Genomic DNA, 57,236 nt, shown 5'->3' with positions numbered 1-57,236 from the left:
GTGGTGTCGTCGAAGCGGGCGCGGTCCTCGGCAGACTGCAGGCGCTCCTTGGTGGGGGTGTGCCCGTCCGTGACGAGGAACGGCATGATCTCGCGGTAGGAGGCGAAGAACGGCTCCATGTCGACGACGAGGTCCTTCACGACCGGCAGGCCCTTGATGGGCTCGATCGTGATGGGCTTGTCGGGGTTGACGTCCTTGAGGAGCGTCTTGCACGCGAGCCGGTTGCGGCCGTTGATGCGCATCGCGTCCGAGCCGCACACGCCGTGCGCGCACGAGCGGCGGAAGGTCAGCGAGCCGTCGTGGTCCCACTTGATCTGGTGCAGGGCGTCGAGCACGCGGTCCGTGCCGTGCACGGTAACGGTGAACTCGTCCCAGTAGGACTCGGTGCCATGGCTCGACTCGGGCAGGTACCGACGGATGCGCAGCGTGACGTCGAAGCTGGGGATCGCGCCGGCCTTCGGTTCGGCGTCCGTGGCGGCGGGGCGGTCAGCGAGGGCAGTCATCAGTACTTACGCTCCATCGGCTGGTAGCGGGTCACGGTGACCGGCTTCGAGCCGAGCACCACCTGGTAGTCGTCGAACTCCTCCGAGTGCGAGAAGTACTCGTCGGACCCGTCGAAGACCTCCGCGGCCTCGCCCTCCTGGGCCAGGGGGCGGCGGTAGATCATCGTGTGCTTCATGTAGTTCACGTCGTCGCGCTTCGGGAAGTCCTCGCGGAAGTGACCGCCGCGGGACTCCTTCCGGTTGAGCGCCGCGACCACCGTGACCTCGGCGATGTCGAGCAGGAAGCCGAGCTCGAGCGCCTCGAGGAGGTCGGTGTTGAACATCCGGCCCTTGTCCTGCACGGACACGTTGCGGTACCGCTTCTGCAGCGCGCGCACGTCGTCGAGGGCCTCGGTGAGCGACTCCCCGGTGCGGAACACCTGGGCGTTGCGGTCCATGGTCTCCTGCAGCGCCTTGCGCAGGTCCGCGACGCGCTCGCCGTCCGGGCGTGACCGCATCGCCTCGAGCTCCGCGACGACCCGCGCCGTCGGGTCCTCGGGCAGGTCGTGGAACTCGGCGGTCAGCGCGTACTCGGCGGCCGCGCGACCCGCGCGCTTGCCGAACACGTTGATGTCGAGCAGCGAGTTGGTGCCCAGACGGTTCGAGCCGTGGACGGACACGCACGCGCACTCGCCCGCGGCGTACAGGCCCTTGACGACGTCCTGGTCGTTGCGCAGCACCTCGGCCTGGATGTTCGTGGGGATGCCGCCCATCGCGTAGTGCGCCGTCGGGTAGACGGGCACCGGCTCGGTGTACGGCTCGACGCCGAGGTAGGTGCGCGCGAACTCGGTGATGTCCGGGAGCTTCGCGTCGATGTGCGCGGGCTCGAGGTGCGTCAGGTCGAGGAGCACGTAGTCCTTGTTCGGGCCGCACCCGCGGCCCTCGCGGACCTCGTTGGCCATCGAGCGGGCGACGATGTCGCGCGGCGCGAGGTCCTTGATGGTCGGCGCGTAGCGCTCCATGAAGCGCTCGCCCTCGGAGTTGCGCAGGATCGCGCCTTCGCCACGGGCCGCCTCCGACAGGAGGATGCCGAGGCCGGCGAGGCCGGTCGGGTGGAACTGGAAGAACTCCATGTCCTCGAGCGGGAAGCCGCGGCGCAGCGCGAGGGCCATGCCGTCGCCCGTGAGCGTGTGCGCGTTCGAGGTGGTCTTGAAGATCTTGCCCGCGCCGCCGGTCGCGAAGACGATCGACTTCGCCTGGAAGACGTGGATCTCGCCGGTCGCGAGGTCGTAGGCGACGACGCCGGTCGCGTTGACCTCCTCGCCCTCGGGCACGTGGCCCGCGGACAGGTCGTGGTCGACGATGAGGTCGAGCACGTAGAACTCGTTGTAGAACTCGACGTTCTGCTTGACGCAGTTCTGGTAGAGCGTCTGCAGGATCATGTGGCCCGTGCGGTCCGCGGCGTAGCACGCGCGGCGCACGGCGGCCTCGCCGTGGTTGCGCGTGTGGCCGCCGAACCGGCGCTGGTCGATCTTGCCCTCGGGGGTGCGGTTGAACGGGAGGCCCATGTGCTCGAGGTCGAGCACCGCGTCGATGGCCTCCTTGGCCATGACCTCGGCCGCGTCCTGGTCGACGAGGTAGTCGCCGCCCTTGACCGTGTCGAACGTGTGCCACTCCCAGTTGTCCTCCTCGACGTTCGCGAGCGCGGCGCACATGCCGCCCTGCGCGGCGCCGGTGTGGGAGCGCGTGGGGTAGAGCTTCGAGATGACGGCCGTCCGCGCGCGGCCCGAGGCCTCGAGCGCGGCGCGCATCCCGGCGCCGCCCGCGCCGACGATGACGACGTCGTACTGGTGGGTCTGCATCGGTGCCGATGCCTCCTTGGCGAGTGTTCGGGGAGTCCTGGGGGTCCCGTGGGTGCCGGCGGGGCCTGGGCCGGGCCTGTCGGGGGACTCAGGCGGAGCAGAAGGCGGGCAGGAGGTCCGCGGGCTCGCCCGTCGGGCACGGGGTGAAGGTGAAGATGACGAGGGTGCCGAGGACGACGGTGATCACGGCCGCGAGGTACAGCACGACCTTGAGGGTCATGCGCACGCCGTCGCGCTCCGCGTAGTCGTTGATGACCGTGCGCACGCCGTTCGTGCCGTGGAGCATCGCGAGCCACAGCATGAGGAGGTCCCAGACCTGCCAGAACGGCGAGGACCACTTGCCGCCGACGAACGCGAAGTCGATCGCGTGCACGCCGTCGCCGACCATGAGGTTGACGAACAGGTGGCCGAAGATGAGGACGATCAGGAGCACGCCGGACGCGCGCATGAACACCCACGAGTACAGCTCGTAGTTGCCGCGCGTCGTCTTGCGGCGCTTGTAGGGGTCGCGCGGGGACGCGATGACCGGCTTCTCGGTCGTGGTCTCGGCCATGTCAGTTCCCCCGAAGACGTTCATGAGGTGGCGCGGCAGGAAGCCGGCCATCGCGACGACCCACAGCGCGAGCGCGATCCACAGCATCCTCTTCTGGTACTTGGGGCCCTTGGCCCAGAAGTCCACGAGGATGATGCGGATGCCGTTGAAGGCGTGGAACACGATGGCGGCGACGAGCCCGGCCTCGCCGAGGCCCATGATCGGGTTCTTGTACGTGCCGATGACGTCGTTGTACGCCTGGGGCGAGACGCGCACGAGCGACGTGTCGAGCACGTGCACGAGAAGGAAGAAGAAGATCAGCACGCCGGTCACGCGGTGCGCGACCCACGACCACATGCCTTCATGGCCGCGGTAGAGCGTGCCTGCGGGTGCACTGGGCACTTCGGGGGCCTCCTGTGGCGAGTTCGTCCGAGGGCCGGATGAGCTCTCGGTGAGCGGCGCCCGCGGTCCTCTCGATGCTCGCCGCCTGCTCGACGACGCCGTCGGGACGAGGGCCAGGACACCACCCCACTGCGCCCCACTGTAATGACACGACGCCAGGTCCGAGCGCCGACGGCGGGGCGTCGCGGGCCGATCGTGAAGGTTTTGTGACGCATCGCACAGGCTTCGCGCTCACTATGCTCGGTCCATGCCGCAGTCCACCTCCCCTGGCGGGGCGCCGAGCGCGCCCGGCGCCGACGGCCCGATCCCCGGCTTCTACGCCGTCGTCCCCGCGGGAGGTGCCGGAACCCGCCTGTGGCCCTTGTCACGAGCGGGCGCGCCGAAGTTCCTGCACGATCTCACGGGCTCCGGCCGGTCGCTCCTGCAGGCGACCGTCGACCGCCTCGAGCCGCTCGCGGGACCGGGCCACGTCGTCCTCGTGACCGGCCGCGCGCACGTGGCCGCCGCCAAGGAGCAGCTTCCCGTGCTCACCGACGACGTCGTGGTCGCCGAGCCGTCGCCCCGCGACTCCATGGCCGCCATCGGGCTCGCGGCGGCGATCCTGCAGGAGCGCCACGGCGACGTCGTGCTCGGGTCCTTCGCCGCGGACCAGGTCATCACGGGGCCCGACGCGTTCGAGCGCGCGGTCCGCGAGGGTGTCGAGGCCGCCCGTGCGGGGTACGTCGTGACCGTCGGGATCGCGGCCTCTCGGCCGTCGACGGCGTTCGGCTACGTGCGCAGCGGCACCCCTGGGCGTCGCGGGCGCGCCGTCCGCACTGCACGCCGTGGGCTTCACGGAGAAGCCCGACGCCGCGACCGCGCGCGCCTACCTCGCGACGGGGGACTACCGCTGGAACGCGGGCATGTTCCTCGTCCGCACGTCCGTGCTGCTCGGGCACCTGCAGCGCCTGCGGCCCGCCCTGCACGACGGCCTCGTGCGCATCGCCGCCGCCTGGGGCACCCCCGAGCGCGACGCCGTGCTCGAGGACACGTGGCCCGGGCTCGAGAAGATCGCCATCGACCACGCGGTCGCGGAGCCCGTCGCGGCCGAGGGCGACGTCGCCGTCGTGCCCGGGACGTTCGGGTGGGACGACGTCGGCGACTTCAACTCGCTCGCCGCGCTGCTGCCGTCGCTCGACGGCACGGGGACCAAGATCCTCGGCGACGAGGCGAACGTCGTCCGCGTCGAGTCCGCGGGCTCGGTGCTGGTGCCGGCGGCGGGCCGGCCGATCGCCGTCCTGGGCCTCGACGACGTGGTCGTCGTCGACACCCCCGACGCGATCCTCGTGACCACGCGCGCCCGCGCCCAGCAGGTCAAGGACGTCGTGCAAGAGCTGCACGAGCGCGGGCTGGACGACCTCCTGTGACGGCGACCGCGCCCGTGCCGGCCGCCGACGCCCTCGCAGCACGCGTTGCCGCGCTCGTCGCCGAGCTCGAGCCCGAGCTCGTGGCGGTCCGCCGCGACGTCCACGCGCACCCCGAGCTCGCGCGGACGGAGGTCCGCACCACGCGGGTCGTAGCCGACCGGCTGCGCGCCGCCGGCCTCGCGCCGCGCCTCCTCGATGGCTCGGGCCTCGTGTGCGACGTCGGCCGCGACGGCGACCACGGGTTCGGGTCCGAGGTCCCCGCGGTCGCGCTGCGCGCCGACATCGACGCGCTGCCTCTGGACGACGCGTGCGGGCTGCCGTTCGCGTCCACGGTCCCGGGCGTCGCCCACGCGTGCGGGCACGACGTGCACACCGCGGTCGTCCTCGGCGCGGGCCTCGTGCTCGCCCGCCTGCACGACGACGGCCTCCTGCCCCGCCCGGTCCGCCTGATCTTCCAGCCGGCCGAGGAGGTCATGCCGGGGGCTCGCTCGACGTCGTCGAGCAGGGCGGCCTCGACGGCGTCGAGCGGATCTTCGCCGTGCACGCCGAGCCGAAGATCGACGTCGGGAAGGTCGGCACGCGCATCGGCCCGATCACGTCGGCGTCGGACGCGATCACCGTGACCATCACCTCGCCGGGCGGGCACACGTCGCGCCCCCACCTCACGGGCGACGTCGTGTATGCGCTCGGGCAGGTCATCACGCAGGTGCCCGCCGTGCTGGGCCGCCGGCTCGACCCCCGCTCGGGCGTCAACCTCACGTGGGGCGCCGTGCACGCGGGCGTCGCGCACAACGCGATCCCCGGCACCGGGACGGTCGCGGGCACGCTGCGCTGCCTCGACGTGCGCGCCTGGGAGCGCGCGGGCGAGGTCCTCGACGAGGCCGTCCAGCAGGTCGTCGCGCCGTACGACGTCGAGGTCGAGCTCGAGCACGTGCGCGGGGTGCCGCCCGTCGACAACGACGAGGCGTCCACGGCCCGGCTCGAGGCGGCCGCACGCGACCTCCACGGTCCGGACGCCGTCCTCCTGACGGAGCAGTCGCTCGGCGGCGAGGACTTCGCCTGGTACCTGACCAAGGTGCCCGGGGCGATGGCGCGGCTGGGGACCCGGACCCCGGGCGGGCGGACGTTCGACATCCACCAGGGCGACCTCGAGGTCGACGAGCGCGCGATCGGCGTGGGCATGGGGCTCCTGGCCCGCGCGGCGACCCTCTGAGGGGCGCTCGCTGACGGTGACGTCGTGTTCGCCGACGGTGACGTTGCGTTCGCCGACGGTGACGCTCGCGTGGTCGGGGCGGGTGGGGTGGGTGGGGTGCGGGGTGCGCGCGGTCTTCCATCCGCCTCGCTCGTTCCTCGCTTCGGCTCCCGCCAGACCCGCCACGACCGCGCGCACCCCACCCGCCCCACCCTTCGCCGTCGGGTCACGTCCACGACCGGTCGCCCACCCACGCCCCGCCGGCACGAGACTCTGCGTCGGCGACACCCAGTTCCCCGCTTCCAAGCGCCGCCGACCATGCGATCAGCCACCCCCGGGATCGCCGACCATGGGAACAGGCACCCTCCCGATGCCGAGCAGGGGTGTGCTCGCATGTTCGGCGCGGGCGACGGTGGCAGATCGCATGCTCGGCGGGCGGACCTGCACCGACGACGGCGTGGCCCGGGCTCGAGAGGTCAGGATCGGCAGCCTCGGAGCGGGCCCGATGCCGGTCTTGACCGGCTCACGGGCGGCGCCGAGGGCATCAGGTGTCGCCGAGTCAGCGCGAATCACCTGAGTCAGCGTGAACTTCGCGCTGACTGGGGAAACGCGCTGACTCGCGGTGAAGGTGAGACGACGGCCGCGCGGGCCGGCGCGGCGCACGTGAGCAGGGGCGGGCGCAGGGAGGTGGGACGACGACCGCGCGGATGCCGGGACACGGGGAAAGTGAGCGGACGGCCGAGCGGGTGGGTGCGGGGAGGTGGTGAAGGGCGTCAAGGAGTGCGCACGGCCCCCGGGGCCGAAGCACGACAGCCCGAACCACCTCGCCGTGCCCGCCCGCGACCCGACCACGACACGTCACCGTCAGCGAACCCGGCGTCACCGCCGGCGAACGGGAGGCGGCTCCGATCGTCACACTTTGGTATCGGTACCTGCGCTATTACCCGCCGGTAACGTGCGGGGACCCTGGTGGTGCTTAGAGTTCACTTGAAGACCCGGGGCGGGTCCGTCCGACGACGTGCGCACCGGCCCCGGCACGCCCCCAGAACCGTGGGGCGGGGAGTCTCGGACAGGACGACGACGGAGGGGTTTCGACAGTGTCGACATCGAAGAGCTTCATGAAGCTGGGTGCGCTGGCGGTGGCCGGCGCGCTGGCGCTCGCAGCCTGCGGCCAGGCGCCGGGCGACGACAAGGGCACCAGCACCGGCGGCGCGAGCGCCAGCAACTTCAAGGCCTGCATGGTGTCCGACTCGGGCGGCTTCAACGACAAGTCGTTCAACGAGTCGGGCTATGACGGGCTCAAGAAGGCGGAGTCGGAGCTCGGCATCCAGACCGCGACCGCGGAGTCCACCAAGGAGTCCGACTTCGCGCCGAACATCTCGAACATGGAGCAGCAGAACTGCAACCTGATCATCACGGTCGGGTTCCTGCTGGCCACCGCGACGGGTGACGCCGCCAAGACCCACACGGACACGAAGTTCGCGATCGTCGACTCCACGGCCCAGGACGCCAACGGCAAGGAGATCACGCTCGACAACGTCAAGCCGATCAGCTTCGACACCGCGCAGGCCGCGTACCTCGCCGGCTACCTCGCTGCGGGCATGACCAAGACGGGCACGGTCGCCACCTACGGCGGCATCCAGATCCCGACCGTGACGATCTTCATGGACGGGTTCGCGGAGGGCGTCGCCCAGTACAACAGCGACAACAGCAAGAGCGTCAAGGTGCTCGGCTGGGACGTGAAGAAGCAGAACGGCTCGTTCACAGGTGACTTCGAGGACCAGTCGAAGGGTCAGCAGCTCACGCAGACCTTCATCGACCAGGGCGCCGACATCATCCTCCCGGTCGCAGGCCCGGTCGGCGCGGGCACCCTCGCCGCCGCCAAGGACGCGAACTCGGACGGCAAGAACGTGTCGGTGATCTGGGTCGACTCGGACGGCGCCGTCGCCAACCCCGACTCCGCGAGCATCATCCTGTCGTCGGTCGTCAAGGAGATCGGCGCGGCCGTCGAGGACGTCATCAAGACGACCAAGGACGGGAGCTTCTCCAACGACCCGTACGTCGGGACGCTCGAGAACAAGGGCGTGGGCCTCGCGCCGTTCCACGACTTCGACTCGAAGGTCCCGCAGGACCTCAAGGACAAGATCACCCAGCTCCAGCAGGACATCATCAGCGGGAAGATCAAGGTCGAGTCGCCCAGCTCGCCGAAGTGAGCTGACCGAACCGAACCGTGACCGCGACGGGTCGGGGCCCCAGCGAGGGTTCCCGGCCCGTCGCCGTCCACGCGCGCGAGCGGCGCGAGGTGGCTAGCGTGAGGCTGCCGGCGTTCCGCTCGGCCCGCGCCCTGACCCGAAGGAGGCCCGGCGGTGAAGCTGGAGCTGCGCGGCATCACCAAGCGGTTCGGACCGCTCGTCGCGAACGACCACATCGACCTCGTCGTGGAGCCCGGCGAGGTGCACGCCCTGCTCGGCGAGAACGGTGCGGGCAAGTCGACCCTCATGAACGTGCTGTTCGGGCTCTACAAGGCGGACGAGGGCGAGATCGTCGTCGACGACGAGCCGGTGGCCTTCAAGGGGCCGGGCGACGCGCTCGCCGCGGGCATCGGCATGGTCCACCAGCACTTCATGCTGGTCCCCGTCTTCACGGTCGCCGAGAACGTCATGCTCGGCCACGAGCCGACGCGCGGCGGAGGGCTCCTCGACCTCGACGCGGCTCGCCGCACCGTGCGGGAGCTGTCCGACCGGTTCGGGTTCGGGCTGGACCCCGACGCGGTCGTCGAGGACCTCCCGGTCGGCGTGCAGCAGCGCGTCGAGATCGTCAAGGCGCTCGTGCGCGACGCGAGGGTCCTCATCCTCGACGAGCCGACCGCGGTCCTGACCCCGCAGGAGACCGACGAGCTCATCGCGATCATGCGCGAGCTCAAGGCTCAGGGCACGTCGATCGTCTTCATCACCCACAAGCTGCGCGAGGTCAAGGCGGTCGCCGACGTCATCACGGTGATCCGCCGCGGTGCCGTGGTCGGCTCCGCGTCGCCTGACGCCGCGGAGACTGAGCTCGCCGCGATGATGGTCGGCCGCGCCGTGAGCCTCGGCGTCGACAAGGCTCCCGCCGAGCCGGGCGAGGAGACGTTCCAGGTCGAGCACCTCACGGTGCGCGACGCGAACGGCATCGCGGTCGTCGACGACGTGAGCTTCTCCGTGGCGCGCGGCGAGATCCTCGCGGTCGCGGGGGTTCAGGGCAACGGGCAGACCGAGCTCAGCGAGGCCGTCGTCGGGCTCGTGCCCGCGACCGGCTCGATCCGGCTCGAGGGCCGCGAGCTCGTCGGCCTGAGCCCGCACGAGATCCTCGACGCCGGTGTGGGCTTCGTCCCCGAGGACCGCACCGTCGACGGCCTCGTCCTCGACTTCACGGTCGCCGAGAACCTCGTCCTCGACCTGCACGACCGCAAGCCCTTCGCGCGCGGGGTCGCGCTCGACCTCGGGGCGATCCGCAAGAACGCCCGGGAGCGGATCGAGGAGTACGACATCCGCACGCAGGGTCCGGCCCAGGAGGTCGGGCGCCTGTCGGGCGGCAACCAGCAGAAGGTCGTCGTGGCGCGCGAGCTGTCGCGCCCGCTCAAGGTGTTCGTCGCGAGCCAGCCGACGCGTGGCGTCGACGTCGGGTCCATCGAGTTCCTGCACAAGCGGATCGTGGCCGAGCGCGACAACGGGACCCCCGTGGTGATCGTGTCCACCGAGCTCGACGAGGTGGCGGCCCTCGCCGACCGCATCGCGGTCATGTACCGCGGCAAGATCGTCGGGATCGTGCCCGCCGACACCCCGCGCGCGGTGCTCGGCCTCATGATGGCGGGCGCGGGTGCCGAGGAGGCGCGCGAGCAGGCCACGGAGACCGAGCTCGACCAGCTCGCCGACGAGCACACGCACGAGACAGGAGCGCAGCAGTGAGCCAGCCGGACGAGCCGGGCAGGGCCCCGGACGCCACCCCGGGCGCTCAGGAGCCGGGCGGGGACGTCGTCGCCTCCGAGCCCGGCGCCGACCTGACCGGCCGGGCGCCGTCGCGGCCGGACGGGGCGCCGCCCGAGTCGGGGAGTCGCGCGCGGCGCGCGCCCTGCGGGACGCCGCGACCGGAAGCTTCGGCGTCACGGTGCTCGCGTTCGTGCTGGCCCTCGTGATCGGCGCGCTCCTGATCGTCTTCACGACGGAGTCGGTGACGTCGACCCTCAGCTACTTCTTCTCCAAGCCCGGCGACTTCTTCTCGGCCGCCTGGTCGGCCGTGAGCGACGCGTACGTCGCGATGTTCCGCGGCGCGGTGATCAACGACCGCGGCTGGGACTTCAGGACGGTGTTCACGCCGCTCACCGAGACCATGACGGTCGCGACGCCGCTCATCATCGCGGCGCTCGGCGTCGCGGTCGCCTTCCGGGCGGGCCTGTTCAACATCGGCGCCCAGGGGCAGGTCATCCTCGGCGCGACGTTCGCCGGGTACATCGGGTTCACCTGGCACCTGCCGGTCGTCGTGCACGTGCTCGTCGCGCTCGTCGGCGGGCTCCTCGGCGGCGCGATCTGGGCGTCGATCGCGGGCGTCCTGCGAGCCCGGACCGGCGCACACGAGGTGATCGTCACGATCATGCTCAACTACGTCGCGCTCTACCTGCTCGCCTACCTGCTGACGACGCGGTTCTTCACACAGTCCGGGTCGAACCAGCCGAAGAGCCCCGCGGTGGGGCCGAACGCGAACCTGCCGCTGCTGCTGGGCGACCACTTCCGGCTCAACGCGGGCTTCCTCGTCGCGATCCTCGCCGCGGTGTTCGTGTGGTGGCTCATGACGCGCTCCACGTGGGGCTTCCGGTTCCGCGCGGTCGGGTCCAACCCGAACGCGTCGCGCAACGCGGGCATCGGCGTCGCGACGACGTTCATCGCGGTCATGGCGGTCTCGGGCGCGCTCGCGGGCCTCGCCGGTGCGGTGCAGGTGCTCGGCACCGAGAAGTCGCTCACGGGTGGCATCGCGGGCTCGCTCGGGTTCGACGCGATCACGGTCGCCCTGCTCGGACGGTCCAAGCCGCTCGGGATCTTCTTCGCGGGCCTGCTGTACGCCGCGCTCGACGTCGGCGGCCGGTCCATGGAGGCAGCGACCGGCACGCCCATCGACCTGGTGCTCGTGATCCAGTCCCTGGTCGTCCTGTTCATCGCGGCGCCGCCGCTCGTGCGGGCCATCTTCCGCCTGCCGGCGCCACGCCCCGACGCGAAGGGAGCACGCGCATGAGCGCCGCCACCCTCGAGCCGGCCGGCTCGCCGACCAGCGCCCCCGGCGCCGCGACCTCCGCCGCGGCGGTCCCCGGAAGGCGTGGCGCCTGCCCATCACGCTCGGCGTGCTCGGCCTGCTCGCCCTCGTGCTGTTCGGCCTGCTCCCCGCCGGGGGCCGCGAGACGACGTTCGGTCTCTCCACGTCGAGCGACTTCGTCCACCTCGGCCCTGTGACCGTGCCGTCGAAGGCGTCCGCGGTCGTCCTGTCGGTCCTCGCCCTGCTCGCGGCCGCGTACGCGGGCTGGTGCGTCTCGCGGGCCCGCCGCGTGGGCCGCTGGGTGACGATCGTCTTCGCGGTCCTGTGGGTCCTCGCGTTCCTCACGTGGGCCGTGGCCGGCAAGTCGACGTCGCTCGTCTCGCTGCTCGCGGGCTCGCTGTTCCTCGCCGTGCCGCTCGCGTTCGGCGCCCTCGGCGGCCTGATCGGCGAGCGTGCCGGCGTCGTCAACATCGCGATCGAGGGCCAGCTCCTCACGGGCGCGTTCGGCGCGGCGGTGTTCGCGTCGATAGTGTCCAACGCCTACCTCGGGCTGGTCGCCGCACCCGTCGCGGGGCTCGTCATCGGCGCGCTCCTCGCGCTGTTCACGGTCAAGTACCACGTCAACCAGATCATCGTCGGCGTCGTGCTCAACGTGTTCGCGGTCGGCCTGACGAGCTTCTTGTACTCGTCGGTGCTCAAGGAGAACGCGGCGACGCTCAACAGCCCGCCCCGCCTGCCCACGCTCCCGATCCCCGTGCTCGGGGACATCCCGGTGATCGGTCCGGTGCTGTTCCGCCAGACCCTGCTCGTGTACCTGCTGTACGTGGCGATCGTCGTGGGCGCGATCGCGCTGTTCCGCACGCGCTGGGGCCTGCGGGTCCGTGCGGTGGGCGAGTACCCGGCCGCCGCAGACACGGTCGGCATCGACGTGAACCGGACCCGGTGGGGCAACGTGCTCCTCGGGTCGATGGTCGCGGGGCTCGGCGGCGCGTTCTTCACCGTCGGGTCGGTGGGGGCGTTCTCGCAGGAGATGACGGCCGGCAAGGGCTACATCGCGCTCGCCGCGATGATCCTCGGCCGCTGGTCCCCGTGGGGCGCGCTCGGCGCCGCGCTGCTGTTCGGGTTCTCCGACAAGCTGCAGCAGGTCCTGGGTGTGCTCGGGACCGCGATCCCCAACCAGTTCATGCTGATGCTGCCGTACGTGGTGACGATCTTCGCCGTCGCCGGGCTCGTGGGGCGTGTGCGCGGCCCCGCGGCCGACGGCGTGCCGTACGTCAAGGAGTGAGAGTGGTCCCACCGATCGACTGGGACGCCCTGCGGGCCGAGGCGACGGACGTCGTACGACGGGCGTACGCGCCCTACTCGGGCTACCCCGTGGGCGCGGCCGCGCTCGTGGACGACGGTCGCGTCGTCGTCGGCTGCAACGTCGAGAACGCCGCGTACGGCGTGACGCTGTGCGCGGAGTGCTCGCTCGTGTCGGCGCTCGTCGTCGGCGGGGGCGGGCGGCTCGTCGCGTTCACGTGCGTCGACGGCGCCGGGCGCGTGATCATGCCGTGCGGGCGGTGCCGCCAGCTCCTGTGGGAGCACGGGGGACCGGAGCTCCTCGTGGAGACCGTGTCCGGCGTCCGCCCGATGACCGAGGTCCTGCCCGACGCGTTCGGGCCGGACGACCTGCGCCGAGGAGAATGAGTTGAGCACCACCGCCGGGACGACCGAACCGTTCGACGCCGTCGACGTGATCCGCACCAAGCGCGACGAGCAGCGCCTCGAGGGCGCGCAGATCGACTGGGTGGTCGACGCGTACACGCGGGGCGTGGTCGCCGAGGAGCAGATGGCGGCGCTCGCGATGGCGATCCTGCTCAATGGCATGGACCGCGGCGAGATCTCCCGGTGGACGTCCGCGATGATCGCGAGCGGCGAGCGCCTCGACTTCTCCGGCCTCGACCGGCCGACCGCCGACAAGCACTCGACGGGCGGGGTGGGCGACAAGATCACGCTGCCCCTCGCGCCGCTGGTCGCGTCGTTCGGGGTCGCGGTGCCGCAGCTCTCGGGGCGCGGCCTGGGGCACACGGGCGGCACGCTCGACAAGCTCGAGTCCATCCCCGGCTGGCGGGCCGCGCTGAGCAACGACGAGATGATGGCGCAGCTCGGGTCGGTCGGCGCGGTGATCTGCCAGGCCGGCTCGGGCCTCGCGCCCGCGGACCGCAAGCTGTACGCGCTGCGCGACGTCACCGGGACCGTCGAGGCGATCCCGCTGATCGCGAGCTCGATCATGAGCAAGAAGATCGCCGAGGGCACCGGCGCGCTGGTCCTCGACGTCAAGGTGGGCTCGGGCGCGTTCATGAAGTCCGCCGACGACGCCCGCGAGCTCGCGCGCACCATGGTCGACCTGGGCACGGACGCGGGTGTGCGCACGGTGGCCCTGCTCACCGACATGTCGACGCCGCTCGGCCTGACCGCGGGCAACGCGCTCGAGGTGCGCGAGTCCGTCGAGGTGCTGGCGGGGGCGGGCCGTCCGACGTCGTCGACCTCACGGTCGCGCTCGCGGTCGAGATGCTCGCCGGCGCGGGCCGCCCGCAGGCCGAGGACGACGTCCGCGCGGCGCTCGGTGACGGCCGCGCCATGGACGTGTGGAAGGCCATGATCCGCGCGCAGGGTGGCGACCCCGACGCGCCGCTGCCGACCGCACGCGAGACGGAGACCGTCACCGCCCCCGCCGACGGCGTGCTCACCCACGTCGACGCGCTCGCCGTGGGCGTCGCGGCCTGGCGCCTCGGGGCCGGGCGGGCCCGCAAGGAGGACGCCGTCCAGGCGGGGGCGGGCGTCGAGCTGCACGCCAAGCCGGGGGACGTCGTCGTCGCCGGCCAGCCGCTCGCGACCCTGCACACGGACACGCCCGAGCGGTTCGAGCGTGGGGCGGCGGCGCTCGACGGCGCGTTCCGCGTCTCCGACGTGAGCCTCGTGACCGAGCGCTCGTCGGTCGTGCTGGACCGGGTGGCGTGAGCCCGCAGGACGAGCCGGAGGAGCCGGACGCCCGTCGCCCCCGCTCGGTGTACGGCGTGGGCAGCGACCCCGACGTGCGGTACTCCCTCGCCAACGAGCGCACCGCGCTCGCGTGGCTCCGCACGGGCCTCGGGCTCGTCGCGGGCGGGATCGCGCTCACGTCGTTCGCCTCGTTCGCCGACCTGTCGGTCCTGCTCGACGTCGTGGCCGCGGTCGCGTGCGTCGGCGGCGGGTGCCTCGCCGCGTACGCCCTGGTCGCGTGGCGCCGCAACGAGCGTGCGATGCGCCTCGGGCGGCCGCTGCCCCCGCCCAGCGCCCTGCCGGTGATCGTCGTGGGCATCGTGGCGTTCGCGGCGCTCGTCGGGGCGTACGCGATCTGGAGCGGGTCGACCCGGTGACCGGCGAGCCGAACACCCGCGTCCCGCACGACGAGCCGGCCGAGCGGACCGCGCTCGCGTGGCAGCGCACGGCGCTCGGCGTCGCGCTCGGCTGCGCCGTGCTGGCGCTCGCGGCCCTGCGCGAGCGCGACCCCGGGCTCGCGATCGCGGGCGTGCTGCTCGGTGCGGCGACGGTGACCGGGGCGGTCCGGGCGCGCACGGCCCACTGGCCCCGCGCCGACCGACGGCCCTGGGGGATGCTCGCCCCCGGTGCGGGCGCCGTCGTGCTGCTCGCCGCGCTCGGCCTGGCCGCGTCCGTGCTGGGCGCGGTGCGGTAGGCCGCGTGCAGCTCACGAGCCTGCTCCGGCGGGCGGGCCTGTGGACGACGTTCCCGACGGCGCCGGTCCGCGGCACCTCCCCGCCGCCGCGCCCCGTGGACCGGGCGCCCGCCGACCCGCTCGGGCGCGGTCGGGCAGGGCGGACGGACGCGCCCTGGCCCGTGCTGCTCGGCCCCGAGCGCGCGCCGGCGGCGCAGGTCGACGGCACGACCTGCGGCGCCGCGGTGCTCGTCCTCCTCGCCGCGGACGGCGACCCCGCGGTGGCCGCCTGGCTGCACGGGGAGACCCGCCGTCGGGCGCAGCCGCCCGGTTCGCCGCGCTGCAGCGCGCGGTCCAGCGCCGCACCACGCGCACCGCCCTGCTCGGGCTCCCGTGGCCGCGCGCGCTCGGCACGCCGCCGTGGGCCGCGGCCCGGGCCGCGCGGTGGGGTGGGGTGCGCTACGGGCACCGTGTCGTCGACGACACCGATCCGGCCGACCTCGCGCGCGTCCGGGCCACCGTCGACGCCGCGCTCGCGCGCGGGATCCCGGTCCCGCTCTACACAGGCGGCGACACGGCCGGAGGTGTGGGCGCCGCCGTGCCGCGGCACGTCGTCCTCGTCCTGCCGGGCGGGCCCGACGACGCCGTCTTGGTCTACGAGCCCGGCTCGGGCGCGGTGCACGCGGTCTCGCACGCGGCGCTCTGGGCGGGGGAGCGGCCCCTCGACGCGCTCGGTCGCTGGACCCACGTCGTCTGGGCCCTCCTGCCGCGAACCTGAGGACGCGCGGACGGACTGGTCCCGCGCGACGATGGAGGTGCCCGCACGGCACGTCGAAGGAGGCACCGATGAGCACCACGCCCGGCGACGACACGCTCCGCGACGGGGGCTGGTTCCCGACGACACCGTGACCCGCGACGACGTCGACCACCTCACGCACCGGGGGCTCCCCGAGCCCGACGCCCTCGACGAGGCCGACTACGAGCCGGACGTCCCCCGTCCGGACCTGGACGGCGAGGCCGACGAGGCGGACGTCGTCGAGCAGGCCGACGAGGTGCCCGACGACGAGGACGACGCGCGCGGCTGACGGACGCGGACGACACCGCTCCGCTACCGTGGGAGCCATGACATCCCCCACCTCCCCGGCGGCCACGAGCACGCCGGGTGACGGCGACGACGCCCGCGTGTCGCACCTGCCCTCGACGCTGCGCGAGCAGATCGCGCAGCTCCCGAAGGTCGTCCTGCACGACCACCTCGACGGCGGCCTGCGGCCCGCCACGATCGTCGAGCTGGCGGCCGAGGCCGGCCACGAGCTCCCGACGACGGACCCCGACGCGCTGGGGACCTGGTTCGTCGAGGCGGCGACGTCCGGTGACCTGCCCCGCTACCTCGAGACGTTCGACCACACGATCGCCGTCATGCAGACGGCCGACCACCTGCGCCGGGTCGCGCGCGAGTCCGTGCTCGACCTCGCGGCCGACGGCGTCGTGTACGCCGAGCAGCGGTGGGCGCCCGAGCAGCACCTGGCGGGCGGGCTCACGCTCCAGGAGACCGTCGACGCCGTCCGCGAGGGCCTGGCGGAGGGCGTCGCCGAGGCCGCGAAGGACGGCCGCACCATCTGGGTCGGGCAGCTCGTGACGGCCATGCGCCACGCCGACCGCTGGGAGGAGATCGCCGACCTCGCCCTCGCCAACCGCGTCGAGGGGGCGCTCGCGGACTCGCCGGGCGCCGTCGTCGGGTTCGACATCGCGGGCGCCGAGCTGGGCTTCCCGCCCGACCGGTACCCGGCGATCTGGGCCACCCTGGACGACGCCGGGTTCCCCGTCACGATCCACGCGGGCGAGGCCGACGGCGTCGACTCGATCTCGCAGGCCGTGCACCTGGGGCGCGCGGCGCGCGTCGGGCACGGGGTGCGGATCGTCGAGGACATCGCGTTCGACCCGAGCGGCGACCGCGACGAGGACGCCGAGCCCCTCGCGACGCTCGGTCGGGTCGCGACGTGGGTGCGGGACCGCCAGGTCCCGCTCGAGCTGTGCCCGACGTCGAACCTCCAGACGGGCGCCGCGGCGTCGATCGCGGAGCACCCCATCACCCGTCTGCTCGAGCTCGAGTTCGCCGTGACGGTCAACACGGACAACCGGCTGCAGTCGGGGACGTCGATGACGCGCGAGATGACGCTCCTCGTCGCCGAGGCCGGCTGGACGCTCGACGACCTGTACGAGGTCACCGTCACCGCGGCCTGGAACGCGTTCGTCCACCACGACGAGCGCCGCCGTCTCGTCGAGGACCTCATCGCACCGAAGTACGCGGAGATCGAAGGAGCGCAGGTATGAGCACGACGACGGGTGGGCTCGACCGGGCGGGCCTGGCGCAGTTCATCGACCACACGCTCCTCAAGCCCGAGGCCACGCGCGCCGACGTCGAGGCGCTCGTCGCCGAGGGCGCCGCGCTCGGCGTGTACGCGGTGTGCGTCTCGCCGTCGTTCCTCCCGCTGACGGTGCCCGACGCCGGGTCCGAGGGCACCGCGCTCAAGGTCGCGACGGTGTCCGGCTTCCCGTCGGGCAAGCACCACAGCGGGATCAAGGCCGCCGAGGCCGCGCGGTCCGTGGCGGACGGTGCCGACGAGGTCGACATGGTGATCGACGTGGGCGCCGCGAAGGCGGGCGCGTGGGAGTACGTGCAGCTCGACATCGCGGCGGTCCGGGCGGCCGTCCCGCAGGGGCGGGTGCTCAAGGTCATCATCGAGTCCGCGGCGCTCACGGATCACGAGATCGTCGAGGCGTGCCGCGCCTCGGAGGCTGCGGGAGCGGACTTCGTCAAGACGTCGACGGGCTTCCACCCCTCCGGCGGTGCGTCGGCGCGGGCCGTGTCGATCATGTCCGAGACCGTCGGCGGGCGCCTCGGCGTCAAGGCGTCCGGGGGATCCGGACGCTCGCCGACGCGCTGACGATGATCGACCACGGCGCGACCCGCCTGGGGATGTCCAGCGGCGCCGCGGTGCTCGCGGAGCTCGACGCCCTCGCCTGACGACGGCCCACCACCGAGCAAGCACGAACCCGCTCGAGCAAGCAGCCGAAGGACGCTTGCTCGAGCGGGTTTCCGCTTGCTCGGCGTGCCGTCGCGACAGGTCGTCCTGCTGGTCAGCGCGCGCGCTCGACGAGCAGGGCGACCTGCACGCGGTTGGCGAGCCCGAGCTTCGTCATGACGCGGCCGAGGTGCGTCTTCACGGTCGCCTCGCTCACGTAGACCCGCTGCGCGATGTCGGCGTTGCTGAGCCCCTCGGCGACCAGGCCGGCGATGTCGCGCTCGCGGTCGGTCAGCTGCGCCAGCGCGTGCCGGGCGGCGACGGTCTCCTCGCCGACGCGCGACGTCGCCACGTGCGCGACGACGAACCGGGCGACCCGCGGTGCGAGGACCGCGTCGCCATCTGCGACCGCGCGGACGCCGTCGACGATCTCCCGCGGGGCGGCGTCCTTGAGCAGGAAGCCGCTGGCGCCGGCCTCGAGCGCGCGCAGCACGTTCTCGTCCGCGTCGAAGCTCGTGAGCACGACGACGGCCGGCGGGTCGGGCAGCGCCCGCACGGCTGCGGTCGCGGCGATCCCGTCGAGCCGCGCCATGCGCAGGTCCATGAGGACGACGTCGGGGCGGTGAGCCTGGACGGCGGGCACGGCCTCGGAGCCGTCGGACGCCTCCGCGACGACCTCGATCTCAGGGTCGCTCTGCAGGATCATGCGGAGCCCGGTGCGGACGAGCGGATCGTCGTCGACGAGGAGGACGCGGGTCACGCCGCCATCGCAGGGGCGACCACCGACGTCGCGCCGCAGGTCAGGGCGCGGGCTCCCGTCCGCGATCCACGGCAGCCAGGCCTCGACGATGAACTCGGGTCCCCGGGGGCCGGTGCGGGGCCCGGCGTGGGCGCGACCGCCGAGCTGGGTGGCCCGCGCGAGCATGCCCGCGCGCCCGGTCCGCGACCCGGGCGGTACCGCCGCGGTCGGCGGCAGCGGGTTCACGACCCGGATGCTCACCCCGGTGGCCGCCGACGCGCGCACGTCGAGGTCGACCGCGAGACCGGGCGCGTGCTTGCGCGCGTTGGTGAGCGCCTCCTGGACGATGCGGTAGGCGGCGCGGCCGAGCTGCGGGGACGCGGCGGACGGGTCCTCGAGCACGACCGTGGCCACGAGGGGCACGCCGGACGACCGCGTCGCGTCGACGAGCTCGTGGATCGTCGCGAGCCCCACGGCGACCGCCGATCCGCCCGGCGGGGTCGCGGCGGTCAGGCCGTCCGGGTCGCGGAGCAGGGCGACGAGGTCGCGCAGGTCCTCGAGCGACCGGTGCGCGTTCTCCCGGACCACCTGGGCGGCCTGCTGGAGCTCCGGCTGGTCCGCGGGGACCGACACCTCGAGCGCGCCCGAGTGCAGCGACACGAGCGACAGCCGGTGCGCGAGGGCGTCGTGGACCTCGCGCGCGATGAGCTCGCGCTCGTCCTGCCGTGCGACCTGGGTGCGCAAGCCCTCCGTGACCTGCACCTGCGCCTGCGTCTCGCGCGCGGCGCGTGCGGCGTCGCCCTGGCTGCGGCGGACGAGCCCGATGCTGACCGCGACGACGAACCCCACGCCCCCGAGGGCGACATAGCCCCACACGGACGCCTGGACGGGGACGGTGCCGCCCTCGGGCACGCTGGCGAAGACGGCGTCGTCGGGCGATCGCACCGCGTCGCGGACGAGGCTCACGGCCGTCGCGACGGCGGTCAGCGCCCCGAGCCACCAGGCGGTGCGCCGGTCGCGGGTCGCGATCACCGAGGTCAGCCCGACGAGCGCGGCCACCGGGCCGACCGGGAGGACGAGCGCGCCGAACCCACCGAGGAGCGTCAGCGCGACCGGGTAGCGGGCACGGAACGCGACGACGGCGCCCAGCCCGAGCGCGTAGCCCGCGGACACCACGCTGAGCAACAGCTCGAGGCCGCTGTCGCCGTCGTCGTACCAGACGACGGAGAAGACGAGGCCGAAGAACGCCGTGACGGTCACGAGCAGCACGGTGAGCACGACCGACCAGGCGTGGCCGCGCCGTCGCGCAGCGGTGGGCTTGGCGGGCCACGCCGGCCCGGGGCCGGGCGGCGGGCCGCCGGCCGGGGCGGGCGGAGGAACGGTCACGCCGGTCAGCCTAGGGTCCGCCGCCGTCGACGGCGTCACCCGTCCGGAGCGGGCGCGCGGCGGGCGCGTACGACTTTCGTCGCGCGAGGTCGTGCGGTCCGGGCGACGTGGACCAGGGGAGCCGGACGACAGCCTGGAGCGGTCGACGCGGCCCGTCCCGGCCGCAGCATCGGACCACCCCTCGCGCGGTGGTCGTGAGAGGAGGAAACCGAGATGACCGAGAACCCCACGCCGCAGGCCGGCTGGTACCCCGACCCCGCCGGCACGGGCCAGCTCCGCTGGTACGACGGCACCACCTGGACCGAGCAGTACCAGGTCCCGGCGGTGCCCGGTTCGACCGCGACCCCCGCGGGGCCGCCGCTCGTGCCGTCGACGGCCCCGCGCAAGCGCTCCTGGTTCGCGCGCCACAAGGTCCTGACGGGCCTCGGCGCGGCCGTCGCGCTCGTCGTCGTCATCGCGGTCGTGTCGAACGGGGAGGCTCGGGTGACGCGCCGGACGCCGGTGCCCCGTCGTCAGGCACCCGGCAGACGGCTACCACGAACGACAAGCCCGCTGCAGAGAAGCCCGCTCCGGAGAAGCCCGCCAAGGAGGCGAAGACGCCGGGCGTGGGCGACGCGGTCCGCGACGGGAAGTTCGAGTTCACCGTCACCAAGGTCGAGAAGGGCGTCGCGAAGGTCGGCGACGAGTACCTGAACGAGAAGGCGCAGGGCCAGTTCGTCCTCGTGCACATGACGGTGAAGAACATCGGCAAGGAGGCGCAGACGTTCTACGACGGCAACCAGACGCTCCGTGACACCGACGGCCGGAAGTTCGACGCCGACAGCGAGGCCGGGATCTACCTCGACGACTCGAACGCGTTCCTCACGACATCAACCCCGGCAACACGGTCAAGGGGATCGTGGTGTTCGACGTGCCGAAGGACGCGAGGCTCGAGCTGCACGACTCCGCGTTCTCGGGCGGCGTGAAGGTCTCCCTGAAGTAGCGGGCGTCGCCGCGCTCGGGCTCAGGAGAGGCCGAGCGCGGCGCGCACGTCCTTCGCGACGTCGTCGAGCCGCTGCCGCGCGACCCAGCGGGCGCGCGCGACCTGCTCGTCGTCGTCGTCCTCGCCGACGGGCACGACGACCTCGAGGTACGCCTTGACCTTCGGCTCGGTGCCCGACGGGCGCACGATCACGCGCGTCGAGTCGGCGCAGAGCCACAGCACGCCGTCGGTCGGGGGCAGCCCCTCGTACCCGTCGGCGAGGTCCGCCGTCGACGTCACGGCCGCGCCGGCGACGGTCGCGGGCGGCGTCTCGCGCAGGCGGACCATGGTGTCGTCGATCTCGCTGAGGTCCTCGAACCGGGCCGAGACCTGGTCGGTGAGGTAGAGGCCGTAGCGGCGGGCGATCGCGTCGAGCTCGGCGACGAGGCTCGATCCCTCGGCCTTGAGCCGCTGGGCGAGCTGCGCGATCACGAGCGCGGCGCTCAGGCCGTCCTTGTCGCGGACGGACTCCGGGTCGACGCAGTAGCCCAGCGCTTCCTCGTACCCGAAGACGAGGTCCTCCGTGCGGGCGATCCACTTGAACCCCGTGAGCGTCGTCGCGTGCCGCAGACCGTGCGCGGCCGCGACCCGGCCGAGCAGCCTCGACGAGACGACGGAGCTCGCGAGCACGCCGCCCGTGCCCTCGGCGCGCCGCGCCGCCTCCTCGCCCAGCAGCGCTCCCACCTCGTCGCCGTGGAGCATGCGCCAGCCCTGCGCCTGGGCGGTCTCCTTGCCACGGTACGAACCGCCCCGCGGGTCGTAGACGGCGACGGCGCACCGGTCGGCGTCGGGGTCGTTGGCGATCACGAGGTCGGCGCCCCAGTCCTGCGCGAGCGCGAGCGCGAGGTCGATGGCGCCCTTCTCCTCGGGATTCGGGAAGTCGACGGTCGGGAAGTCCGGGTCGGCCGCGGCCTGCTCGTCGACGACCGCGACGTCCGGGAAGTGCGCCTCCGCGAGGACCCGGGCGAGGACGGGGCCGCCGACGCCGTGCAGAGGCGTGGTCGCGATCCGCAGCGTGCGGTCGTCGCTGCCGTCCCACAGCCGGTGGACGGCGTCGAGGTAGGCGCGCAGGAGGTCGTCGCCGAGCGTCGTCCACCCGTCCGTCGCGACGGGGATCTCGCTGACGGGGCCGATGGCCGCGATCTGTGCGGCGATCTCGGCGTCGAACGGCGGCACGATCTGCGCGCCCTGGCCCGAGCCCTCGACGACGCGGCCGCCCAGGTACACCTTGTAGCCGTTGTCGGCGGGCGGGTTGTGGCTCGCGGTGACCATGACGCCGGCGTCGGCGCGTAGGTGGCGGACCGCGAACGCGAGCACGGGCGTCGGCAGCGGCCCCGGGAGGACGAGGGCGTCGTGCCCCGCAGCGGTGAGGACGCCCGCGGTGTCGATCGCGAAGTCCCGCGAGCGGTGCCGCGCGTCGTACCCGACGACGACGCGCGCGGCCTCCGCGGGCAGGACCTGGCTGAGGTAGCCGCCGAGCCCGGCCGCGGCGCGTCGCACGACGGCCCGGTTCATCCGGTTCGGGCCGGCCGCCATCTCGCCGCGCAGCCCCGCGGTGCCGAACTGGAGCGTCGCGGCGAAGCGGTCGACGAGCTCGGCGCGCGCCGTGTTCGCCCGGACCGTGGCACGCAGGTCGTCGGGGGTGCTCCGGGCCAGCTCGAGGAGGCCGCGGAGCTCGTCGCGGTCGACGTCGTCGACGTCGTCGGCGATCCATGCCTCGACGCGCTCGACCAGCAGGCCGTCGAGCGGGGCGTGCGGCTCGGCGACGGCGCCGGGCTCGGTGAACCGGTCGTCGTCCGCCGCGTGGACGTCGTCGGCGCGCGCGTGCGCCCGCTCGCTGAGGTGCGGCCCGGTCGCCGGGTCGGTGGGGTTGCTCATGACGTGCTCCTTCGGACCGGTGGCTTCAGACCAGGGCGACCACGGACGCCAGCAGGGCGGAGATCCGCGGCCCCGCGGCGGCGCCCGCCTCGAGCACCTCGGCGTGCGACAGCGGCTCGGGGCTGATCCCGGCGGCCAGGTTCGTGACGAGCGAGACCCCGAGCACCTCGAGACCGGCGTGGCGCGCGGCGATGGCCTCGAGGGTCGTCGACATGCCGACGAGGTCGGCGCCCATCCGCCCCGCCATGCGGACCTCGGCGGGCGTCTCGTAGTGCGGTCCGCGGAACTGGGCGTAGACGCCCTCGGGCAGGGAGGCGTCGACCGTGCGCGCGAGGTCGCGCAGGCGCGACGAGTACAGGTCGGTCAGGTCGACGAACGTCGCGCCCTCGAGCGGGCTCGTGGCCGTGAGGTTGATGTGGTCCGAGATCAGCACGGGCGTGCCCGCGGCCCAGTCGAGGTTCAGCCCGCCGCACCCGTTGGTGAGCACGACGACGCCCGCCCCGGTCGCGGCGGCCGTCCGGACGCCGTGGACGACGCGGCGGACCCCCGGCCCTCGTACAGGTGGGTGCGCGAGCCGAGGACGAGCGCGTGCTTGGGCGTGCCGTCGTCGTGCGTGGACCCCTCGATCCGGATCGAGCGCGTCGTGGCGCGGTGGCCCGCGACCGCGGGCGTGGAGAAGCCGGGGATCTCCTCGGACGGGATCTCGGCGACGGTCTCGCCGAGCAGGTCGGCGGCGCCGCCCCAGCCCGAGCCGAGGACGAGCGCGACGTCGTGCCGCTCGACGCCGGTCCGCTCGGCGATGAACGCGGCCGCCTCGCGCGCGACGTCGAAGGGGTCGGTCGCGGGGTCGTCGAGACGGTCGCCCGGGGTGGCGGCGACGGAGGAGGGGAGGTGAGAGCCATGGCACCGAGGCTAGTCGGCGCGCGATGCCTCCGCCGTCCTGGTGGGGCCGTCGGCGCGTCCGTCGAGCGCGTCCGCGGCCTGGCGGAGCGCCTCGTCCGTGAGCCGGGCGAGCGCGTCCGCGGGGCTGTCGCGCCACGCCCACTCCTCGACCGCCACGCGGAGCGCCGCGTTGACGACGGCGGCCGTCGTCCGGGTGCCCAGGCCCGGCTCGGTCTCGCCGCGGCTCACCGCGAGGGCGTCGGCGAACACGGCCTCGGCGCTGTCGTAGACGTCGAGCCAGGCGGCCCGGATCGCGGGCTCGTTCCGGGTGAGGCGGACCAGCGTGCGGACGGGCTCGGCGGACGACAAGGGCTCGTCCGGCACGGGGCTCCCGTCGGCGCGGAACCCGGCAACACCGCGGGCGCGGACGTTCGCCGCGACGGTCGCGACGCCGTCCTCGAGAAGCGGCCGGACCGCGTCCTCCTTGCGGGGAAACAGGCGCCAGAACGTCCGCAGGGACACCCCGGCGGCGCGGGCGACGTCGTCGGCGGACGTGGCCGCGACGCCGTGCAGCGCGAAGAGGCGCAGCGCCTCGTGCGCGACGCGGCGGCGCTCGGCCGCGAGCTCGGCGGCGGTACGGCGGGGCCGTCCGGGGCGGCCGGGTGTCGGGGTGCTCACAGGGCCTCCAGCTGGGTGTCGCTCGCCATCCTCCCTGATCTAGAATAGTGGCACTGCGTGACACTAACGTGGAAGGACTCACCATGAGCAGCACAGGACTCGCAGGCAAGACCGTCGTCGTCACGGGCGCCGGCTCCGGCATCGGCCGCGCGACCGCCCTCGCGTTCACCGCCGAGGGCGCCAAGGTCGTCGTCGCCGACATCGCCGCCGACCGGGCGGCCGCCGTCGTCGAGGAGATCGAGGCCGCGGGCGGCCAAGCCGTCGCCGTGACCGGGGACCTCGCGGACCAGGCCGTCGTCGACCAGGTCGTCGCGACCGCCGTCGACACGTTCGGCAGCCTCGACGTGCTCGTCAACAACGCCGGGATCATGGACCGCATGTCGGCCGCCGCGGACACCAGCGACGAGGAGTGGGACCGCGTGCTGCGCGTGAACCTCTACGCGCCGTTCCTCCTCACGCGGGCCGCCCTGCCGCACCTGCTCGCGACCGGCAAGGGCGCGATCGTCAACACCGCCTCCGAGGCGTCGCTGCGCGGGTCCGCCGCCGGGACGGCCTACACGGTCTCCAAGCACGGCGTCGCCGGGCTGACCAAGTCCCTCGCCGTCATGTACCGCGACCAGGGCGTGCGCACCAACGCGATCGCCCCCGGAGGCACCGCGACGAACATCCAGGTCGACGCCGACCCCACCGCCGGCGGACCCGCCGTCATGGGTCGGTACATGGGCAACGTCGGGCAGCCCGCCGCAGCCGAGGAGCAGGCCGCCGCGATCGTGTTCCTCGCGTCCGACGCCGCGAGCAACGTCAACGGCGTGATCCTGCCCGTCGACAACGGGTGGTCCGCGGTCTGAGGTCGCGTGCGCTGCCCGTGCCCCGTCGGCACCGCGTCGGCGGGGCACGTGCCGTCCGTGGGCCGACCGGCGTCGGTCACGCCGTGACGTTGGCGCTGTCGCCGCCGGTGGCGGCGAAGCTCGTCCCGCTGACCATCCGGGCTTCCTCGGAGGCGAGGAACACCACGAGGGGTGCGACGTCCTCGGGCTCGATCCACGGGACGCCGAGCGGGAGCTTCTTGCGCTGGGCGTCGGCCGCCGTCCGCTCGTCCTCGGCACCGTCACCGGTGGGGTCGTTGCCGCCGGTGCGGATGATCTGGGCGTAGCGGTCCTCGTGCCGGGTCAGCGCCGTGTCGATCAGGCCGGGGATCAGCGCGTTGACGGTGATGCCGTACCGGCCGAGCTCGAGGGCGGCGGACTTCATCAGCCCGATCAGGCCCCACTTCGAGGCGGAGTAGCCGCTCCCGTCGAGGGTGCCGTGCTGGCCCTGGGTGGAGGAGGTGATGATGACGCGCCCGCCACCGCGTTCGACCAGCAGGGGCGCGGCGACGCGCAGCACGTTCGCCGTGCCGGTCAGATTGATGTCGATCTGGTCGTGCCAGAGCCCGTCGCTCATCTCCAGCAGCGGAGCGAACCCTTGCACGCCCGCGTTCGCGAAGACCACGTCCACGCCGCCGAAGCGTTCGACAACCCGTGCGAAGCCGTCGCGCACGGCCGCCTTGTCCCGTTGGTCGAAGACGACCGGCAGCCACTGTCCGCAGGCCTCGTCGACGAGCTCACCCGTGCGGTCGAGGTCCTCACGGGTGGCGGGCGCGTAGTCCATCGCAGCGCTCGCGAGCCCTGCGATGTCGGCGCCGGCGACCCGGTAGCCTGCCCGCGCGAACGCGACAGCCGTCGCACGCCCGATCCCTCGTGCCGCTCCCGTCACCACGGCCACCCGACTGTCGCTCATCATGCGTCCTCTCCCCGGACCTCCCTGCTCCTCGACTCTCACACGAGCGACCGTGGTTCTGCTCGCCCGCCGAGCGGACCGCCTGGACCGAAGCGGTCCGCCGTCCCGGGCAGAATGGTCACCGTGACTTCCCAGGGACCTGACCTGCAGGCGACGCGCATCGTCATCCTCGGCGGCGGGCCGGGCGGCTACGAGGCCGCCCTCGTGGCCCGCCGGCTCGGGGCCGAGGTGACCGTCGTCGAACGGCAGGGGCTCGGCGGGTCCGCGGTCCTCACCGACGTCGTCCCGTCCAAGACGCTCATCGCGGCCGCCGAGTGGATGACGTCGACCGAGCGGGCCGCGGGCCTCGGGATCCGCTTCGGGGTGCCGGCCGCCGGGTCCGAGCCCGGGGAGAGCACGGCGCCCGGCATCAGCGTCGACCTCGCCGCCGTGAACCAGCGCGTCATGGCGCTCGCGGCCGCGCAGTCCGCCGACATCCGGGCCCGGCTCGACCGCGAGGGCGTCGTCACGCTGCTCGGCGAGGGCCGCCTCGACGGGCCCCGCCGCGTCGTCGTCCGGCCGCGGGGCGGGGAGCCCGAGGTCGTCCTCGAGGCCGACGCCGTGCTCGTGTCCGTCGGTGCGACGCCGCGCGAGCTGCCCGGTTCGCCCGCCGACGGCGAGCGGATCCTCACCTGGACCCAGCTCTACGGGCTCCAGGAGCTGCCGGAGAAGCTGATCGTCGTCGGGTCGGGCGTCACGGGCGCCGAGTTCGCGGGCGCCTACAACGCGCTGGGGGTCGACGTCACGCTCGTCTCCAGCCGCGACCGCGTGCTGCCCGGCGAGGACGCGGACGCCGCCGAGCTCCTCGAGGGCGTGTTCCGCTCGCGCGGCATGACCGTCCTGTCACGCTCGCGCGCGGCCGGGGCCGAGCGGACCGCCGACGGCGTGGCCGTGAGCCTCGCGGACGGGCGCGTCGTCGAGGGCTCGCACGTCCTCGTCGCGGTCGGGGCCATCCCGGCCACGCGCGGCATCGGGCTCGAGGAGGCCGGGGTCACGCTGACGCCGTCGGGCCACGTCGTGGTCGACAAGGTGTCGCGGACGACGGCGCGCGGCGTGTACGCGGCCGGCGACTGCACGGGCGTCCTCCCGCTCGCGTCGGTGGCGGCCATGCAGGGGCGCATCGCCATGCAGCACGTCCTGGGTGACGCGGTGAAGCCCATCCGGGTGCCCGACGTTGCCGCGAACATCTTCACGTCGCCCGAGATCGCGACCGTCGGCAAGTCCGAGGCCGCGCTCCAGGCCGCGGGGTCCAAGTACGTCACGACGACGCTGCCGCTGTCCCGCAACCCGCGCGCCAAGATGCTCGGGATGCGCGACGGCTTCGTGAAGCTCTTCGCGCACCCCGAGGCGGCGGTCGTGCTCGGCGGTGTCGTGGTCTCGCCGCGCGCCAGCGAGCTGATCTTCCCGATCACGCTCGCCGTCTCGCACCGGCTCACCGTCGACGACGTCGCCGAGGCGTTCACCGTCTACCCGTCGCTGTCCGGGTCGATCGCCGAGGTGGCGCGCATGCTCCACCACCCCGTCGACTGACCGGAAGAGCCCGGGGCTCAGTAGGCGACCGTGAACCGCACGCGGCGGTGCGCCGGCTGCTCGAGCTCGTCGACGACGGCGATGGCGAGGTCCGCGCCCGAGATCGCGGACACGCCGTCCTCGTCGGCGACGATCACGTCGCGGCCCAGCCGGTACGTGCCGCGGCGCTCGCCGGGCGCGTAGGAGCCGAAGACGGGTGCCGGGCTGACGAAGAACCAGTCGAGGTCGTCGTCCGCGGCGCGCAGGTCGTCGAGCACGCCGCCGAGGATCCTGGCCTCCGGCTTGGCCTCCTCGGGCTGGAACGCGCCGGTGTCGACGAACGCCGGGCCGTCCGCCTCGACGAGGAACGAGCCCGCACCGCCGATCACGCCGAACCGCACGCCCGCGGCACGCGCGTCGTCGGCCAGGTCGGCGGTCGCGCCGCGCAGCGCGTCGAACATGTCCCCGCGGGGCGAGAGCGCGACGACGACGACGTCCGCGCCGTCGAGGATGCGCGTCCGGTGGTCCGCGTCCCGGGCGTCGGCGGTCTCGTAGCGGACCCCGTCGTGCCCGTCGTCGGGCACGGAACGCGAGTACGAGACGACCTCGTGCCCGCGGCTCGCCGCCTCGCTCGCGATGTGGCCGCCTGCGTACCCGGTCCCGCCGAGGACGCTGATGCGCACGTGAAGTCCTTCCGTCGTGAAGATCCCTGCCACGAAAGACAGCGCGTGCCGCGGGCGATCATTCCTGCGAACGGGTCGGTGTCGGGTGAGGATGGTCACCATGCGCATCGACCTGACGTTCGACGAGGCCCGGATCCTCGCCCTCCACGGCGAGCCCCTGCCGCCCGTGCTCACCTCGCTCACCTGCGAGGATGACACGGTGTACGCGACGATCGACCTCCGCCAGGTCCCGCACCCGCCTGCGGCGCTGCGCTTCGCGGTCGCCCTCACCCCGACGGTCCGCGCGGCGCTCCGGTACGAGTCCTACGGCTCGGGCGTCCTCGAGCTCCGGGCGACCGCGACGGCCGCGGGGCTGCCCGTGCAGCGGCTCCTCGGGTTCGTCGAGGGCCCGCTGCGCGGCGCGCTCGTCAAGCAGGGCCTCCCGGCCGACGCCGTCACCATCGTCACGGGCGACGGCGACCCGCTCGTCCGGGTCCAGGTCGCCGAGGTGCTCGCCCAGCGGGCGCCGGGGCTGCACGTCACCGGGCTGACGTTCGCGGGCGGGCGGATCGTCGTCGACGGAGAGGTCGATCCGTCCTTCCGGATCGCCTGACGCGCGGGCTCAGTGCGGCGCCGCAGACGCCCCGTCGCCCGCGTCGACGGTGGGCTCCGGGGCCGCGGCCCGCCGGTCGCCGTGGCCGGGCCACCAGGCGGCGTGGCCGATGAGGGCCGTCACGGACGGCGTGAAGAACAGCGCCATGACGAACGCGGCGATCGCGATGCCGAACGAGATCGCGAAGCCCATCTGCGTGAGGGTCGCGTTCCCCGCGAGCATGAGGGAGCCGAAGGTGCCCGCGAGGATGACGCCGGCCGCGGCGACCGTCGGGCCGGCGTGCCGCACCGCCATCGCGGCCGCGTCGCGTGGCGACCTGCCCTCGCGTGCCTCCTCGCGTAGTCGGGCGACCATGAGGATGTTGTAGTCGGTCCCGAGCGCGACGACGAAGAGGTACATGATGACCGGCAGGATGAAGATCAGGCCGGGCTCGGAGCCGAACACCTGGAAGACCAGCACCGTCGCGCCGAGCGTCGCGGCGAAGCCGAGCCCGACCGACGCGATGAGGTACCACGGCGCCACGACGCTGCGCAGCATCAGGCCCAGGATGAGCATGATGATGAGCGCGGCGACGGGGAACACCACCGTGTAGTCGTGGTTGACCGCGGCCTGGATATCGACGAAGACCGACGTGATCCCGCCCACGACCGCGGAGGTCCCCGCCGGCGCGGCGTCGTGGGCGGTGTCGCGCAGCGGCCCCTTCACGGTCTGGATCGCGGCGTGGGACGAGGGGTCGTCCTTGAGCGTCACCGAGAAGTCCGCCACCGACTTGTCGGCCGAGAGCTGGGGCTGGGCGACCTCACCGACCCCGGGCACCTGCGCGAGCGCGTCGCCGAACGCGGAGACCTCGGCCGTGTCCAGGGGGCGCCGTCGTCCGAGCGCAGGAACACGCTCGACGGCTCGGTCGAGCCCGCGGGCAGGCTCGTGAGCAGCACGTCCTGGTACACGGTCGACTCGGCGTTCGACGCCGTCGAGCCCGCGCTCAGGTCGAAGTTCGAGGAGAAGCCGAAGGCGAAGAGGGCGAGCACCACCATGACGCCGCCGGACGCGAGCGCGAACCGCCCCGGTCGACGGCCCATCGCGTCGCCGATCGCCGCGAACCGGGCGCCCGTGGGCTCGGTCTTCCACGCCTTCGACGGCCAGAACACCTTCGTGCCCAGCAGCGACACGACCGCCGGGACGAGCGTGAGACCCGCCAACAGCGTGACCGCGACGGCGATGGCGAGCGCCGGGCCGAGCGACTTGAACAGCCCGAGCGTCGACAGGGTCAGGACGAGGAACGCCACGATGACGGCTCCTGCGGCTGACGTGATCGCCTCGCCGACGCGCGCCACGGCGGAGATCATCGCGGTCTTCGGGTCGTCGCCGGCCCGGAGCCTCTCCCGGTACCGGAACATGAGGAACAGGATGTAGTCGGTGCCGACGCCGAACAGCACGACGATGAGCAGGGCGGTGACCGAGCTGTCGATCTTGAGGTCGAACGCCTCGGCCGCCCAGCCGATCAGGCCGGTGGCGATCTGGGAGACGGCGCCGATCACCACGATCGGCAGGAGCGCGATGATCGGGCTGCGGAAGATCACGAGCAGCAGGACGAGGATCAGCAGGATCGTGGCGATGCCGATGATCGCCGACGCGCGGTCGCCGGACGCCTGCGAGTCCAGCTGCTGGGCCGCGCTGCCGGTGATGCCGGCGCGCAGGTCGGTGCCCTCGACCTGCGGGGCGAGGGCGTCGCGCAGGGCCTTGACCGCGTCGGTCTGGGACGTGTCGGAGGGGCTGGTGACGTCCGGCATGACGACGGGGGCGATCTGGACGAGGCCGTTCCCCGAGACGGGCGTGACGGCGATCGTCGTGACGTCGTCGATCTTCGCGGCCTGGAGGTCGTCGACGATCGACGCGACCTTGGCCTGGTCGGCGTCGGTGAGCTTGCCGCCGTCCTCCCGTGCGAACACGATGATCGCGGCCGGGGTCTGCGCCTGCGGGAACGCCGCCTGCTGGATTTCCTGTGCCTGGATCGACTCGTAGTGGCTGGGCAGGAAGCTGGCCTCGTCGGTCGTGGCCGTGAGCTTCGGGGCGAGGCCGACGATCGCGACGGCCGCCACGAGCCAGACGCCGATCACCCACCAGGGTCGACGCACGACGAGGCGGCCGAGGGCTGCGAACACAGGGATGCTCCGATCGTGGGCACCGGGCTTGTGGTCCGCGACGTCGTTGTCGACCGGCAAGCTGTTGACCCGTCGAACACTAGACGACGACGTCGGGAGCTTCCAGCGCGGGCTCAGGCCTCGCCGTCGGCGATCCGCACCAGGGCGGGGAGCGCGTCGGCGAAGGCGGGGAGCAGGGGAGCGCGTCCAGCTCGGCGAGCGCGACCCAGCGCACCTCGATCCCCTCCGGGTCGGTCGCGCGCGGGTCGACGTGCGCCCCGGCGCGTTCGCGTCCGACGACCGTGGTGTAGGACCAGGGGCCGTGGTCGAGGACGTGCGTCCCGACGACGTCGACGTCCCCGGGGCCGATCCCGGCCTCCTCCTGGGCCTCGCGCAGACCGCCGTCGACCGCGGTCTCCCCGGTCGCGACGGCGCCGCCCGGGATGCCCCAGGTGCCGCCCTGGTCGGACCAGACGGCGCGGTGCTGGAGCGCGACGTGCGTCACGGGCGTGCCGCGCTCGCCGCGGGCGAGGAACAGCCCGCCGGCGCCGTGGAGCCCCCAGTGGCGATGGTCGCCGCACGTGACCCAGCCGTCACCCGGCTGGCGGTGGAGGAGGTGGCGGGGCGGTGCGTCGGGAGATCGGGTGTCGTCGGGCACGTTCCCACCCTAGGGGCCGGGCGGCTCCTCGTGGGGCGGGGCGGCGAGGTCGGCGAGCACCACGGCGACCAGGTCGTCGAGCGGGCGCCTGCTGTCGAGCTCGAGGCGGGGGTCCGTCCACGGCGCGACCTCGCCCTCGAGCCGGACGACGTCCGCCCAGGTGGGCTCGGGGAAGCCGGGCAGGTCGCGACGTCGTCCCTCGAGGCGTGCCCGGTGCAGGGCGGGGTCAGGGCAGACGACCTCGACGAACCGCAGCCGCGCCCCCGTGCGGGCGGCGAGCGCGCGCCACTGGTCGCGGGCCGGGGCGGCGGCGCTCTTGCCGCTGCCCGGGAGCCCGGCAAGCGCCACGAGCAGGGCCGACTCCGAGGCTCTCGCGCTCATCGCCGTGGCCCGCCGGTCGCCGTCACCCGCCCTGGGTCGTCGTCAGTCGACGATCTCGCAGATGACCGTGCCGGAGCTGACGCCCGCGCCGACCGTGGCGCTGAGCGACCGGACGGTGCCCGAGCGGTGCGCGACGAGCGGCTGCTCCATCTTCATGGCCTCGAGCACGACGACGAGGTCGCCGGCCTCGACGACGGCGCCGTCCTCGACGGCGACCTTGACGATGGTGCCCTGCATGGGCGACGTGAGCGACGTGCTGCTGGCCGCGGGGCCGGCCTTGGCGCCGTTCCGGCGCGCGGGACGGCGGGCGGCGTTCGCGGTCCGGGCGCGCGACCCGACCATGCCGAGGCCGGCCGGGATGACGACCTCGAGGCGCTTGCCCGCGACCTCGACGACGACGCGCTCGGTGAGCGGCTCGTTCTCCTCCTGCTCGGCGGGCGCGGCCGGCGTGGCGGGCGCGAGCGAAGCGAGGCGGTCGGCGAAGCCGGTCTCGATCCAGCGCGTGTGCACGGTGAACGGCTCGTCGTCGTTCGCCGGGACGAACTCCGGCGCCTCGAGCACCGCCCGGTGGAACGGCACGACCGTCGGGATGCCCTCGACCTCGAGCTCGGCGAGCGCGCGTCGGGCCCGCTCGACGGCCTGGCGGCGGGTCGCGCCGGTGACGATGAGCTTCGCGATCATCGAGTCGAACGCGCCCGAGACGGTGTCGCCCTCGACGACGCCCGAGTCGACGCGCACGCCCGGCCCGCTCGGGAAGCGCAGCTTCGTGACCTTGCCGGGGGCGGGCAGGAAGTTCGCGGCCGGGTCCTCGCCGTTGATGCGGAACTCGATCGAGTGGCCCCGCGGCTCGGTCCGGTCGTAGCCGAGGGGCTCGCCCGCGGCGATCCGGAGCTGCTCGCGCACGAGGTCGATGCCCGTGACCTCTTCGGAGACCGGGTGCTCGACCTGGAGGCGCGTGTTGACCTCGAGGAACGACAGCGTGCCGTCGAGGCCCACGAGGAACTCGCACGTGCCCGCGCCGACGTAGCCGGCCTCGGACAGGATCGCCTTGGACGCGCGGTCCAGCTCGGCCTCCTGCTCCGGCGTGAGGTACGGCGCGGGCGCCTCCTCGACGAGCTTCTGGTGGCGGCGCTGCAGCGAGCAGTCGCGCGTCGACACGACGACGACGGTCCCGTGCTCGTCGGCGAGGCACTGGGTCTCGACGTGCCGCGGACGGTCGAGGTAGCGCTCGACGAAGCACTCGCCGCGACCGAACGCTGCGGTGGCCTCGCGGACCGCGGAGTCGTACAGCTCGTCGATCTCGTCCTCGGTGCGGGCGACCTTGAGGCCGCGCCCGCCGCCGCCGAACGCGGCCTTGATGGCGATGGGGAGCCCGTGCTCGGCGGCGAAGGCGCGGACCTCCGCGGCGCTCTCGACCGGGTCGGACGTCCCGGGGACGAGGGTGCGCCGGCGCGCTGCGCGATGTGGCGGGCGCTGACCTTGTCGCCGAGCGACGCGATCGCGGCGGGCGGCGGGCCCACCCAGACGAGTCCGGCGTCGATCACGGCCTGCGCGAACTCGGCGTTCTCCGACAGGAAGCCGTAGCCGGGGTGCACGGCGTCGGCGCCGGCACGGCGCGCGACGTCGAGCAGCTTCGCCTGGTCGAGGTACGTCTCCTGGGCGCGGGCACCGCCGAGGGCGTACGCCTCGGTCGCGAGGTGGACGTGCGGCGCGTCGCGGTCCTGGTCGGCGTAGACGGCGACGGACGCGATCCCGGCGTCGGTGCAGGCCCGCGCCACACGGACGGCGATCTCGCCGCGGTTCGCGATGAGGACCTTCGTCACGGCACGGGTGGCGGCGGCGGACACGTCAGGCGGAGTGGGCACGGCTTACCGTAACGCGCGCCCGACGGCGGATCGGGGCTGTGCGGGCACCGCCGGGCAAGATTGGCGAAGGTTCCAAGGGCGCCCGACGTGCTTTGTAGGCTCCCACGAACGCGGGCCGCGCAGAGGGCGTCGAGGGTCGCGTGCGTTGTGGTGGCCCGACAATGGACGCCCCTGTTCAGCCCGCCGCGAGCCGGATCAGCACGAGCATCTCGTCGACGGTCAGGACGCGCTCCAGAGGTCCGTCCACACGACGCCGCGCGCGAGCAGGAGCCGGCGCAGCGTGGGCAGGCTCAGCCCGACGACGCCGTGGTGGTCGCCGTCGACCCGCTCGACGAACGCCCCGCCGAGCCCGTCGATCGTGAACGCCCCGGCGACGTGCAGGGGCTCGCCCGTCGCCACGTACGCGTCGATCTCCGCGTCCGTCACGTCCGCGAACGTCACGGACGTCGAGCTCGTCTCGCCCAGCTCGTGCGGCCGGTCGCCGGGTACTGGCCCGGGTGCCGCCAGGTCCCGGGCCCGGTCGCCGTCGTCGCGCAGGTCGACCAGCCAGTGCCCGGTGTGCAGGACGCCGGTCCGGCCGCGCATCGCGCGCCAGCGGTCACGCGCCTCGCCCGGCGACGCGGGCTTGCCGAGCACCTCGCCGTCGAGCTCGAGCATCGAGTCGCAACCGAGGACGAGGTCGGGCGCCGGGTCCTTGCCACCGCCCCGCACCCGCCCGACGACGTCCCTCGCCTTGGCGCGCGCGAGGACGAGGACGGCGTCGGCGGGGGAGAGCGGCCCGTCCGCGCGGGCGGCGTCGAGCACGGCGGGCTCGTCGACGCCCGACACGAGCACCTCGGGCTCGACGCCCGCGGCCCGCAGCGTGGTGAGGCGGGCGGGCGACGCGGACGCGAGCAGGAGGCTCAGCGTGCTCACGGGCCTCAGGCCTGCCGGGCGAGCTCGTCGGTGAGGACGCTGAGCGGCACGCTGCCGAGCGCGAGGGCGCGGGAGTGGAACGTCTTGAGGTCGAAGTCCTCGCCCCGCGCCTCGGCCCCGGCCTTGGACGCGTCGCGGGCCTCCTCCCACAGGCGCTGCCCGATCTTGTACGACGGCGCCTGCCCGGGCCAGCCCAGGTACCGGTTGTACTCGAACCGGATGAAGCCCTCGGGCATGTTGACGTTGCTCTTGAGGAACGTCCACGCCTTGTCGGCGTCCCAGGTGCCGCCGCCCCACTCGGCCGGCGCGGGCAGCCCGAGGTGCACCCCGAGGTCGAACACGACGCGCGCGGCGCGCATGCGCTGGCCGTCGAGCATGCCGAGGCGGTCGCCCGGGTCGTCGAGGTAGCCGAGGTGCTCCATGAGCCGCTCCGCGTACAGGGCCCAGCCCTCGCCGTGGCCCGAGACCCAGCAGCCGAGGCGACGCCAGTCGTTGAGGACGCCGCGCTGCGCGGCTGCCTGCCCGAACTGGAGGTGGTGGCCGGGGACGCCCTCGTGGTAGACGGTCGTCTTCTCGCGCCAGGTCCCGAACTCGGTCACGCCCGGGGGCACGGACCACCACATGCGGCCCGGCCGGGACAGGTCGTCCGACGGCGGCGTGTAGTAGATGCCGCCCGTCTGGGTCGGGGCGATGCGGCACTCGAGCGTGCGCAGCGCCTCGGGGATGTCGAACTGGGTGCCGTTGAGGGCCTCGACAGCGGCGTCCGAGGTCTCCTGCATCCAGGCGCGCAGCGCGTCGGTGCCGCGGACGATCCGGGCGGGGTCGGCGTCGAGCGTCTCGACGGCGTCGGCGACGGTCGCGCCCGGGCCGGCGATCTCGCGGGCCACAGCCTCCTGCTCGGCGACGACCCGCGCGAGCTCCTCGAGGCCCCACCGGTACGTCTCCTCGAGGTCGACGGCAGCACCGAGGAAGTAGCGGGAGTCGCGCGCGTACCGCTCGCGCCCGACGGCGTCCTCCGCGCGGGCGACGAGCGCGAGCTCCGACTCGAGGAAGTCGGCGAGCGTCGCGTACGCCTCACGGGCGGCGGTGGCACCGAGCTCGAGGTCGCGGCGCACGAGCGAGCACGCGGCCGACTCGTCGAGGACGGCGTCGGCCTCCTTGCCGTGCACGAGCGCCGTGAAGAAGGACTCGTCGCCCGCGAGCTCGCGGGCCTGGTCGATGCCCTCGCGGACCTGGCGGACAGCGGGGACGTTGCCGGCAGCGATCCCGGCCCGCAGCGTCTCGACGTACCCGGCCATCGCCCCCGGCAGCCCGTTCAGGCGGGCGCCGACGTTCTCCCAGTCCTCCGTCGTCGCGGTGGGCATGAGGTCGAGGATGTCGCGGAGCGCCTGCAGCGGGGATGCGATGACGTTGAGGTCGGAGAGGTCGTCGCCGGCCTCGTGCTTCTCGAGGTCGAGGCCGAGGCGCTCGCGCATCGCGGCGACGGTGACCCGGTCGACGTCGTCGAGCGGCGCGGCGGCAGCAGCCGCCTCGACGTCCCGCAGCGCGGCCCGCGTCGCGTCGGCGCGCGCGGCGTGTCCGGCGGGGGACAGGTCGGGCAGCTCGTGGTCGTGGCCCTTGATGCCCACCTCGGTCGCGAAGAGGGGCTGGAGCCGCGCCATGGTCTGCACGTAGGCGTTCGCGACCGCGTCGATCGCGGTCGGCTCGCGCGTCGCTGCGGGCGTGGATGAGGGGTCGCCCGCGGTGCCGGGCGTCGTCGCTGTGGTCACCCGAGCAGGCTACCGGGTGGTACGCACACGCCGGCCGCGGGCGAGCGGGAGGGCGGCCGCGGCACCGTCCGTTCACCTCCCGGACGGAGACGTTCGTGTCGCGGTCACGCCCGGGCCACGGTCGCGACACCCCGTCTCCCTAGCGTCACGGCCGTGACCAGCACCATCGAACAGCCCGCTGCATCCGTCGCCGCGCCCGACAGCGCTCATCGCGTCGTGGCCGTCGTGCCCGCGCGCGGCGGCTCCGTCGGGGTGCCGCGCAAGAACCTCGAGCAGGTCGGGGCGTCCCCCTCGTGGAGCGCGCCGTCCGCGCCGCCCTGGCCGCGCCGTCCGTCGACCTCGTGGTCGTCTCGACCGACGACGACGAGATCGCCGCGGTCGCCACGGCCGCCGGCGCGCGCGTCGTGCAGCGCCCGGCCGCCATCGCCGGCAGCACCGCGAGCTCCGAGGCCGCCGTCCTGCACGCGCTCGACGTGATCGGGTGGCCCGACCCTGTCGTGACCGTGCTCGTCCAGTGCACGTCGCCGTTCATCGACCCCGACGACGTCGACGTGGCCGTGCGCCGCGTCCTTGCCCGGATCGAGGACGGCTCCGGCCCCGACGTGGTGCTCTCGGTGGCGGCGACCCACGAGTTCTGGTGGCGCACCGACGACGACGCCGTGCGCGCCGTCGGGCACAGCGTCCTGCACCGCCCGCGCCGCCAGGACCGCGACCCGCACTACCGCGAGACGGGCGCCTTCTACGCCATGCGCACGTCGGGCCTGCGGGCGACCGGGCGCCGGTTCTTCGGCGAGATCGGTCTGCACCTCGTCGACCCGCGGACCGCGATCGAGATCGACGACGCCCACGAGCTGTGGCTCGCGCGCCGCCTCGCGGGCGTCCTGCCGACGCCGTCGTGGGACGAGCCCGTGGACGTCGACGCGATCGTCACGGACTTCGACGGCGTGCACACCGACGACCGGGCCTGGATCACCGCGGACGGCACCGAGCACGTGGCCGTGCACCGCGGTGACGGCCTCGGCGTCGCGGCCCTGCGGACCGCCGGCGTCCCCGTGCTCGTCCTGTCGACCGAGCGGGACGGCGTCGTCGCGGCGCGCGCCCGCAAGCTCGGCGTCGACGTGCTGCACGGCGTCGACGACAAGGAGGCCGCGCTGCGCGAGTGGCTGTCGGTCAACCGGCTCGACCCCGCGCGCGTCGCCTACCTCGGCAACGACGTCAACGACCTGCCCGCCCTGCGGCTCGTCGGCTGGCCGCTCGCCGTCGCCGACGCGCGCGACGAGGTCCGGTCCGTCGCCCGGCGGGTCCTGGCGCGCCCCGGCGGCCACGGCGCCGTCCGCGAGCTCGCCGAGCTCGTGCTCGCGGCCCGCGGCGAGCCGGGCCTGGGCGAGAACGACGCGCCCGCCGCCACCCGCGTGACGCGCAAACCCGTGTCCCCCTTGAGCCGACGCACACCGCGTCGCACCTCGTCTCCACCCGCACGACCCGCTCCACCACCGGAAGGAACACCATGAACGCGCAGGTGACCGAGAGCACCGCCCCCGCCGTCGAGATCGGCGACCTCGTCGTCGGCGACGGCCGACCCGTCTACGTCATCGGCGAGATCGGGATCAACCACAACGGCGACCCCGACATCGCGCGCCGGCTCATCGACGTCGCCGCCGAGGCGGGTGTCCAGGCCGTGAAGTTCCAGAAGCGGACCCCGAGCTCGCGGTGCCCCCGGAGCAGCGGGACGTCATGCGCCAGACGCCCTGGGGCGAGATGACGTACCTCGAGTACAAGCACCGCGTCGAGCTCGACCGCGGCTCGTACGAGAAGATCGCCCAGCACGCCGCCGACCGCGGCCTGCAGTGGTTCGCCTCCCCGTGGGACGTGCCGAGCGTCGAGTTCCTCGAGGACCTGGGCGTCGTGACGCACAAGATCGCGTCGGCGTCCGTGACGGACAAGGAGCTGCTCCGCGCGCTCGCCGAGACGGGCAAGCCGATCATCCTGTCGACGGGCATGTCGACGCTCGAGCAGGTCGACGAGGCGGTGGAGATCCTCGGCACGGACAAGCTCGTCATCCTGCACGCCACCTCGACGTACCCGCTGCCGCCCGAGGAGACGAACCTGCGGGTCATCGAGACCCTGCGCGCGCGCTACGGCGTGCCGATCGGGTACTCGGGCCACGAGCGCGGCCTGCAGATCTCGATCGCCGCGGTCGCGCTCGGCGCGGTCGCGGTCGAGCGGCACATCACGCTCGACCGCACCATGTGGGGCTCGGACCACGCGTCGTCGCTCGAGCCGCAGGGCCTGCAGCACCTCGTGCGCGACATCCGCATCCTCGAGCAGGCCATGGGCGACGGGGTCAAGCGCGTCATGCCCGGCGAGGTCGCGCCCATGCAGCGCCTGCGCCGCGTGACCGACTGACCCGCGGGCCGAGAGAGCTCCCGAGGTGATCGCACGCGACCCGGGCGCGGCCGAGAGGCACGCGCTCGCCCTCGCCGAGTCCCCGCTCCAGCTCCTCATGACCGTCGAGGCGGTCGACGCCGGGCACGTGCGCGGCCCGGTGGCCGTGCACGCCCGGCGTGGCGTGCCGGGGCTCGAGGACGCGGTCCGCGCGTTCGGGACGTTGCCGCTGCCCCCGACCGTGGACCTCGAGGTCCGCGGCCGGGTGCGGTCGACGTCGGCCGGCCTCGGTGCGACGACCCTCGTCCTGGGCGACGCGTTCTCGGGCCGCGCGCAGGCGCTGCTCGCGGCTCGGGACCGGTGGACGGGCGCGGCGGGTGCGGCCTGCCGGGTCGTCGTCGTCGACGACGGCCTCGCGACCGCGCACCTCGCGCGCGTGCTCGCGTCGCCCGACCGCCGGCCCCTGGTCCGGCTCGGGACGCCCCCGACTCCCCGCCGCGACGCGCTTGGGCTCGCCGCCCGCGACGGCCTGCTGCGACGGGCCGAGCTCGGGCGGCTGCGCCTCGTGACCGCGTTCGAGCCGCCGCACGACGTGCGCGACGCCCTCGAGCGTGCGGGCGTCCGCATCGCGCGCGCCCGTCTGCAGTGGGCGGTCCGGGTCGCGCCCGCTGTGGCAGGGCGGATCGGCGAGCCGGTCGTGGTCGTGGGGTCGGCGCTCGTCGTCGACGGGCTGCTGCGTCGCGAGCCGTACCTCGCGTGGGTCCGGGCGCAGGCGCAGCACGGCAGGGTCCGGTACCTGCCGCACCGGCGTGAGCACGCGGGGGTGCTCGCCCACGTGGCCGCGATCCCGGGTGTCGTCGTCGACCGGGCGGGACTGCCGATCGAGCTGCGGTTGGCCGGCCTGCGCCCGCCGCAGCGGGTCGCGGCCCTGCCGACGTCGGCGATCGCGCTGCTGCCCGCGACCCTCGCGCCGGGGTGCGGCTCGACGCGACGGTCCCCGAGGCCGGCTGGTGGGCGCCCGGCGTCGACGACGACCTGCGCGAGCACCTCGTGAGCATCGTCCGGGCCGCCGGGTGACGGGCGGCTCGGCATGACCGCACGCGTCCTCGCCGTCGCCGACTCCGACTCGTACCTCAAGTGGGCGGCGGCGACGCTCGACGGGCTGGGCGACGGATTCTCCGGCCGCCTCGTGCTCGTCGCGTCGCCCGTGCTCCCGTCGGACGCGCAGGTCGCCGCCGCGGTCGGGGAGACCGCGCCGGCACCGCCCGCCGTCCAGCGCATCGGGGGCTCGTCCGGCGGCTACGGCGCGACCCGCCGGACGTGCTCCTCGTCGCCTGCACCGGCCCGACGGCGCGCGTCGTCCTCGCTCTCGCGGGTCGGGTCCGGCCGCGGCCGGTGACCGTCGTCGGGCTGCCGGGGTGGGCGCTGCCGGTGTCGTCCCAGGCGGTCGCGCTGCGCCGCGGCGCCGACCTTTTCGTGGCCCACTCGCGCGCGGAGCGCGAGGCGTTCGAGCCCGTCACCGCGCGGCTTGCGCCGGGGACGCAGGTCGTCCTGTCCCGGCTGCCGTTCCTGCCGCCGCCGGCCGCCGGGGAGGTCGCCGGGACGGACGGGCCCGACGGCGGACGGCCCCCGGTCCGCCGGGTCGTCTTCGCGCCGCAGGCCCTGGTCCCGGCGTCGCGCCCCGACCGGGAGCGCCTGGTCGACGGCCTCGTCGGGATCGCCGAGGCCGGCTACGAGGTCGTCGTGAAGCTCCGGGGCCGGGACGTCGAACGGCAGACCCACGACGAGCGCTGGCCCTTCGACGAGCTCGCCGCAGCCCGGCCCGGCGGGGCCCCGGGGCTCCGCTTCGAGACGGGGCCGTTGGCGCCCTGGCTCGGACCGGGCACGGCGCTCGTGACGGTGAGCTCGACGGCCGCGCTCGAGGCGCTCGCGGCCGGGGTCCCGGTCGCGCTCGTCGACGACTTCGGCGTGCGCGACGAGCTCATCAACACCGCGTTCCGGGGGAGCGGGCTCCTCGTCGGGCTCGCCGACCTCCCCGCCGTGCTGGCCGCGGGCGGTCCGGTCGCCGACGGCGACTGGCTCGACGCCCACGGGCTCCACGCGACCCCGTCCGAGCTCCCGGCGGCGCTCCGCGCGGCGCTCGACGCCACCCACGGCGCGGGTGCCGGGGCCCCGGGGCCCCCGGGCTGCGAGGCCCGGCGGACCTGCGCGCCCTCGCGCGGCTGCTCGCGCCCGCACCGGTCGCGCAATCCGTTCGTCGGTGCTGACGCCGGGTGCTAGACATGCGTCCATGACCGACGAGAACCCCCGCGACCAGGCGCCCCGCGTCGTCTCCGCGAGCCGGACCGTGAGCGCACCGGCCGACGTGATCTTCGAGCTCATCGCCGACCCCGCGCAGCAGCCGCGCTGGGACGGCAACGACAACCTCGCCGAGGCGGCCCCGGGTCAGCGGGTGCGGCAGGTGGGCGACGTGTTCGTCATGGGCCTCACGACGGGTGCGGCCCGTGAGAACCACGTCGTGGAGCTCGAGGAGGGGCGCCGGGTCGCCTGGATGCCGGCCGAGCCGGGCGGTGAGCCCATCGGCCAGCTGTGGCGCTGGGAGCTCGAGCCCGCGGGCCCGGGCGCGACGACCGTCACCCACACGTACGACTGGACGCGGCTCACCGACACCAAGCGCCTCGTCCGGGCCCGCTCGACGACGTCCGACCGGCTCCAAGCGTCGGTGGACCGCCTCGCGGAGCTCGCCGAGAACGAGGCATGACGTCCGACGCGCTCGTCGAGCGCCTCCGCGCCGCAGGCTGCGTGTTCGCGGAGGAGGAGGCCGCGGTGCTGGTCGAGGCGGCCGCCGGGTCCGAGGCCCTGCTCGACGCGCTGGCCGCCCGGCGGGTCGCGGGCGAGCCCCTCGAGCTGGTCGTCGGGCGCGTCGACTTCGACGGCCTGCGCCTGGCGGTCGCGCCGGGCGTGTTCGTCCCACGACAGCGGACGGCGCTGCTCGCCGACGAGGCCGCGCTCCTCGCCGCCGACGTCGAGCGTGGGGGCCGTGCGCCCGTCGTCGTGGACCTGTGCTGCGGCGTCGGTGCGGTGGGCGCGGTGGTCGCCGCGCGGGTCCCCGGGGCTCAGGTGCACGCGGCCGACGTCGACCGCGCCGCCGTGGAGGTCGCCCGGAGGAACCTGCCGCAGGCCCGGGTGACGGCGGGCGACCTGTTCGACGCCCTCGACGACGCGATCCGTGGCGCCGTCGACGTCCTCGCCGCGAACGCGCCCTACGTCCCGACGGAGGCGATCGCGACGATGCCGCCCGAGGCGCGCCTCTTCGAGGACGCGGTCGCGCTCGACGGCGGGGCCGACGGGCTCGACGTCCAGCGACGGATCCTCGCGGACGCCCCCGCGTGGCTCGGACCGGGCGGGGCCGTGCTGATCGAGACCTCCGAGCGCCAGGCCGCGGCGAGCGCCGGCGCGTTCCGTGCCGCGGGGCTCGCGGACGTCCGGGTCGTCCGCGACGACGAGCGCGACGCGACCGTCGTCGTCGGGCGCAGTCCCGCCTGAGCGCCGTCCGGCCCGTCAGGCCCGCCGGAGCCGGTCGACCAGCGGCCAGTCCTGCCACCCGCTGGGGAGCACCGCGTGGCACGCGAGCAGCACCCGGCCACGGACGCCCTGGCGCCACTGCACGGTCCGCACGGCGCGTTCGCCCGCCGCCCGCACGGCGTCTGCCGTCGGACCCGGCGGGTGTCCCGCCACGGCGACCCGGGCACGGAACGCCGGGGTCGCCGTCGTGCGCGCGAGCGGGCGCTCGCCGGGGGCACGGCCGCGAGCTCGACGACCCGGTCGACGATGCGCCGGGCCGGCGGGCGGGGGTCGTCGTCGCCGACGAACCAGTCCCGCAGCCACGCGGGGTCGGGCTCGGGCAGCTCCGCGTCCGGTCCGTCGAGGACGTCGAGGGTCCGCACGAGACCCGACGGCAGCAGCACGTGGTTGCCGAGGCTCTCGTGGACGCCGAGGTCCGCGACGAACACGGTCCGGACCCCGGCGCCCACCGCCTCCAGCCCCGCCGTCGACGACACGGTCAGGACCACGTCGGCGGACCGCAGCAGCTCCGGGAACGGCTCGTACATGATCTCGAGGTTCGGCGGCAGGTCGACGCCGCCTAGGAGCTCGGCGGGGTGGTGGCGGACGGTCCGGAACGGGTCCTCGTCCGGCCGGTGCCGCGGCTTGACCAGCACCCGGCGCTCGGGGTGCCGGCGGGCGTGCTCGACGAGCCGCCCGTACAGGTAGTCGCGGTCCGCGCGCGACGCCGGGACGGCCGGCTGGTCGGCGAACAGGACCGTGCGCACCGGCCCGCGGCGGGGAGAGGCGGGCTGCCCCGGCAGCAGGGGCAGGCCCGAGAGCACGAGGTTGTCGGTCGGCAGCCCGAGCTGGGCGCCGGCGGCCTGGAACGTCCGCAGGTCCTCGCGCGAGTTCACCGCGACGACGTCCGACGCGAAACGCTCGAGGTACCCCGCGACGAGCTTCTCGACGATCACCCCGACCCAGCCCGTCACGACGACGGGACGCGCCACGGACGGGTCGCTGTCCGCCGGGTCCGTGCCCGCCGGGTCCGTGCCCGCCGCGACGTCCTGGACGAACCGCGACGTGAGCGGCCCCTGCAGCGCGAGGACGAGCGCGCCCGCCCCGGCCGCGCGGCGGACCAGCGCGGCCCACGGCGCCCGCTCGACGTCGACCCCGAGGTCGCGCTCGAGCTCGGGCGTGACGAAGCTCCGCACGTCCGACGGCGCCGCGTACCGGCACTCCCAGCCGCGCGCGGCCAGCTCCGCCCCCACGGTGGCGGCCCACCGGAGCTGCGAGTCGTAGGCCACCAGCAGCAGGGCCGTGGCCGGGCGGTTCGTCACTGAGCTCGCCTCCATCCGGTGTTCTCCACCACGTTCGTCCTCCTTCACGTCCGGTGCTCCGTCCTCGCGTGCCGCGACACCCCGCGCAGGAACCCGACGCCCCACGCGACGTGCATGACGACGAGGACCACGGGCAGCCGGAGCTTGACCGCCGGCGGCTCGCGCAGGCCCGCATGGGCGCTCGCGGTGAGGACGACGAGCGCGTACAGCAGGGGCGCGAGCAGGGCGAGCCCGAGCCAGGCGGTGGGCGCCGGGGGACGAGGGCGTCCACGAGCCCGACGACGCCGAGCACCAGCGACGCGACCAGCCCCAGGACCAGGGCCGGGGGTGCGAGGTAGCGCAGGGACGCCGTCGTCGGGTGCCGGCGGACGATCTCCCGGCGCCACATCCCGGTGCGCCAGAACTGGCGCGCGAGGTCCCGCACGGTGCGGCGCGGGTGGTAGACGACCTGCAGCCCGGGGTCGAACCAGACGAGCCCGCCGCCCGCGCGGATCCGGCGGTTGAGGTCCCAGTCCTCGGCGCGCACGAGCGTCGGGTCGTACCCTCCGACCCGCTCGAGCGACGTGCGGCGGAACACCCCGAGGTAGACGGTCTGTGCCGGGCCGGCCTCGCCGCCCGTGTGGAACGAGGTCGCGCCGATGCCCGCCGGGTGCGCCATCGCCCGGGCGACGGCGCTCTGGAACGGGGTGCGGCCGACGGGGACCATCATCCCGCCGACGACGTCCGCGCCCGTCCGTTCCATGACCCGCACCGCCTGCCGCACGTAGCCGACGGGGAGCACCGCGTGGCCGTCGAACCGGACGATGATGTCGGCGTCGTCGGACGTGGGCATCGCCGCGACCCGCTCGACCGCGAGGTTGAGCCCTTCGCTGCGGGAGCCCGACGGGTTGTCGACGACGTGGACGCGCGGGTCGCGCGCAGCGAGCTCGTCGGCGATCTCGCGGGTCCGGTCGTGCGACGGCCCGACCGCGAGGACGACGTCGAGGGGGCCCGTCCAGGTCTGGTCGAGGACTGCGTCGACGGCGGTGCGCAGGTAGCGCTCCTCGTCGCGCACGACCGCGACCGCCACGACGTGCGGCGGCGTGCGCGCCGGGTCGCGCTCGCGCCGGGGGCGCCTCGCAGGGCCGGTGGTAGCGGCACCGGTGGTGGCGGCGCCGGCCCGGTCGGCGCCGTCGGGCGCCGCACGGGTCGTGGCGAGCTCGGTCATCACCGGTGACGGTAGGGACGCCCGGTGCCGGGCGGTCGGCGCCCGGACGGACGCGCGGGGAACGCTGGGTGAACGGGCGACGACCTGCTTGACCCTCCCCTCGGGGGAGGGTCGAGAACAGAGCCATGACCACCACCGGAGCACGTACCGACCTGTCCACCGACGACACCGGACGACTGCCCGCGCCGCCGTGGCGCGCCCTCCCCGTGCTGCTCGCCGGGACGTTCCTCGTCGTCCTCGACTTCTTCGGGGTGAACGTCGCGCTGCCGTCTCTCGCGGCCGAGCTCGACGCCGGCCCGAGCGCGATCGTGTGGGTCGTCGCCGGGTTCGCGCTCGCGATGGCCGCCACCCAGCTCCTCGCGGGGCGGCTCGGCGACCACGTCGGCCACCGCCGCGGGTTCGTCGTCGGCCTGACGGTCTTCACCGCGGCGTCCTTCGTGTGCGCGGCGGCCCCCGGCGCGACGGTGCTCGTCGTCTCGCGCGTCGTGCAGGGCGTCGGTGCCGCGTTCATCGGCACGAGCGTCCTGTCGATCGTGGGCGTGAGCTTCGCCGGCGCGGCGCGCGCCCGGGCGCTCGCCTGGTACGGCGCCGTGCTGGGCGTCGCGGCCGCGGGCGGCCAGCTCGTGGGCGGAGCCCTCATCGCCGCGGACGTCGCCGGCCTGGGCTGGCGCGCGATCTTCGCCGTGAACGTCCCCGTGGGGGTCCTCGCGCTCGCGCTGACGCCGCGGCTCGTCCCCGCCACCCGCGGCACGCGGTCCGGGCGCCTCGACGTCGCGGGGATGGTCCTCGGCGCGCTCACCATGGTCCTGCTCGTGCTGCCCCTCGTGGAGGGCCGCGAGGCCGGCTGGCCCCTCTGGACCTGGGTGAGCCTCGCCCTCGTGCCCGTCCTCGGGACGGTGACCTACCGGCACGGGGACCGCGTCGAGCGGCGCGGCGGGCAGCCGCTGCTCCCGCCGTCGCTGCTCCGCCGGCCGTCGATGTCGCTCGGCCTCGTCGCGCAGCTCGTCTACTGGTGCGGCCAGGCGTCCTTCTACTTCGTGCTCGCGCTCTACCTCCAGGACGGCCTGGGCCTCGCACCGCTCGACGCCGGGCTCGTGTTCGGGGTCCTCGCCGTCGGCTACCTCGCGACGTCCTTCCGGGCACCGGGCCTCGCCGTCCGCCACGGGCGCCGCGTCATCGTGGTGGGTCTCGCCGCGATCCTCGCCGGGTACGGCGCGCTCGGCCTCGCCCTGGCGGCGGCGCCCCACGGCACGGGTGCCACGGTCGCCGCCCTGGTCCCCGGGCTCCTGCTCGCGGGGGCGGGGCAGGGGCTGTGCATCGTGCCCCTGACGGCGCAGGTCCTCGCGCACGCCGACCCCCGGCAGGCGGGGTCCGTGTCGGGTGCCCTGCAGACGGCGCAGCAGGCCGGGAACAGCGTGGGCGTCGCCGTCGTCGGTGTCGTCTTCTACGGTGTCCTCGGGGCCGCGGGTGGGACCGTGGCCCACGCGTTCGGCGCGAGCCTCGTCGTGCTCGCCATCGTCGGCGCCGTCGCGCTCGCCGCCGTCGGTCTGCTGGCGGCGGTCGTCGCGAGGTCGCAGGCGGACGCGTGACGGCAGGACAGGACGGGACGGGGGAGCACGGATGGCCGGCAGCGGACGGGGCCCGCGGAGCGGGCTCGTGACGATCGGCGAGTTCTCGCGCATGACCCATCTCACCGTGAAGGCGCTGCGCCACTACGACGCCCAGGGCGTGCTCGTGCCCCACCACGTCGACGACGTGACCGGGTACCGCAGCTACAGCGTCACCCAGGTGCCGCTCGCCCAGGTCGTGCGCCGGCTGCGCGCGCTCGGGATGCCGCTCGAGGAGGTGCGGTCCGTCGTCGGCACCGACGACGTCACCGAGCGCACCGTCCGCATCGGCGAGCACCTCGACCGCATGGAGAAGCAGCTCGACGAGGTGCGCGGCGCCGTCGACACCCTCCGGGCGCTGCTCGGGATCGACACCTCGCCCGACGGCGGCGCGCCCGCGTCCGGACGGACCTTCGACCACCTGCTCGACGCCGACACGACCGACGCGGCGGGCGGCGAGGTCGAGTTCCGGCTCGAGCCCGCGACGTGGGCGCTCGCGGCCCGCACCCGCCTCTCGCTCGCGATGGCCGGGTGGACCGCCCCCGCGTACGCGGCCATCGACGCGGCCGTCCAGGCGGTCGGCGCCGAGCAGTCCGGCGTGCACGGGGCCCTGTTCTACCCGGACCTGTTCGAGCGCGAGCAGGGCACGCTCGTCGCGTACGTGCCCGTGGCCGAGCGGCCCGCGCCGGACGCCCTCGCGGCGCTCGCGGACACGGGCGACGGGTCCGTCGAGGTCCGACCGGTGCGCCTGCGCGAGACGGAGGTCGCGGTCATGGTGCACCGCGGCACGTGCGCGGACATCGACTGGACGTACGGGGCGCTCGGCAGCTACGTCGCACGTCGCGCGCTCGGCGTCGACGGGCCGATCAGGAGACGTTCGTGGTGTCCGCGGTCCACACGCCCGACGTGGGACGGCACCGCACGGAGGTCGCCTGGCCCGTCTTCCGGACGCGCGCCGCCTGACCTCGGCCACCCTCCGACGCACGCGCTACGAGCGCAGGCTCCAGCGCCACGCGTCGGCGTTGTGCCGGCCCGCGCGCCCGCCGAAGCTCTTGGCCGTCCCGCCGTTCCCGCGCATCGTGCGCGTGCGGTTGACCCACTCGTCGACGGGTGCTGCGTCCGCGGGGACGGTCAGCCCGGCCGCCGCGGCCGCCAGCCCGGCGACGAGCGCCGCGACCTCGATCTCGTCGGGGGCGCCGCGGACGACCCGGACCTGCGCGGCGGCCGTCGCGGCCTCCGGGGCTTCGCCCGTGCCGTCAGGACTCGTCATCGTCGTCCTCGTCGTCGAACAGGCCGGGCTCGCCGCGGGACGCCGCCCACTCGACGACGTCGAAGCCCGCGTCGACGAGCTTCGTCACGGTCTCCTCGCCGGCCTCGTCGAGCAGGTCGATCACGGTGCCCATCGAGGAGTCCGTGGGGCGCGTCGGGGGAGTGACGACGAAGCCGAGGTAGAAGACCTCCGCCTCCTCGGCCTCGCCCTCCGCGTGCTCGTGGTCGTGCTCGGCCGCCTCGTCCTCGCCCCACGTCAGCGTCGTGAGGTCGGGGTGCATGCCGAGCGTCTCGTGGAGCGCGTCGAACACGTGCGCGTTGTGCGTCGCGATGCGGGTCTCGAGCGCGAGGATCCGGGGTCCTCGTCGGCCTCCGCCGCCCCGAACTCCGCGCGCACACCGACGGCCGTGTCCACGTACTCGTGCAGGGCGCGCGCGAGCTCGTCGACGGCGTCGTGCAGGGGCGTCGCGTCGACCGCGCCGAGGGGGCGGGGCCGTGGGTGATGTCATCGTGGTCGCTCATCGGACCCTCCTCACAGGGGGATGTTCCCGTGCTTCTTGGGGGCAGGCTCGCCCGCTTGGTGCGCAGGGCCCGCAATGCCCGGACGACCTGCACGCGCGTCTCGGACGGCGCGATCACGCCGTCCACGTAGCCGCGCGCGGCCGCGTCCCACGGGTTGACGATCGCCTCCTCGTAGTCGTCGACGAGGCGCAGGCGCTCCGCCTCGACGTCCTTGCCCGCCTCCGCGGCGTCGGCCAGCGTCCGCCGGTGGAGGATGTTCACCGCGCCCGACGCGCCCATGACGGCGATCTGCGCCGTCGGCCAGGCGAGGTTCACGTCGGCGCCGAGCTGCTTGGACGCCATGACGATGTACGCGCCGCCGTACGCCTTGCGCGTGATCACGGTGACCAGCGGGACGGTCGCCTCGCCGTACGCGTAGATGAGCTTCGCGCCGCGGCGGATGATGCCGTTCCACTCCTGGTCCGTGCCGGGCAGGAAGCCCGGGACGTCGACGAGCGTCACCACCGGGATGTTGAACGCGTCGCACGTGCGCACGAAGCGGGCGGCCTTCTCGGCGGCGTTGATGTCGAGCGTGCCCGCCATCGCGAGGGGCTGGTTCGCGACGACCCCGACGCTCTGCCCCTCGACGTGACCGAAGCCGACGAGGACGTTCTTCGCGAACAGCGGCTGGACCTCGAAGAAGTCGCCGTCGTCGAGCACGTGCTCGATCACGGTCCGCATGTCGTACGGCTGCGAGTCGGAGTCCGGGATCAGGGTGTCGAGCTCGAGGTCCTCGTCCGTGACCTCGAGGGGCACGTCGTCGGGGATCCACTGCGGCGGGTCCGCGAGGTTGTTCTGCGGCAGGTAGCCGACGAGGTGGCGGACGTAGTCGATCGCGTCGTCCTCGTCCGCGCCCAGGTAGTGCGCGACGCCGGAGCGCTCGTTGTGCGTCTGGCCGCCGCCGAGCTCCTCGAAGCCGACGTCCTCGCCGGTCACGGCGCGGATGACGTCCGGGCCCGTGATGAACATGTGGGACGTCTTGTCGGCCATCACGACGAAGTCCGTGAGCGCCGGTGAGTACACCGCGCCGCCCGCGCTCGGGCCGAGGATCAGGGAGATCTGCGGGATCACGCCCGACGCCGCGACGTTGCGCCGGAAGATCTCGGCGAACTGCGTGAGCGCCGCGACGCCCTCCTGGATGCGCGCGCCGCCGCCGTCGGAGATGCCGATGATCGGGACGCCCGTGCGCACCGCGAGGTCCTGCACCTTGGTGATCTTCTGGCCGTGCACCTCGCCGAGGCTCCCGCCGAAGACGGTGAAGTCCTGGCTGTACACGCACACCTGGCGGCCGTCGATCGTCCCGTACCCGGTGACGACGCCGTCGCCCGCGACCTTCTTCTTGTCGAGGCCGAAGTTCACCGACCGGTGCGTCGCGTACGCGTCGAGCTCGACGAAGCTGCCCTCGTCGAGGAGCGCCTCGATGCGCTCGCGCGCCGACTTCTTCCCCGTGCGTGCTGCTTGGTCCGGGCGTTCTCCTCGGGCTGCTCAACGGCGGCCCGACGGCGCTCGGCGAGGTCCGCGAGCTTGGCCGCGGTGCCGGTCGGGCGGGCGGGAGCGATGGCCGCGTCGACGGTCGCGGCTGGGTCCTGAGTCACCCTGCGAGCCTAGTTGGTGGCTGCCGCCAACTCGACGGGGACGACGCGCGGGCTCCGCGGGAGGCTTTGGAGGAAGTCGACAAGGGTGGGCCGTGGCGCGGGGCGCACGCTGCGAGGGCACACGGTCGTACCGGGTCGCAGACTGGTCGCATGACCGACGCTCCCGCCGCCGCTCGTCCCGCGCTCGACGCCGACGCCCTCGCGTCCGCCCTCCTGACGCCGCACGGCCCGCTGGCCCGCCTCGACGTGGTGGCGACGTCCGCCTCGACGAACGTGGACCTCGTGGCCGCCGCCTCCCGCACGCCCGGCGCCTGGCCGGCGCCCGCGCTCCTCGCCGCCGACCACCAGACCGCCGGGAAGGGCCGCGCCGGCCGGACCTGGGAGACGCCGGCACGCGCCGCACTGACGTCGTCGTTGCTGGTCGATCCGGGTGTGCCCGGTGACCGGCTGCTGTGGCTCCCGCTGCTCGCGGGCCTCGCGGTCGTGCGTGCGCTGCGGTCGACGACGTCGCTCGCAGCCGTCCTCAAGTGGCCCAACGACGTGCTCCTGCCCGCAGTCGACGGCGTCGACGTCGCCGGCTGGGGTCCGTACCGCAAAGCCGTGGGGATCCTCGTCGAGGTGCTCGCGGACGGGCGGGCCGTCGTCGGCGTCGGGGTGAACGTGACCCAGGCCGCGGACGAGCTGCCCGTACCGAGCGCGACGTCGCTCGCGCTGTCGGGGGCTGCGACCACGGACCGTGCCACGCTGCTCGTCGCCCAGGTCGGCGAGCTCGTGCGGATCCTCGACGTGTGGCGCGCCGCTGCCGGGGACGCCCGCACCGCCCGGCTGCCGGGTGACGACGGGACGGGCGACGCGGCGCTCGCCGACGCCGTGGCGGACGTGTGCGTCACGGTCGGCTCGAGGGTCGCGGTCGACCTCGTCGACGGGACGAGCCTCGACGGCGACGCGTACGGGCTGGGTGCCGACGGCGAGCTGCTGGTCAGGGCCGACGACGGCACCGAGCACGCCGTCGTCTCCGGTGACGTACGCCACGTCCGGGCGGGCGGCGCCGCTACCCTGGGCGGGTGACGACGGACGATCGGGACCCGCACGGCGACGTCGCCGGGACACCGGACGGGGCGACCCCGGACCAGGCCTCGACGACGAGCTCCTCGGCGGTCCCGCGGCCCGCACCGCGGCCGAGGTCGCCCGCGAGCTGGGCACCGGCGTCGAGTTCGTCCACGAGGCCTGGCGGGCGCTCGGGCTCCCCGCCGTCGACGAGGACGAACGGATCTTCACCGCCGAGGACGTGCGCGCCCTGCGCGAGATCCTCGAGCTCGCCGAGGCGCAGCACCTCGACGAGAGCACCGTGACCACGCTCCTGCGGTCGACCGGCCACACCATGGACCGCCTCGTCCTCTGGCAGGCGGAGGCGCTCGTCGGCGACCTCGTCGAGCTGCAGGGCTACGAGCCCGTGGCGGCGCGCCTCGAGCTCCTCGACCGGCTGCCCGGCATCGCGCCCGTGCTCGAACGTCAGCTCACCCACGCGTGGCGGCGCCAGCTCGCCGCCTACGCCGGGCGATACGCCGTCGAGTTCTCCCACGCACGCGAAGAGGGGGCGCCGGGCAGGGAGAGCTCCGGCTCGCCCGCGCCGTCGGGTTCGCCGACATCGTCGACTTCACCAAGCGGACCGCCGGGTTCGAGTCGATCGAGCTCGCCCACTTCGTGCAGGACTTCGAGTCGGGCGCGCGTGACGTCATCGCGGCCGCCGGCGCGCGCGTCGTGAAGACCATCGGCGACGCCGTGCTCTACGTCGCCGACGACGTCGCGACCGGCGCCGAGGTAGCGCTCGGGCTCGCGGAGGCGCCCGCGACGCGCGGCGAGCACGGCGTGCCCGTGCGCGTCAGCCTCGTCTGGGGGCGGGTGCTCGCGCGGTTCGGCGACGTGTTCGGGCCGAGCGTCAACCTCGCCGCCCGGCTCGTCGACATCGCCGACCCCGGCACGGTGCTCGTCGATCGCGGCACCGCCGGCCTCCTCGCCGACGACGCGCGGTTCGCCCTCACCGCGCGGCCCGGCGTGGAGGTGCAGGGGCTGGGGATGATCGAGCCCGTACAGCTGCAGCGGGCGTACCGGGGCTGAGCGAGGAGCTCTGCGAGATCCAGCGCACCGCCCGCGCGGTGCAGCGGTTCGACGACGCCCGTGAACACACCCGCCACACCGTCGCACCGGGACGGCGGAGGAGCTCGTGCGCGGCTTCGTCGGCGACGTCGGGGACCTCGCGAAGCACGCTCTCGGCAAGGCCGGCGTGCGGCCGCGCGAGGACCTCGACGAGGCTGTCGCCCACGAGCTCGCCGACTGCCTGTGGTCGCTGTGCGTGCTCGCCGACGCCTACGGCGTGGACCTCGAGGACGCGTTCGAACGGACGATGCGATCGCTCACCGAACGACTCGAGCGGGCCGGCGACGAGCAGCGGGCGACGGCGGACGGTCGCGGCCCGAGCGTCTGACGCGAAGACGGCGAACCCATGGGCGCTCAGGAACCGTGGGTGCTCAGAAGGACTCGCCCTCGGAGGGTGAGTCAGAAGGGTGGGTCGCCGTCGTCGCGCGTGGTGGTCTCGGGACGCGACGGCCTTGATCCCGACCGCGGTCTGGCGGTCGATGGCGCTGCCGGTGCTGTGGGTCTCGACGGCGTTGCTGCTGTCGGTCGCGCCTGGTGCGGTGGGGTGCGCGGCGGCAGCTGTGTCGCAGGCGGCGCCTCTGGAGCGGGTGGTGGCCCGTGTCGGGTGGGGCCGGTGGGCAGGGTGGGGTCGGTGGGTCGGGCCGGGGTGGTGTAGCGGTGTCCGGAGGGCGCGGTCCAGGTGATCGTGTTGTCGGGGTCGCGGCTGGTGGTCCATCCGCCGTGGGTCTTGGCGTTGTGGTGGGCCCGGCACACGGGGTGCAGGTTGTCGGCGCGGGTCTGCCCGGCGGTGGGGCGGGCGGGGTCGAACGGGTCGAGGTGGTCCAGGTCGCACCGGGTCGCGGGGACGGGGCAGCCGGGGAACGTGCATGTGGCGTCGCGGGTGCGGACCAGGTCCCCGAGCACCACGCCGGGCCGGTAGGCGGTGCGGGACACGTCGGTGGCGACGCCGGTGGCGGGGTCGGTCAGGATCCGGCGCCAGGTCGCGTCGCCGCCCGCGGCCAGGACCCGGGCCACCGCGGCGGGGACCGGGCCGTACCCGGCCAGGACGGCCGGGGACTCATCGAGCCCGAGCAGGGTCGTGGCTGCGACCGTCACGTTCACGACCGTCCGGACCGCCCCTGAGCCGATGGAACCGACCGAACCGGTCGCACCGGTGGCGGGGATATCGCTGCCGGGGACATCGCTGCCGGTCATGGTGGTCTGCGCTGCGCCGTCTTGGGTCGTCGTCTCGGTGCCGGTCGTGCCGGTGACGAGGTCGGTGAGGGTGTCGGCGCGGGCCTGGGCCAGGGTCCGGGTCTCGCCCGGGGCGCAGACCGCGGTACGTGAGAGGTCCTCGACCCGTGCCCAGACGCGGGCGGCATCCGCCGCGGGAAGGAGCGCGGTCAGCCAGGCCATCTGGTCCGGTGCGGGGTCGATCCACACGTGCCGGCGATCCGCGGCCGCGGCCTGCGCCCGCACGCTCGCGGCACCCGGGTCGGCCTCGATCGCGGCCCGGCGCAGCCGCTCACGCAGCTGGGCCGGGGTCAGCCCGATCGCGGGGCCCGGCGCGTCCGCGGTGCCAACCAGGTCGGCTGCGACCCGTTCACGCACCGCGACCGGGACCGCGTCGTAGGAGACCAGGACGTCCGCGCGGGCGGTGTCGATCCACCCGCCGGCCAGGGCGTCGGCTACCTCGGGTGCCCGGCCCAGCCCGGCCGCTCGGCCGACGAGGGCCGTCGCGGTGCGCCGCGACGTCACCAGCGCAGCCGTGAGCTCGTGCACGACCGCGTCCGCCGCTCGCGACGAGGACCCGCCCCGGGCCAACAGCTCCCCGACCACCCGGGCCTGCTCGGCCGCCGCCCACGAGACCACCTGCTGCCACCCCACGATCGCGTCGACCAGGACGTCGTCCGGCGCCCCCGCGAGGTCTAGCGCCGCCCAGGCTTCGGCCCGAGCGGGCGCGCCCGTCGCGAGTCCCGTGCCGCCGAGCGGCTCGGCAGCCGTCGCGATCATCGCCTCGGGCGGGGGCACCGACCCCACGAGCGTGCCAGCGTCGCCGTTCGTCTCCGCGCTGGCGCCCGCTGCGACCGTCAGTGCGTCGCCGGGAGCGGGCTCGCGGCCCGTGGACGGCACCTCCAGCAGCCGCGCGACGAGGTGCGCGAACGCGAGCTCCAGGACCGACGGGCCGGCGACGTCGGCACGTGCGCAGATCTGCGCACCGTCCAGCGACTCATCGCTGGGCACACCGCCACCACCGGAGTCGAACATGTGTTCGATTCTAACAGTCGGCCGCAGCGCTGACCAGCCTCCCGGCAGTCCCGTGGGCGCGATCTCGCACGCTCGCGACGGTCGGCGTGGCCCGCGTCCTGCGCGCTCCGGGCCGCACTCTCGTCCGGCTCGCGGCGCCAGGCGGTGCGCCGTTCTGAGCGCCCGAAGCGCCGGGAGGGCTCAGCGTCGCCGGAGGCGGGCGAAGAACGTGTCCTTCGGTGCGTCGGGGTGGCCGTCGCACCACTGGTCCGCGGGCACGTCGCGGCGGACGTCGTCGACGTGCTGGCCGCACCCGGTCCAGGTGGTCTTTCCGCAGGTCGAGCAGGTGATCGGGTAGCACATCGTTCGTTCGTCTCCTGGGTGGGCTCGGACGGGTCGCTCGCCCCGGCCGGCGGGGGCGGGCGGTCAGGCGGGCATCAGGCGAGCATGAGGAAGAGCTTCTCGAGCTCCTCGGCGGTGAGCCCGTCCGTGCCGTCCTCGGGCTCGTCCACGCAGTCCTTCATCGCCGACGACACGATCGCGAAACCGGCTCGGTCGAGCGCGCTCGACACGGCGGCGAGCTGCGTGATGACCTCGCGGCACGGGGCGTCGCCCTCGACCGCGGCCAGGACGGCGTCGAGCTGCCCACGCGCACGGCGCAGGCGGTTGACGATCTTGCGCCGGGCGTCGGCGTCGGGGCTGGTCATGGTCGGGGTCCTCGCGATCGGCGCGCGTCGGGCATCGTCCGCGGCTGGACGAGGTCGCATGGTCGCGGAACGGGGTCGATCATACCCCTGGGGGTATCTCGCCATCGCGTCCGTGGGATGCGGTGTGCCGTGCTCGACGCCCGGTCGCGCCAGCGCGTCCGCGGCAGCCCTACCGTCAGCCGACGGGCGCGAGCAGTGCGGGGGAGTCGTTGTTCACGTTGCTCACCAGCGACGACACCTCGCGGAACCGCATGAGCTCGGGCGTACGAGCCAGCAGCGCCGACGCGCCCTCGGCGCCGACGGACGGGTCGAGCCACGCGTCCCACGCCGACCGGGGCAGCACCAGCGGCATGCGGTCGTGGATCGAGGCGAGGTCCTCGCTTGCGGGCATCGTGACGATGGTCGTCGACACGAGCCAGCGCCGGGGATCGTCCGCCGTCCGGCTGGGGTCGCGCCAGAACTCGTAGAGCCCGGCGAGCGCGGCGACGTCGTCGTCGGCGGGGGTGATGTAGTACGGCTGCTTGGGGACGCGCGCCCGGCCGGAGGGGCTCGAGCCCGGCGCCGGCTCGAGCTTCTTCCACTCGTAGTACCCGTCCGCGGGGACGATGCAGCGCCGGGCGGCGAACGGCTTGGCGAACGCCGCCTTGTCGGTGAGCGACTCGACGCGCGCGTTGATCATCCGGTTCCCGACGGACGGGTCCTTGGCCCAGCTCGGGACGAGCCCCCACCGGGCGAGGCGGAGCGACCGCTCGACCGGCCCGTCGGGCTCACCCTTGGGTGCGCGCTCGACGACGATCCGCACGTCCTGCGTGGGGGCGACGTTCCAGCTCGGCGCGAGCTCGCGCACGGCGGGCTCGACGAGGGCGGCGTCGATCGCGAAGGCGTCGGCGAGGTCCTGTGCCTCGCGGAAGGAGGCGTAGCGGCCGCACATGAGTCCATGGTCGCGCACGCCTCCCACACGGTCGTCACATCCTCCGGCGGGAATCGACTCGGCAGGCTCGAAACGATTCGATATGATGGCCGTCGTGACGCGTGCCGACGACCCCGACGATCCGAACCCCACCGCCGACCTCACTCCCACTACGACGGGCGCCCCGCCGCAGCCCCCGTCCCGGCGCCCCGCGCGAGCCTCCGCACCCGGCTCCTCGCGGGCCCTCGCACCGGTCCCCGCTCGACCGCCGCATGGATCCTCCTGCTCGGCTCGCTCTCCGCGCTGCCGGCCTTCACGACCGACATGTACCTGCCGGCCCTGCCGGACGTCGCCCGTGACCTGCACACGACGGACGCCGGCGCGCAGGTCACCATGTCCGCGATGCTCATCGGCGCCGCGCTCGGCACCCTCGTGATCGGCCCGCTCTCGGACCGGTTCGGCCGCCGTGGGCCGTTGCTCGTCGGGCTCGCCGGTCACGTCGTGACGTCGGTGCTGTCGATCATGGTTCCGAACATCACGATGCTGATCGTGCTCCGCGTGATCCAGGGGTTCTTCAACGCGTCCGCGTCCGTCACCAGCATGGCGATCATTCGCGACCGGTTCAGCGGCGCCGAGGCCGCGCGGATGTTCTCGCGCCTCATGCTGGTCATCGGCCTCTCGCCGCTCCTCGCACCCACCGTCGGCTCGCTCGTCGAGGGCTGGGGGAGCTGGCACGGGATCTTCCTCGTCCTCGCGCTCATGGGCGTCGTGCTCGGCGCGGTCGTGCTGCGCGCCCTGCCCGAGACGCTCGCCGTCGAGCGCCGCGTCACCGGCGGGCTCCCCGCCGCGCTGCGCGGCTACCGGACGCTCGTCCGCGACCGCCGGTTCCTCGCCCTCGCCGTCGTGCCCGGGCTCGGCATGGCCGTCGTCATGAG

At 74.3% G+C, this 57,236-nt stretch carries 46 protein-coding genes and 14 pseudogenes (2 of these 60 running past the window's edge); 32 read left to right on the top strand and 28 right to left on the bottom strand.

Going from position 1 to position 57,236, the window contains the following annotated elements:
- The 4 genes and pseudogenes from QQK45_RS00655 to sdhC all read right to left on the bottom strand — a co-directional run.
- On the bottom strand, positions 1-503 hold the 5' portion of the coding sequence (locus QQK45_RS00655) for a succinate dehydrogenase iron-sulfur subunit (RefSeq protein WP_284291319.1). Its footprint begins 274 nt before the window's first position; only the first 503 of its 777 coding nucleotides appear in the window; the start codon lies at positions 501-503; the stop codon falls past the left edge of the window.
- On the bottom strand, positions 503-2,344 hold the full coding sequence (gene sdhA / locus QQK45_RS00650) for a succinate dehydrogenase flavoprotein subunit (protein ID WP_284291317.1): 1,842 nt from the start codon (positions 2,342-2,344) through the stop codon (positions 503-505). Before sdhA ends, QQK45_RS00655 begins: the two co-directional genes overlap by 1 nt.
- 88 nt (positions 2,345-2,432) lie before the next feature.
- Positions 2,433-2,897 (bottom strand): succinate dehydrogenase, hydrophobic membrane anchor protein, encoded by a 465-nt coding sequence (gene sdhD, locus QQK45_RS00645; protein ID WP_284294889.1) that lies wholly within the window; start codon positions 2,895-2,897, stop codon positions 2,433-2,435.
- A 6-nt stretch (positions 2,898-2,903) separates the two neighbouring features.
- Positions 2,904-3,278 (bottom strand): annotated as a pseudogene (gene sdhC / locus QQK45_RS00640) (succinate dehydrogenase, cytochrome b556 subunit); the annotation flags it as partial.
- 247 nt (positions 3,279-3,525) lie between these two features.
- Between sdhC and QQK45_RS00635 the strand changes: the two are divergent.
- From QQK45_RS00635 to deoC, 14 genes and pseudogenes are all read left to right on the top strand, one after another.
- A pseudogene (locus tag QQK45_RS00635) lies at positions 3,526-4,684 on the top strand (mannose-1-phosphate guanylyltransferase).
- A pseudogene (locus tag QQK45_RS00630) lies at positions 4,681-5,897 on the top strand (amidohydrolase). Before QQK45_RS00635 ends, QQK45_RS00630 begins: the two co-directional pseudogenes overlap by 4 nt.
- A gap of 1,097 nt (positions 5,898-6,994) precedes the next feature.
- The gene (locus tag QQK45_RS00625) at positions 6,995-8,089 is read left to right on the top strand and encodes a BMP family lipoprotein (RefSeq protein WP_284291315.1); all 1,095 of its coding nucleotides are present in this window, start codon (positions 6,995-6,997) and stop codon (positions 8,087-8,089) included.
- A 153-nt stretch (positions 8,090-8,242) separates the two neighbouring features.
- Entirely contained in the window at positions 8,243-9,820 is a 1,578-nt protein-coding gene (locus QQK45_RS00620; RefSeq protein WP_284291312.1) for an ABC transporter ATP-binding protein, read from the top strand.
- Between the two features lie 199 nt (positions 9,821-10,019).
- Positions 10,020-11,138, top strand: coding sequence for an ABC transporter permease (locus tag QQK45_RS00615; RefSeq protein WP_348525101.1), 1,119 nt, complete (start codon positions 10,020-10,022; stop codon positions 11,136-11,138).
- 106 nt (positions 11,139-11,244) lie between these two features.
- Positions 11,245-12,441, top strand: a complete 1,197-nt coding sequence (locus QQK45_RS00610; RefSeq protein WP_284291309.1) for an ABC transporter permease — start codon at positions 11,245-11,247, stop codon at positions 12,439-12,441.
- 2 nt (positions 12,442-12,443) lie between these two features.
- The gene (locus QQK45_RS00605) at positions 12,444-12,845 is read left to right on the top strand and encodes a cytidine deaminase (protein ID WP_284291307.1); all 402 of its coding nucleotides are present in this window, start codon (positions 12,444-12,446) and stop codon (positions 12,843-12,845) included.
- A gap of 1 nt (position 12,846) precedes the next feature.
- A pseudogene (locus QQK45_RS00600) lies at positions 12,847-14,159 on the top strand (thymidine phosphorylase).
- Positions 14,156-14,557 (top strand): YidH family protein, encoded by a 402-nt coding sequence (locus QQK45_RS00595; RefSeq protein ID WP_284291305.1) that lies wholly within the window; start codon positions 14,156-14,158, stop codon positions 14,555-14,557. Before QQK45_RS00600 ends, QQK45_RS00595 begins: the two are co-directional and overlap by 4 nt.
- Positions 14,554-14,874: a DUF202 domain-containing protein gene (locus QQK45_RS00590; RefSeq protein WP_284291303.1), complete on the top strand. Its 321-nt coding sequence runs from the start codon at positions 14,554-14,556 to the stop codon at positions 14,872-14,874. Before QQK45_RS00595 ends, QQK45_RS00590 begins: the two co-directional genes overlap by 4 nt.
- 40 nt (positions 14,875-14,914) lie before the next feature.
- Positions 14,915-15,631, top strand: a complete 717-nt coding sequence (locus QQK45_RS00585; RefSeq protein WP_284291301.1) for a hypothetical protein — start codon at positions 14,915-14,917, stop codon at positions 15,629-15,631.
- A 127-nt stretch (positions 15,632-15,758) separates the two neighbouring features.
- Positions 15,759-15,938, top strand: a complete 180-nt coding sequence (locus tag QQK45_RS00580) for a hypothetical protein (RefSeq protein WP_284291299.1) — start codon at positions 15,759-15,761, stop codon at positions 15,936-15,938.
- A 37-nt stretch (positions 15,939-15,975) separates the two neighbouring features.
- Complete coding sequence (locus QQK45_RS00575; RefSeq protein ID WP_284291297.1) at positions 15,976-17,184, top strand: adenosine deaminase; 1,209 nt, start codon at positions 15,976-15,978, stop codon at positions 17,182-17,184.
- A pseudogene (deoC, locus tag QQK45_RS00570) lies at positions 17,181-17,878 on the top strand (deoxyribose-phosphate aldolase). Before QQK45_RS00575 ends, deoC begins: the two are co-directional and overlap by 4 nt.
- A 113-nt stretch (positions 17,879-17,991) precedes the next feature.
- Here the strand turns inward: deoC and QQK45_RS21670 are convergent.
- On the bottom strand, positions 17,992-20,001 hold the full coding sequence (locus tag QQK45_RS21670; RefSeq protein ID WP_348525100.1) for a response regulator: 2,010 nt from the start codon (positions 19,999-20,001) through the stop codon (positions 17,992-17,994).
- A 213-nt stretch (positions 20,002-20,214) separates the two neighbouring features.
- On the opposite strand from QQK45_RS21670, the gene QQK45_RS00555 reads away from it, so the two are divergent.
- Both QQK45_RS00555 and QQK45_RS00550 read left to right on the top strand, forming a co-directional pair.
- Positions 20,215-20,694 carry a DUF2510 domain-containing protein gene (locus QQK45_RS00555; protein ID WP_284291295.1) on the top strand — a complete coding sequence of 160 codons (480 nt, stop codon included), beginning with the start codon at positions 20,215-20,217 and terminating at the stop codon, positions 20,692-20,694.
- Positions 20,607-20,983 (top strand): annotated as a pseudogene (locus QQK45_RS00550) (DUF4352 domain-containing protein). The gene QQK45_RS00555 and the pseudogene QQK45_RS00550 overlap by 88 nt, the downstream one beginning before the upstream one ends.
- Positions 20,984-21,004: 21 nt before the next feature.
- On the opposite strand, the gene QQK45_RS00545 reads toward QQK45_RS00550, so the two are convergent.
- The 3 genes and pseudogenes from QQK45_RS00545 to QQK45_RS00535 all read right to left on the bottom strand — a co-directional run bounded on the left by QQK45_RS00545 (position 21,005) and on the right by QQK45_RS00535 (position 24,460).
- On the bottom strand, positions 21,005-22,900 hold the full coding sequence (locus QQK45_RS00545; protein WP_284291290.1) for a phospho-sugar mutase: 1,896 nt from the start codon (positions 22,898-22,900) through the stop codon (positions 21,005-21,007).
- Between the two features lie 25 nt (positions 22,901-22,925).
- A pseudogene (locus QQK45_RS00540) lies at positions 22,926-23,701 on the bottom strand (purine-nucleoside phosphorylase).
- A gap of 111 nt (positions 23,702-23,812) precedes the next feature.
- Positions 23,813-24,460 carry a TetR/AcrR family transcriptional regulator gene (locus QQK45_RS00535; protein WP_284291288.1) on the bottom strand — a complete coding sequence of 216 codons (648 nt, stop codon included), beginning with the start codon at positions 24,458-24,460 and terminating at the stop codon, positions 23,813-23,815.
- An 83-nt stretch (positions 24,461-24,543) separates the two neighbouring features.
- Here QQK45_RS00535 and QQK45_RS00530 point away from each other — a divergent pair, with 83 nt between their 5' ends.
- Positions 24,544-25,308, top strand: a complete 765-nt coding sequence (locus QQK45_RS00530) for an SDR family NAD(P)-dependent oxidoreductase (protein ID WP_284291286.1) — start codon at positions 24,544-24,546, stop codon at positions 25,306-25,308.
- Between the two features lie 76 nt (positions 25,309-25,384).
- On the opposite strand, the gene QQK45_RS00525 is transcribed toward QQK45_RS00530, so the two are convergent.
- Complete coding sequence (locus QQK45_RS00525; RefSeq protein ID WP_284291283.1) at positions 25,385-26,239, bottom strand: SDR family NAD(P)-dependent oxidoreductase; 855 nt, start codon at positions 26,237-26,239, stop codon at positions 25,385-25,387.
- Between the two features lie 114 nt (positions 26,240-26,353).
- Here QQK45_RS00525 and QQK45_RS00520 point away from each other — a divergent pair, with 114 nt between their 5' ends.
- Positions 26,354-27,808, top strand: a complete 1,455-nt coding sequence (locus QQK45_RS00520) for an NAD(P)H-quinone dehydrogenase (protein WP_284291281.1) — start codon at positions 26,354-26,356, stop codon at positions 27,806-27,808.
- Between the two features lie 17 nt (positions 27,809-27,825).
- Here the strand turns inward: QQK45_RS00520 and QQK45_RS00515 are convergent, their stop codons facing one another.
- A complete protein-coding gene (locus QQK45_RS00515) occupies positions 27,826-28,470 on the bottom strand; it encodes an NAD(P)-dependent oxidoreductase (protein WP_284291279.1) in 645 nt (214 codons plus the stop codon).
- A gap of 100 nt (positions 28,471-28,570) precedes the next feature.
- On the opposite strand from QQK45_RS00515, the gene QQK45_RS00510 reads away from it, so the two are divergent.
- Entirely contained in the window at positions 28,571-29,062 is a 492-nt protein-coding gene (locus tag QQK45_RS00510; RefSeq protein WP_284291277.1) for a hypothetical protein, read from the top strand.
- A 9-nt stretch (positions 29,063-29,071) separates the two neighbouring features.
- On the opposite strand, the gene QQK45_RS00505 is transcribed toward QQK45_RS00510, so the two are convergent.
- From QQK45_RS00505 to QQK45_RS00475, 7 genes and pseudogenes are all read right to left on the bottom strand, one after another.
- Entirely contained in the window at positions 29,072-29,878 is an 807-nt protein-coding gene (locus QQK45_RS00505) for an MMPL family transporter (RefSeq protein ID WP_284291275.1), read from the bottom strand.
- Positions 29,809-31,224, bottom strand: coding sequence for an MMPL family transporter (locus QQK45_RS00500; protein WP_284291273.1), 1,416 nt, complete (start codon positions 31,222-31,224; stop codon positions 29,809-29,811). The genes QQK45_RS00505 and QQK45_RS00500 overlap by 70 nt, the downstream gene beginning before the upstream one ends.
- A gap of 79 nt (positions 31,225-31,303) precedes the next feature.
- A complete protein-coding gene (locus tag QQK45_RS00495) occupies positions 31,304-31,861 on the bottom strand; it encodes an NUDIX domain-containing protein (RefSeq protein ID WP_348525099.1) in 558 nt (185 codons plus the stop codon).
- Positions 31,862-31,870: 9 nt separating this feature from the next.
- A complete protein-coding gene (locus QQK45_RS00490; RefSeq protein WP_284291271.1) occupies positions 31,871-32,242 on the bottom strand; it encodes a P-loop nucleotide/nucleoside kinase family protein in 372 nt (123 codons plus the stop codon).
- Between the two features lie 42 nt (positions 32,243-32,284).
- Positions 32,285-34,065 (bottom strand): annotated as a pseudogene (locus QQK45_RS00485) (acetyl/propionyl/methylcrotonyl-CoA carboxylase subunit alpha).
- 261 nt (positions 34,066-34,326) lie between these two features.
- The gene (locus QQK45_RS00480) at positions 34,327-35,022 is read right to left on the bottom strand and encodes a Maf family protein (RefSeq protein WP_284291269.1); all 696 of its coding nucleotides are present in this window, start codon (positions 35,020-35,022) and stop codon (positions 34,327-34,329) included.
- Between the two features lie 5 nt (positions 35,023-35,027).
- Positions 35,028-36,791 carry a DUF885 domain-containing protein gene (locus QQK45_RS00475; RefSeq protein ID WP_431310205.1) on the bottom strand — a complete coding sequence of 588 codons (1,764 nt, stop codon included), beginning with the start codon at positions 36,789-36,791 and terminating at the stop codon, positions 35,028-35,030.
- A 293-nt stretch (positions 36,792-37,084) separates the two neighbouring features.
- On the opposite strand from QQK45_RS00475, the gene QQK45_RS00470 reads away from it, so the two are divergent.
- The 6 genes and pseudogenes from QQK45_RS00470 (at position 37,085) to QQK45_RS00440 (ending at position 42,722) form a co-directional block, all read left to right on the top strand.
- The gene (locus tag QQK45_RS00470; protein WP_348525098.1) at positions 37,085-38,302 is read left to right on the top strand and encodes a cytidylyltransferase domain-containing protein; all 1,218 of its coding nucleotides are present in this window, start codon (positions 37,085-37,087) and stop codon (positions 38,300-38,302) included.
- A pseudogene (locus QQK45_RS00465) lies at positions 38,299-39,197 on the top strand (N-acetylneuraminate synthase family protein). Before QQK45_RS00470 ends, QQK45_RS00465 begins: the two are co-directional and overlap by 4 nt.
- Before the next feature lie 25 nt (positions 39,198-39,222).
- Positions 39,223-40,230, top strand: coding sequence for a hypothetical protein (locus tag QQK45_RS00460; RefSeq protein ID WP_284291267.1), 1,008 nt, complete (start codon positions 39,223-39,225; stop codon positions 40,228-40,230).
- A gap of 36 nt (positions 40,231-40,266) precedes the next feature.
- A pseudogene (locus QQK45_RS00450) lies at positions 40,267-41,456 on the top strand (DUF6716 putative glycosyltransferase).
- 10 nt (positions 41,457-41,466) lie between these two features.
- Complete coding sequence (locus QQK45_RS00445; protein ID WP_284291261.1) at positions 41,467-41,937, top strand: SRPBCC family protein; 471 nt, start codon at positions 41,467-41,469, stop codon at positions 41,935-41,937.
- Positions 41,934-42,722, top strand: coding sequence for a putative protein N(5)-glutamine methyltransferase (locus QQK45_RS00440; protein WP_284291258.1), 789 nt, complete (start codon positions 41,934-41,936; stop codon positions 42,720-42,722). The genes QQK45_RS00445 and QQK45_RS00440 overlap by 4 nt, the downstream gene beginning before the upstream one ends.
- 320 nt (positions 42,723-43,042) lie before the next feature.
- Here QQK45_RS00440 and QQK45_RS21665 read toward each other — a convergent pair.
- The 3 genes and pseudogenes from QQK45_RS21665 to QQK45_RS21655 form a co-directional block, all read right to left on the bottom strand.
- Positions 43,043-44,077 (bottom strand): annotated as a pseudogene (locus QQK45_RS21665) (DUF6716 putative glycosyltransferase); the annotation flags it as partial.
- A 29-nt stretch (positions 44,078-44,106) separates the two neighbouring features.
- Positions 44,107-44,448 (bottom strand): hypothetical protein, encoded by a 342-nt coding sequence (locus QQK45_RS21660; RefSeq protein WP_348525097.1) that lies wholly within the window; start codon positions 44,446-44,448, stop codon positions 44,107-44,109.
- Positions 44,421-45,269, bottom strand: a pseudogene (locus QQK45_RS21655) (glycosyltransferase family 2 protein); the annotation flags it as partial. The pseudogene QQK45_RS21655 and the gene QQK45_RS21660, both read right to left, overlap by 28 nt.
- 125 nt (positions 45,270-45,394) lie before the next feature.
- On the opposite strand from QQK45_RS21655, the gene QQK45_RS00430 reads away from it, so the two are divergent.
- Both QQK45_RS00430 and QQK45_RS00425 read left to right on the top strand, forming a co-directional pair.
- Entirely contained in the window at positions 45,395-46,858 is a 1,464-nt protein-coding gene (locus QQK45_RS00430; RefSeq protein ID WP_284291256.1) for an MFS transporter, read from the top strand.
- Positions 46,859-46,889: 31 nt separating this feature from the next.
- Positions 46,890-47,114, top strand: a pseudogene (locus tag QQK45_RS00425) (MerR family transcriptional regulator); the annotation flags it as partial.
- On the opposite strand, the gene QQK45_RS22770 reads toward QQK45_RS00425, so the two are convergent.
- The 4 genes and pseudogenes from QQK45_RS22770 to QQK45_RS00415 form a co-directional block, all read right to left on the bottom strand.
- The gene (locus tag QQK45_RS22770; protein WP_431310204.1) at positions 47,042-47,434 is read right to left on the bottom strand and encodes a hypothetical protein; all 393 of its coding nucleotides are present in this window, start codon (positions 47,432-47,434) and stop codon (positions 47,042-47,044) included. The pseudogene QQK45_RS00425 and the gene QQK45_RS22770 overlap by 73 nt on opposite strands.
- A 430-nt stretch (positions 47,435-47,864) precedes the next feature.
- Positions 47,865-48,146 (bottom strand): acyl-CoA carboxylase epsilon subunit, encoded by a 282-nt coding sequence (locus tag QQK45_RS00420; RefSeq protein WP_284294884.1) that lies wholly within the window; start codon positions 48,144-48,146, stop codon positions 47,865-47,867.
- Complete coding sequence (locus QQK45_RS22765) at positions 48,133-48,456, bottom strand: hypothetical protein (RefSeq protein ID WP_431310203.1); 324 nt, start codon at positions 48,454-48,456, stop codon at positions 48,133-48,135. The genes QQK45_RS00420 and QQK45_RS22765 overlap by 14 nt, the downstream gene beginning before the upstream one ends.
- Positions 48,457-48,677: 221 nt before the next feature.
- Positions 48,678-50,301: pseudogene (locus tag QQK45_RS00415) on the bottom strand (acyl-CoA carboxylase subunit beta).
- 150 nt (positions 50,302-50,451) lie between these two features.
- Here QQK45_RS00415 and QQK45_RS00410 point away from each other — a divergent pair.
- The 4 genes from QQK45_RS00410 to QQK45_RS00395 all read left to right on the top strand — a co-directional run bounded on the left by QQK45_RS00410 (position 50,452) and on the right by QQK45_RS00395 (position 52,786).
- Positions 50,452-51,369: a biotin--[acetyl-CoA-carboxylase] ligase gene (locus tag QQK45_RS00410; RefSeq protein WP_284291254.1), complete on the top strand. Its 918-nt coding sequence runs from the start codon at positions 50,452-50,454 to the stop codon at positions 51,367-51,369.
- Positions 51,320-52,066 (top strand): hypothetical protein, encoded by a 747-nt coding sequence (locus tag QQK45_RS00405; RefSeq protein ID WP_284295140.1) that lies wholly within the window; start codon positions 51,320-51,322, stop codon positions 52,064-52,066. Before QQK45_RS00410 ends, QQK45_RS00405 begins: the two co-directional genes overlap by 50 nt.
- Positions 51,949-52,419: an adenylate/guanylate cyclase domain-containing protein gene (locus QQK45_RS00400; protein ID WP_284294883.1), complete on the top strand. Its 471-nt coding sequence runs from the start codon at positions 51,949-51,951 to the stop codon at positions 52,417-52,419. The genes QQK45_RS00405 and QQK45_RS00400 overlap by 118 nt, the downstream gene beginning before the upstream one ends.
- Before the next feature lie 106 nt (positions 52,420-52,525).
- Positions 52,526-52,786 carry a MazG nucleotide pyrophosphohydrolase domain-containing protein gene (locus tag QQK45_RS00395; RefSeq protein ID WP_284291250.1) on the top strand — a complete coding sequence of 87 codons (261 nt, stop codon included), beginning with the start codon at positions 52,526-52,528 and terminating at the stop codon, positions 52,784-52,786.
- Between the two features lie 71 nt (positions 52,787-52,857).
- On the opposite strand, the gene QQK45_RS00390 is transcribed toward QQK45_RS00395, so the two are convergent.
- The 4 genes from QQK45_RS00390 to QQK45_RS00375 all read right to left on the bottom strand — a co-directional run bounded on the left by QQK45_RS00390 (position 52,858) and on the right by QQK45_RS00375 (position 56,322).
- A complete protein-coding gene (locus tag QQK45_RS00390; protein WP_284291247.1) occupies positions 52,858-54,705 on the bottom strand; it encodes an HNH endonuclease signature motif containing protein in 1,848 nt (615 codons plus the stop codon).
- Between the two features lie 180 nt (positions 54,706-54,885).
- On the bottom strand, positions 54,886-55,047 hold the full coding sequence (locus QQK45_RS00385; protein WP_284291245.1) for a DUF8730 family Cys-rich protein: 162 nt from the start codon (positions 55,045-55,047) through the stop codon (positions 54,886-54,888).
- Between the two features lie 74 nt (positions 55,048-55,121).
- Positions 55,122-55,391: a metal-sensitive transcriptional regulator gene (locus QQK45_RS00380; protein ID WP_284291243.1), complete on the bottom strand. Its 270-nt coding sequence runs from the start codon at positions 55,389-55,391 to the stop codon at positions 55,122-55,124.
- Positions 55,392-55,566: 175 nt separating this feature from the next.
- The gene (locus QQK45_RS00375; protein WP_284291241.1) at positions 55,567-56,322 is read right to left on the bottom strand and encodes an SOS response-associated peptidase; all 756 of its coding nucleotides are present in this window, start codon (positions 56,320-56,322) and stop codon (positions 55,567-55,569) included.
- Positions 56,323-56,577: 255 nt separating this feature from the next.
- Between QQK45_RS00375 and QQK45_RS00370 the strand changes: the two genes are divergently transcribed.
- A protein-coding gene (locus QQK45_RS00370; RefSeq protein WP_284294882.1) for a multidrug effflux MFS transporter crosses the window boundary here: on the top strand, positions 56,578-57,236 show its 5' portion. The gene runs 535 nt beyond the window's last position; only the first 659 of its 1,194 coding nucleotides appear in the window; its start codon is at positions 56,578-56,580; its stop codon lies beyond the right edge, outside the window.

The organism is Luteimicrobium album, from assembly GCF_030161555.1.
Lineage (GTDB): Bacteria > Actinomycetota > Actinomycetes > Actinomycetales > Cellulomonadaceae > Luteimicrobium > Luteimicrobium album.
Note: the sequence above shows the minus strand (reverse complement) of the source record. Positions and strands in the feature narration are given on the sequence as shown.

Bases quoted from the DNA above. Each gene is read 5' to 3' on its own strand.
- sdhA (WP_284291317.1), bottom strand. From the start codon at position 2,344: ATGCAGACCCACCAGTACGACGTCGTCATCGTCGGCGCGGGCGGCGCC.
- sdhD (WP_284294889.1), bottom strand. From the start codon at position 2,897: ATGGCCGAGACCACGACCGAGAAGCCGGTCATCGCGTCCCCGCGCGAC.
- QQK45_RS00625 (WP_284291315.1), top strand. From the start codon at position 6,995: ATGAAGCTGGGTGCGCTGGCGGTGGCCGGCGCGCTGGCGCTCGCAGCC.
- QQK45_RS00575 (WP_284291297.1), top strand. From the start codon at position 15,976: ATGACATCCCCCACCTCCCCGGCGGCCACGAGCACGCCGGGTGACGGC.
- QQK45_RS00555 (WP_284291295.1), top strand. From the start codon at position 20,215: ATGACCGAGAACCCCACGCCGCAGGCCGGCTGGTACCCCGACCCCGCC.
- QQK45_RS00545 (WP_284291290.1), bottom strand. From the start codon at position 22,900: ATGAGCAACCCCACCGACCCGGCGACCGGGCCGCACCTCAGCGAGCGG.
- QQK45_RS00530 (WP_284291286.1), top strand. From the start codon at position 24,544: ATGAGCAGCACAGGACTCGCAGGCAAGACCGTCGTCGTCACGGGCGCC.
- QQK45_RS00525 (WP_284291283.1), bottom strand. From the start codon at position 26,239: ATGAGCGACAGTCGGGTGGCCGTGGTGACGGGAGCGGCACGAGGGATC.
- QQK45_RS00520 (WP_284291281.1), top strand. From the start codon at position 26,354: ATGGTCACCGTGACTTCCCAGGGACCTGACCTGCAGGCGACGCGCATC.
- QQK45_RS00510 (WP_284291277.1), top strand. From the start codon at position 28,571: ATGCGCATCGACCTGACGTTCGACGAGGCCCGGATCCTCGCCCTCCAC.
- QQK45_RS00490 (WP_284291271.1), bottom strand. From the start codon at position 32,242: ATGAGCGCGAGAGCCTCGGAGTCGGCCCTGCTCGTGGCGCTTGCCGGG.
- QQK45_RS00445 (WP_284291261.1), top strand. From the start codon at position 41,467: ATGACCGACGAGAACCCCCGCGACCAGGCGCCCCGCGTCGTCTCCGCG.
- QQK45_RS00440 (WP_284291258.1), top strand. From the start codon at position 41,934: ATGACGTCCGACGCGCTCGTCGAGCGCCTCCGCGCCGCAGGCTGCGTG.
- QQK45_RS00430 (WP_284291256.1), top strand. From the start codon at position 45,395: ATGACCACCACCGGAGCACGTACCGACCTGTCCACCGACGACACCGGA.
- QQK45_RS22770 (WP_431310204.1), bottom strand. From the start codon at position 47,434: ATGGCCGCGTACGCGGGGGCGGTCCACCCGGCCATCGCGAGCGAGAGG.
- QQK45_RS00420 (WP_284294884.1), bottom strand. From the start codon at position 48,146: ATGACGAGTCCTGACGGCACGGGCGAAGCCCCGGAGGCCGCGACGGCC.
- QQK45_RS00410 (WP_284291254.1), top strand. From the start codon at position 50,452: ATGACCGACGCTCCCGCCGCCGCTCGTCCCGCGCTCGACGCCGACGCC.
- QQK45_RS00390 (WP_284291247.1), bottom strand. From the start codon at position 54,705: ATGTTCGACTCCGGTGGTGGCGGTGTGCCCAGCGATGAGTCGCTGGAC.
- QQK45_RS00385 (WP_284291245.1), bottom strand. From the start codon at position 55,047: ATGTGCTACCCGATCACCTGCTCGACCTGCGGAAAGACCACCTGGACC.
- QQK45_RS00380 (WP_284291243.1), bottom strand. From the start codon at position 55,391: ATGACCAGCCCCGACGCCGACGCCCGGCGCAAGATCGTCAACCGCCTG.
- QQK45_RS00375 (WP_284291241.1), bottom strand. From the start codon at position 56,322: ATGTGCGGCCGCTACGCCTCCTTCCGCGAGGCACAGGACCTCGCCGAC.